General features: G+C 72.9%; 36 protein-coding genes and 1 pseudogene. 28 read left to right on the top strand and 9 right to left on the bottom strand.

From position 1 onward, the window contains the following. From MRBLMG1_RS27475 to MRBLMG1_RS27445, 7 genes and pseudogenes are all read left to right on the top strand, one after another. Window positions 1–236, top strand: a pseudogene (locus MRBLMG1_RS27475) (hypothetical protein); the annotation flags it as partial. After that, the gene (locus MRBLMG1_RS27470; RefSeq protein WP_017236514.1) at window positions 236–637 is read left to right on the top strand and encodes a roadblock/LC7 domain-containing protein; all 402 of its coding nucleotides are present in this window, start codon (window positions 236–238) and stop codon (window positions 635–637) included. The pseudogene MRBLMG1_RS27475 and the gene MRBLMG1_RS27470, both read left to right, overlap by 1 nt. Continuing rightward, window positions 634–987, top strand: coding sequence for a DUF742 domain-containing protein (locus MRBLMG1_RS27465; RefSeq protein WP_367826809.1), 354 nt, complete (start codon window positions 634–636; stop codon window positions 985–987). Before MRBLMG1_RS27470 ends, MRBLMG1_RS27465 begins: the two co-directional genes overlap by 4 nt. Continuing rightward, a complete protein-coding gene (locus tag MRBLMG1_RS27460) occupies window positions 968–1,597 on the top strand; it encodes a GTP-binding protein (RefSeq protein WP_367826808.1) in 630 nt (209 codons plus the stop codon). Before MRBLMG1_RS27465 ends, MRBLMG1_RS27460 begins: the two co-directional genes overlap by 20 nt. Beyond that, window positions 1,594–2,823, top strand: coding sequence for a cytochrome P450 (locus tag MRBLMG1_RS27455; RefSeq protein ID WP_367826807.1), 1,230 nt, complete (start codon window positions 1,594–1,596; stop codon window positions 2,821–2,823). Before MRBLMG1_RS27460 ends, MRBLMG1_RS27455 begins: the two co-directional genes overlap by 4 nt. Next, a complete protein-coding gene (locus tag MRBLMG1_RS27450) occupies window positions 2,820–4,064 on the top strand; it encodes a cytochrome P450 family protein (RefSeq protein WP_367826806.1) in 1,245 nt (414 codons plus the stop codon). Before MRBLMG1_RS27455 ends, MRBLMG1_RS27450 begins: the two co-directional genes overlap by 4 nt. A gap of 93 nt (window positions 4,065–4,157) precedes the next feature. Then, entirely contained in the window at window positions 4,158–5,381 is a 1,224-nt protein-coding gene (locus MRBLMG1_RS27445; protein WP_414721652.1) for a nitric oxide synthase oxygenase, read from the top strand. Here the strand turns inward: MRBLMG1_RS27445 and MRBLMG1_RS27440 are convergent. Next, the gene (locus MRBLMG1_RS27440) at window positions 5,378–5,830 is read right to left on the bottom strand and encodes an SRPBCC family protein (RefSeq protein ID WP_367826804.1); all 453 of its coding nucleotides are present in this window, start codon (window positions 5,828–5,830) and stop codon (window positions 5,378–5,380) included. The two genes, MRBLMG1_RS27445 and MRBLMG1_RS27440, sit on opposite strands and share 4 nt — an antisense overlap. Before the next feature lie 193 nt (window positions 5,831–6,023). Here MRBLMG1_RS27440 and MRBLMG1_RS27435 point away from each other — a divergent pair, with 193 nt between their 5' ends. From MRBLMG1_RS27435 to MRBLMG1_RS27415, 5 genes are all read left to right on the top strand, one after another. After that, window positions 6,024–6,788 (top strand): hypothetical protein, encoded by a 765-nt coding sequence (locus tag MRBLMG1_RS27435; RefSeq protein ID WP_367826803.1) that lies wholly within the window; start codon window positions 6,024–6,026, stop codon window positions 6,786–6,788. A 126-nt stretch (window positions 6,789–6,914) separates the two neighbouring features. Beyond that, window positions 6,915–8,006 carry a sugar ABC transporter substrate-binding protein gene (locus tag MRBLMG1_RS27430; RefSeq protein ID WP_367826802.1) on the top strand — a complete coding sequence of 364 codons (1,092 nt, stop codon included), beginning with the start codon at window positions 6,915–6,917 and terminating at the stop codon, window positions 8,004–8,006. A 43-nt stretch (window positions 8,007–8,049) separates the two neighbouring features. After that, on the top strand, window positions 8,050–8,829 hold the full coding sequence (locus MRBLMG1_RS27425; protein ID WP_367826801.1) for an ATP-binding cassette domain-containing protein: 780 nt from the start codon (window positions 8,050–8,052) through the stop codon (window positions 8,827–8,829). After that, window positions 8,826–10,109 carry a sugar ABC transporter permease gene (locus tag MRBLMG1_RS27420; protein ID WP_367826800.1) on the top strand — a complete coding sequence of 428 codons (1,284 nt, stop codon included), beginning with the start codon at window positions 8,826–8,828 and terminating at the stop codon, window positions 10,107–10,109. Before MRBLMG1_RS27425 ends, MRBLMG1_RS27420 begins: the two co-directional genes overlap by 4 nt. A gap of 27 nt (window positions 10,110–10,136) precedes the next feature. Continuing rightward, window positions 10,137–10,640 carry a DUF6328 family protein gene (locus tag MRBLMG1_RS27415; protein WP_367826799.1) on the top strand — a complete coding sequence of 168 codons (504 nt, stop codon included), beginning with the start codon at window positions 10,137–10,139 and terminating at the stop codon, window positions 10,638–10,640. Window positions 10,641–10,651: 11 nt separating this feature from the next. Here the strand turns inward: MRBLMG1_RS27415 and MRBLMG1_RS27410 are convergent, their stop codons facing one another. Beyond that, a complete protein-coding gene (locus MRBLMG1_RS27410; protein ID WP_367826814.1) occupies window positions 10,652–12,316 on the bottom strand; it encodes a BCCT family transporter in 1,665 nt (554 codons plus the stop codon). Window positions 12,317–12,534: 218 nt separating this feature from the next. On the opposite strand from MRBLMG1_RS27410, the gene MRBLMG1_RS27405 reads away from it, so the two are divergent. The 6 genes from MRBLMG1_RS27405 (at window position 12,535) to MRBLMG1_RS27380 (ending at window position 19,097) form a co-directional block, all read left to right on the top strand. After that, window positions 12,535–13,242 (top strand): GntR family transcriptional regulator, encoded by a 708-nt coding sequence (locus MRBLMG1_RS27405; protein WP_414721651.1) that lies wholly within the window; start codon window positions 12,535–12,537, stop codon window positions 13,240–13,242. 158 nt (window positions 13,243–13,400) lie between these two features. Then, complete coding sequence (locus MRBLMG1_RS27400; RefSeq protein WP_367826798.1) at window positions 13,401–14,774, top strand: amidohydrolase family protein; 1,374 nt, start codon at window positions 13,401–13,403, stop codon at window positions 14,772–14,774. A 101-nt stretch (window positions 14,775–14,875) separates the two neighbouring features. Then, a complete protein-coding gene (locus tag MRBLMG1_RS27395; protein WP_367826797.1) occupies window positions 14,876–15,610 on the top strand; it encodes a hypothetical protein in 735 nt (244 codons plus the stop codon). Between the two features lie 277 nt (window positions 15,611–15,887). Next, a complete protein-coding gene (locus MRBLMG1_RS27390) occupies window positions 15,888–16,940 on the top strand; it encodes an iron-siderophore ABC transporter substrate-binding protein (RefSeq protein ID WP_367826796.1) in 1,053 nt (350 codons plus the stop codon). A gap of 13 nt (window positions 16,941–16,953) precedes the next feature. Next, the gene (locus tag MRBLMG1_RS27385; RefSeq protein WP_414721650.1) at window positions 16,954–17,988 is read left to right on the top strand and encodes a FecCD family ABC transporter permease; all 1,035 of its coding nucleotides are present in this window, start codon (window positions 16,954–16,956) and stop codon (window positions 17,986–17,988) included. Next, window positions 17,985–19,097 (top strand): FecCD family ABC transporter permease, encoded by a 1,113-nt coding sequence (locus MRBLMG1_RS27380; protein WP_367826795.1) that lies wholly within the window; start codon window positions 17,985–17,987, stop codon window positions 19,095–19,097. The genes MRBLMG1_RS27385 and MRBLMG1_RS27380 overlap by 4 nt, the downstream gene beginning before the upstream one ends. Before the next feature lie 15 nt (window positions 19,098–19,112). On the opposite strand, the gene MRBLMG1_RS27375 is transcribed toward MRBLMG1_RS27380, so the two are convergent. Next, window positions 19,113–19,685, bottom strand: a complete 573-nt coding sequence (locus MRBLMG1_RS27375) for a histidine phosphatase family protein (RefSeq protein WP_367826794.1) — start codon at window positions 19,683–19,685, stop codon at window positions 19,113–19,115. 270 nt (window positions 19,686–19,955) lie between these two features. Here MRBLMG1_RS27375 and MRBLMG1_RS27370 point away from each other — a divergent pair, with 270 nt between their 5' ends. The 3 genes from MRBLMG1_RS27370 to MRBLMG1_RS27360 all read left to right on the top strand — a co-directional run bounded on the left by MRBLMG1_RS27370 (window position 19,956) and on the right by MRBLMG1_RS27360 (window position 22,283). After that, window positions 19,956–20,183, top strand: a complete 228-nt coding sequence (locus tag MRBLMG1_RS27370) for a CbtB domain-containing protein (protein WP_367826793.1) — start codon at window positions 19,956–19,958, stop codon at window positions 20,181–20,183. 14 nt (window positions 20,184–20,197) lie between these two features. Then, the gene (locus MRBLMG1_RS27365) at window positions 20,198–21,022 is read left to right on the top strand and encodes a CbtA family protein (RefSeq protein ID WP_367826792.1); all 825 of its coding nucleotides are present in this window, start codon (window positions 20,198–20,200) and stop codon (window positions 21,020–21,022) included. A gap of 235 nt (window positions 21,023–21,257) precedes the next feature. Continuing rightward, entirely contained in the window at window positions 21,258–22,283 is a 1,026-nt protein-coding gene (locus MRBLMG1_RS27360) for a LacI family DNA-binding transcriptional regulator (protein WP_367826791.1), read from the top strand. A 75-nt stretch (window positions 22,284–22,358) separates the two neighbouring features. Here the strand turns inward: MRBLMG1_RS27360 and MRBLMG1_RS27355 are convergent, their stop codons facing one another. Continuing rightward, the gene (locus MRBLMG1_RS27355; RefSeq protein ID WP_367826790.1) at window positions 22,359–25,130 is read right to left on the bottom strand and encodes a glycosyl hydrolase; all 2,772 of its coding nucleotides are present in this window, start codon (window positions 25,128–25,130) and stop codon (window positions 22,359–22,361) included. A gap of 247 nt (window positions 25,131–25,377) precedes the next feature. On the opposite strand from MRBLMG1_RS27355, the gene MRBLMG1_RS27350 reads away from it, so the two are divergent. The 4 genes from MRBLMG1_RS27350 to MRBLMG1_RS27335 all read left to right on the top strand — a co-directional run bounded on the left by MRBLMG1_RS27350 (window position 25,378) and on the right by MRBLMG1_RS27335 (window position 30,315). Beyond that, a complete protein-coding gene (locus MRBLMG1_RS27350) occupies window positions 25,378–26,682 on the top strand; it encodes an extracellular solute-binding protein (protein ID WP_367826789.1) in 1,305 nt (434 codons plus the stop codon). Window positions 26,683–26,906: 224 nt separating this feature from the next. After that, entirely contained in the window at window positions 26,907–27,872 is a 966-nt protein-coding gene (locus MRBLMG1_RS27345) for a carbohydrate ABC transporter permease (RefSeq protein WP_414721649.1), read from the top strand. Next, complete coding sequence (locus tag MRBLMG1_RS27340; protein WP_367826788.1) at window positions 27,869–28,810, top strand: carbohydrate ABC transporter permease; 942 nt, start codon at window positions 27,869–27,871, stop codon at window positions 28,808–28,810. The genes MRBLMG1_RS27345 and MRBLMG1_RS27340 overlap by 4 nt, the downstream gene beginning before the upstream one ends. Window positions 28,811–28,911: 101 nt before the next feature. Next, window positions 28,912–30,315: a GH1 family beta-glucosidase gene (locus tag MRBLMG1_RS27335; protein ID WP_367826787.1), complete on the top strand. Its 1,404-nt coding sequence runs from the start codon at window positions 28,912–28,914 to the stop codon at window positions 30,313–30,315. 75 nt (window positions 30,316–30,390) lie between these two features. Here the strand turns inward: MRBLMG1_RS27335 and MRBLMG1_RS27330 are convergent, their stop codons facing one another. Further along, window positions 30,391–31,764, bottom strand: a complete 1,374-nt coding sequence (locus tag MRBLMG1_RS27330) for a carbohydrate-binding protein (RefSeq protein ID WP_367826786.1) — start codon at window positions 31,762–31,764, stop codon at window positions 30,391–30,393. A 92-nt stretch (window positions 31,765–31,856) separates the two neighbouring features. Continuing rightward, complete coding sequence (locus MRBLMG1_RS27325) at window positions 31,857–32,801, bottom strand: LysR family transcriptional regulator (protein ID WP_367826785.1); 945 nt, start codon at window positions 32,799–32,801, stop codon at window positions 31,857–31,859. A 175-nt stretch (window positions 32,802–32,976) separates the two neighbouring features. On the opposite strand from MRBLMG1_RS27325, the gene MRBLMG1_RS27320 reads away from it, so the two are divergent. Continuing rightward, window positions 32,977–33,642 (top strand): GOLPH3/VPS74 family protein, encoded by a 666-nt coding sequence (locus tag MRBLMG1_RS27320; protein ID WP_367826784.1) that lies wholly within the window; start codon window positions 32,977–32,979, stop codon window positions 33,640–33,642. 50 nt (window positions 33,643–33,692) lie between these two features. On the opposite strand, the gene MRBLMG1_RS27315 is transcribed toward MRBLMG1_RS27320, so the two are convergent. After that, entirely contained in the window at window positions 33,693–35,126 is a 1,434-nt protein-coding gene (locus MRBLMG1_RS27315; RefSeq protein WP_367826783.1) for a chondroitinase-B domain-containing protein, read from the bottom strand. A gap of 331 nt (window positions 35,127–35,457) precedes the next feature. On the opposite strand from MRBLMG1_RS27315, the gene MRBLMG1_RS27310 reads away from it, so the two are divergent. Then, entirely contained in the window at window positions 35,458–39,174 is a 3,717-nt protein-coding gene (locus MRBLMG1_RS27310) for a choice-of-anchor D domain-containing protein (protein ID WP_367826782.1), read from the top strand. Window positions 39,175–39,205: 31 nt separating this feature from the next. On the opposite strand, the gene MRBLMG1_RS27305 is transcribed toward MRBLMG1_RS27310, so the two are convergent. Further along, window positions 39,206–40,471, bottom strand: coding sequence for an MFS transporter (locus MRBLMG1_RS27305; protein ID WP_367826781.1), 1,266 nt, complete (start codon window positions 40,469–40,471; stop codon window positions 39,206–39,208). 86 nt (window positions 40,472–40,557) lie between these two features. Then, window positions 40,558–41,949 carry an NAD(P)/FAD-dependent oxidoreductase gene (locus MRBLMG1_RS27300; protein WP_367826780.1) on the bottom strand — a complete coding sequence of 464 codons (1,392 nt, stop codon included), beginning with the start codon at window positions 41,947–41,949 and terminating at the stop codon, window positions 40,558–40,560. 182 nt (window positions 41,950–42,131) lie between these two features. Between MRBLMG1_RS27300 and MRBLMG1_RS27295 the strand changes: the two genes are divergently transcribed. Continuing rightward, a partial coding sequence (locus MRBLMG1_RS27295) for a transposase (RefSeq protein ID WP_367826810.1) occupies window positions 42,132–42,295 on the top strand: 164 nt, incomplete at its 3' end.

Genomic DNA, 42,295 nt, shown 5'->3' with positions numbered 1-42,295 from the left:
AGGCCGGGGACGGCGAGCCGCGGGGCGGCGCCGGAGCGGAGTCCGGCACGGCCGGGGACGCACCGCGCTCCCCCGCCGCCGCGCCCGCCCCGCAGCACCCGGCCGCCCCCGCCGCGTCCGTACCCGAAGACCGCCCCGGCACCCCCGCCGTACCGTCCGATCCGGCCGGCCCGGCGTCCGCCCCCCGGACGCCGTCGCCGACCTCGAACCCCCCGTACCCGGAAGGCACCCCGTAATGACCGGCTCCACCACCGACGAGAAGCTCAGCTGGCTCCTGGAGGGCCTGCTGGAACGCACCCCGGGCACCCGGCACGCCCTGGTGCTGTCCCGCGACGGGCTCAAGCTCTGCCGCACCCCCGAGCTCTCCGTCGACCAGGCCGACCAGCTCGCCGCGATAGCCGCCGGCATCCAGAGCCTGTCGCACGGTGCCTCCGTGGAGTTCGGCGACGGCACCGGCGGGGTGCGCTCCGCCATCGCCGAGTTCTACGGCGGCATCCTGTTCATCGTGGAGGCCGGCGAGGGCGCGCACCTCGCGGTCGTCGCCGACGAGGACGCCGACGCCGGCCTCGTCGGCCACAACATGTCCGAACTGGTGGAGCAGTTGGGCGAGCACCTGGTCGCGAGGCCCCGGGGATGAGCCGCGGCAGGCCGGGCCGGGACGACTCCCCCGACCGCCTCTACACCCTGACCGGCGGCCGCAGCCGCGCCGGTTCCGACGCCTTCGACCTGGTGACCCTGGTGGTCTCCGAGAGCGACCCGGCGCCCGGCATGCAGTCCGAGCACGCGGCGATCCTGCGCATGTGCCGTCTCCCGACGGCGGTCGTGGAGGTCGCGGCCGGGCTCGGCCTGCCGGTGTCGATCACGCGGATCCTCCTGGCCGACCTGCACGACACCGGCCGGATCAGCGCCCGTCACCCCCGTGCCTCGTACCGCCTTCCCGATCACGACATCCTGGAGCAGGTGCTCGTTGGACTCCGTAACCTCTGAACAGCGCCAGACCCTGCGCAGCACCGCCGACAACGGGCTGAAGATCGTCGTCGTCGGCGGTTTCGGAGTCGGCAAGACCACCCTGGTCCGCTCGGTCAGCGAGATCCGTCCGCTGAACACCGAGGAGACGATGACGCAGGCCGGCGAGGGCGTCGACGACACCGACGGCGTCGCCGCGAAGTCGGCCACGACGGTGGCCTTCGACTTCGGCCGGATCTCGCTCGACGCCCACAACGTCCTCTACCTCTTCGGTGCACCCGGCCAGGAGCGCTTCTGGTTCCTCTGGGACCGGCTGTTCTCCGGGACGCTCGGCGCGGTCGTGCTCGTGGACACCCGCCGGCTCGCCGACTCCTGGTACGCCATCGACCGCCTCGAACACCACGGAACGCCGTTCGTCGTCGCCTGCAACGACTTCGGCGGCCCCGCCCACACCCCCGCCCAGATCCGCGGGGCCCTCGACCTCGCCGACGAGGTCCCGCTGGTCTTCTGCGACGCCAGGTCGCGGGAGTCGAGCAAGCAGGTCCTCATCGCGCTCGTCGAGCACCTGCGGACCGTCGTCGCCCCGGCCGAGCGGCCGGTCCCGCAGCCGATCCCGGAGCCCGCCCCGTGACCCTCCCCGAGCACCCGCCCGTCCCCCTGAGCGGGCCCCGGTTCCAGACCGACCCCAACGAGCTGTACCGGCAGATCCGGCGCGAGCACGGAGCGGTCGCGCCCGTCGTCCTCGACGGCGACGTGCCCGCCTGGCTGGTGCTCGGCTACCGCGAGCTCCACCAGGTCACCAGCGACCCGGTCCTCTTCTCCCGGGACTCCGAGCTGTGGAACCAGTGGGACGCCATCCCGGCGGACTGGCCCCTGCTGCCCATGATCGGCCGCAAGCAGCCGTCCATCCTCTACACGGTCGGCGAGCGGCACCGCGAGCGGGCGGCCGTCATCTCGGAGGCCCTGGAGGCCATCGACCCGTTCGTCCTGAAGGAACGGGCCGAGCGGTTCGCCGACGAGCTGATCGACGCGCTCTGCGGCAAGGGCGCCTGCGACATCATCGCCGAGTACGCGATGCTGCTGCCGGTGCGCGTCCTCGCCAGCGTGTACGGCTTCGCCGACGAGCAGGGCCCGGCGCTCGTCACCGCCATGAACGACATGATCAACGGCCGGGAGGGGGCGCTGGAGGGCCAGCGCCACCTGGCCGAGTCCATGTTCGCCCTGCTCGCCGCGAAGGCGGAGGCGCCGGGCGACGACGTGGCCTCCCGGATGCTCGCCAACACCGCCGGCTTCACGGTCGAGGAGGTCGCCCAGGACCTCATGGTGATGATGGCCGCCGGCCACCAGCCCACGGCCGACTGGATCGGCAACTCGCTGCGGCTGATGCTCACCGACGACCGGTTCGCGGCCTCGCTCTCCGGGGGGCGGCACAGCGTCGGCGAGGCGATGAACGAGGTGCTGTGGGAGGACACCCCCACGCAGAACGTCGCCGGGCGGTGGGCCTCCCGCGACACCCACCTCGGCGGGCGCCGGATCGGCCGCGGAGACCTGCTGCTCCTCGGACTCGCCGCCGCGAACGCGGACCCGCACGTGCGGGCCGACTCGGGCCGGCTCACCGGCGGCAACAACGCCTACCTCTCCTTCGGCCACGGCGAGCACCGCTGCCCCTTCCCCGCCCAGGAGGTCGCCGAGACCATCGCCCGGACGGGGATCGAGGTGCTGCTCGACCGGCTGCCGGACGTGGACCTCGCGGTCGCCGCGGGCACCCTCTCCCGGCGGCCCTCCCCCTGGCTGCGCGGCCTCACCGCGCTTCCCGTGACGTACACCCCGACCCCCGCACTTGGAGCACTCGGATGACCTGCCCGCACGCCCACGCCGCCGCGTCCGGCACCGACGCCATCACCCTGGACCCGTTCGTCGCCGACCTCGACGGCGAGAGCGCCCGGCTGCGGGCGGCGGGCCCGCTGGCCCGTGTCGTCCTGCCCGGCGGGGTCGCCTGCTGGGCCGTCACCCACCACGCCGAGGCGCGGCGGCTGCTCACCGACGCCCGCCTGGTCAAGGACATCGACGTGTGGGGCGCCTGGCAGCGCGGCGAGATACCCATGGACTGGCCGCTGATCGGCCTGGCGAACCCCGGCAAGTCGATGCTGACCGTCGACGGCGACGAGCACCGGCGGCTGCGCACGCTGGTCGCGCAGGCGCTGACCGCGCGCCGGGTGGAGCGGCTGCGCGAGGGCATCGAGGCGCTGACCACGGGCATGCTGGACCGGCTCGCGGAGCGCCCGGCGGGTGAAGTCGTGGACCTGAAGGCGGAGTTCGCCTACCCGCTGCCGATGAACGTGGTCAGCGACCTGATGGGCGTCGACGCGGCCGACCACCCGCGGATGAAGGCCCTGTTCGAGAAGTTCTTCTCGACGCAGACCCCGCCCGAGGAGGTGCCGCAGATGATGGCGGACCTGGGCACGCTGTTCGCGGGGATCGTGGCGGGCAAGGCGGAGAAGCCCGGGGACGACCTCACCAGCGCGCTGATCGAGGCGTCGGAGGGCGGCGACCGGCTCACCACGGAGGAGATCACCAACACCCTCCAGCTGATGGTGGCGGCCGGGCACGAGACGACGATCAGCCTGATCGTCAACGCCGTCGTGGCCCTGGAGACCCACCCCGAGCAGCGCGCTCTGGTGCTCGGCGGCGAGGTGCCGTGGGCGAACGTCATCGAGGAGACGCTGCGCTGGTCGACGCCGACCTCGCACGTGCTGATCCGCTTCGCCACCGAGGACATCGAGGTGGGCGACCGGATCCTGCCGAAGGGCGACGCGCTGATCGTGTCGTTCGGCGCGATCGGCCGGGACGAGGAGCAGCACGGTCCGACGGCGGGTGAGTTCGACGTGACCCGTACGCCGAACCGTCACATCTCCTTCGGTCACGGCCCCCACGTCTGCCCGGGCGCCGCCCTGTCCCGCCTGGAGGCGTCGGTGGCCCTGCCGGCCCTGTACGCGCGCTTCCCGGGGCTGCGTCTCGCCGTGCCGCGCGAGGAGCTGCGGAACAAGCCGGTGGTCACGCAGAACGACCTGTTCGACCTCCCGGTCGTACTGGCCTGACGGCCACAGGCGTCCGGCAGCGTAGCAGCGGGGTTCCCTCCCCGGGCGGAGAACGTCCTACTCTCCGCGCCCGAGCGTGTTCGTGCGGTAGTCATGAGCCCGGGAGGGAACACCTTGATCTTCAGCCTGAGCCGCCGCCGGAAGTCTGTCCCCACGAGCGCCGCCTGTCCGTACGCGTCCGGCCCCGACGGCCCCGCGTCGGCGGGCGGGCCGCCGGGGCGGGGCGTGGCGGTGCGGACGGATCCCCGGGAGGCGGAGGAGTTCGTCCGGCAGTTCCACCGCGAGCAGCCGGGCGCGGGCGACGCGGAGTGCAGGATCCGCGCGGTCCGGTCCGAGATCGAGCGGACCGGCACCTATGAACACACCGCCGAGGAGCTGGCGTTCGGCGCCCGGGTCGCGTGGCGGAACGCGGCCCGCTGCATCGGCAGGCTGTACTGGCGGAGCCTGGTGGTGCGGGACCTGCGGCACGTGACGGCGGCCGACGACGTCGCCGCCGACTGCTTCGCCCACCTGCGGCAGGCCGGCAACGGCGGCCGGATTCGCCCGGTGATCTCCGTCTTCGCCCCCGACCGGCCGGGCCGGCCCGGGCCGCGGATCGTCAACGACCAGCTGGTCCGGTACGCCGGGCACCGCGCGCCCGACGGCCGCTGGACCGGCGATCCGCGCGGAGCGCCGCTGTCCGAGCGGGCCGTCGGCCTGGGCTGGAAGCGGAACGAAGAGCGGTTCCAGGTCCTGCCGCTGATGGTCGAGGAGCGTCCCGGCGACCGGCCGCGGTGGTACGAACTCCCGGACGACGCCGTGCACGAGGTCACGCTCACCCACCCCGACCAGGCGTGGTTCGCGGACCTGGGGCTGCGCTGGTACGCGGTGCCCGCCATCAGCGACATGGCGCTGGAGATCGGCGGGGTGCGCTATCCGGCGGCGCCTTTCAACGGCTGGTACATGGGCACGGAGATAGGCGCCCGCAACCTCGCCGACGCCGAGCGCTACGACCTTCTCCCGGTGGTCGCGGACCGGTTGGGCCTGGACCGGTCGAGCGAGCGCACGCTCTGGCGCGACCGGGCGCTCGTCGAGCTCAACGTGGCGGTGCTGCACTCCTTCCAGGAGGCCGGGGTGACGATGGCCGACCACCACACCGAGTCGGAGCGCTTCCTCCGGCACATCGACCGGGAGAGCCGCCTGGGCCGCGCCACTCCCGCCGACTGGAGCTGGATCGTCCCTCCGGTGTCCGGCTCCGCGACCCCGGTGTTCCACCGCTACTACGACCCGGTGGACCCGTCCTTGCGCCCGGCGTTCGTCCCCCGCGCACGGACTTAGAGGGCCGCGGAGCTTTCGAGGATGCCCTTGAGGGTGCGTTCGTCCTTGGGCATCTCCTTGCGGACGTGGGGGCGGACGACGAGGGGGACGAGGGCTTTGCCGATGCCGTGGCCCTCGAAGTCGAGGGAGAGGGTCAGGCGTGACCGCTCGCCGCCGTCGAGGGGTTCGATGGCGCCCTGGACGTCGCCGCGTACGGGGCCGTCGATGCCGTGCACGTGCCAGTGCCTCGGGGGGTCGAGTTCGACGACCTGCATGGTCTGGGTGATCTCGCGCCGGCCGAGGCGCCGGGTGACGGCGACCTTCGACCCGACGCCGAAGGGGGCGTCCCCGAGCCTGCGGACGGTGACCGCGCTCTCCTGCCAGTCGGGCAGGTGCGTGGGGTCGGTCACGTAGCCGAAGACCTCGGCGGGCCTGCGGGAGATGTCGATGGATTCCGTGATGGCGGCCATGATGCCTTCTTCGTCCGACGGGAGCCCTCGTCGCCATCCGCTCGCCGGCGCGGACTCATTGTCGCTTCATACGAATTGTCCCACTCGGGGCGGTGTCGGGCCAGCGTTGATCTGAGTAGCGGTACTCATGTCGGCGCGACGCGACGGCGGGAGCATGGCGCGCAGGACGGTGCACGGGTGCGGAGGGGGCGGCATGCGCAAGGTCGTGGGTGGTCTGGTGGCGGCGGGGCTCGCGGTCGGAGCGCTGGTGCTGGCGTACGCGGTGGGGGCGCCGCCCGGCACGGTGCTCGCCGTCGGCGCGGGGGTCCTCGGGCTGCTCTGGCTCCTGCTGCTCCTGACGACGCCGTGGAACCTCTACTTCCGGGCCCACGCGGTGCTCGCCGAGATCGCGGTCAGCCGGGAGAAGGGGATCGCCGTCCCGAAGGAGCGGGACGCCGAGGCGGGGCGCATCGCGCGGGTGATGCTGCGGGTCGCCGTCGCCGGCCACCTGGCGACCGCGGGCACGGCGGTGGCGGTGGCCGCCGCGACGGGGCGCGAGGCGGGCTACTGGTGCGCCGGGTTCTTCCTGGCGAGCACGTTCTTCCGGCCGGCCGGCGCGTACTTCGGGCAGCTGCGGCACAGGCTCGGCACGCTCCTCGGGGAGGTCACGTACCCGCGTGACGACGTGGTGGCGCTGCGCGACCGGGTGGCCGCCCTGGAGAGCGGCGCCTCGGTCCTCGACGGCAAGGCGGAGGAGCAGTACCGGGCGCTCGCCGAGCTGCGCCGTACCGCGGACGCCATCGCCCTCTCCGCGCACGAGCGCGCCGACGCCACCGATCGGAGGATCGCCGCCCTGGCGCGGGAGTTCGAGTCGACGGTGAACCGGCTGACCGACAACGAGGAGATCATCACCGGCCTCAAGGCGTTCCTGAGGCTGTTGCGGGCCACCGACGCGGTCGACGGCTCCGTCCCGTCGTGACCGGTGGCGGCCTCACCCGCTTGCCGGTCTCCAGGTTGCAGCTAATGTCGATATATAGGCCACAAGTTCTTCCGGCTGCCGTGTCCGCACGGCGAGGGGAAGGGGGGCGGACGAAAGGAGCCTCCCATGACCCGTACATTGCGGGCTGCGATAGCCATGGCCGGTGTCGCCGCACTCTCCCTGGGCGCGGTGGCGACCAGCGGTGCGGCCCAGCCGGGCACGGGATCGGCGGCACAGGACGACGTGAGGATCGGCCTGCTGCTGCCGGAGAGCAAGACCACGCGGTACGAGAAGTTCGACCGCCCCTACATCGAGGCCAAGATCAAGGAGTTGGCCCCCGGGGCCCAGATCGACTACTACAACGCCGCGGAGAGCGCCACGACCCAGCAGCAGCAGGTCAACACCGCGCTCGCCAAGGGCGACAAGGTCCTCATCCTGGACGCCGTGGACGCCAAGTCCATCCAGTCCTCCGTGCAGAAGGCCCATGACGCGGGCGTCAAGGTCGTCGCGTACGACCGCCTCGCGCAGGGTCCGGTCGACGCCTACGTCTCGTACGACAACAAAAAGGTCGGCGAACTCCAGGGCAAGGCACTCCTGGACGCGCTCGGCGACAAGGCCGGCAGCGGCGTGATCGTGATGCACAACGGTTCGCCGACCGACCCGAACGCGGCGGAGTTCAAGGCCGGCGCGCACTCGGTCCTCGACGGCAAGGTGAAGATCGGCAAGGAGTACGACACCCCCAACTGGGACCCGAACAACGCCAACCAGCAGATGTCCGGCGCGATCAGCGCCCTCGGCAAGGACAAGATCGTCGGGGTCTACTCCGCCAACGACGGACTGGCCGCGGGCATCTCGACCGCCCTCAAGGCGGCGGGCATCAACGTGCCGCTGACCGGTCAGGACGCCCAACTCGACGCGATCCAGCGGATCCTGCTGGGCACCCAGACCATCACCATCGAGAAGCCGTACAAGCCGGAGGCCGACATCGCCGCGATGATGGCCGTCGACCTGGCCGAGGGCAAGCCGCTCCCGGCCGACCTGACGCCCACCACCGTCACCAGCGGCAGCGGCCAGAAGGTCCCGGCGAACCTGCTGACCCCGGTCGTCGTCGACAAGAGCAACATCAAGGACACCGTCGTCAAGGACGGCCTCTACACGGTCCAGGAGATCTGCACCCCGACGTACGCGGCGGCCTGCAAGGCGGCCGGTCTCCAGTAGCGACGAGCGCCAAGCGCGCACATTCCGTGAGGAGGCGGTTCCTTTGCAGGAGTCACCCGTGCTCACCCTGCGGGGGATCTCCAAACGGTTCGGCGCGGTCCAGGCGCTGAAGGGATTCGATCTGGAGGTGCACCCCGGTGAGGTCGTGGCGCTCGTCGGCGACAACGGCGCCGGCAAGTCCACGGCCGTCAAGACCATCGCCGGGGTGAACCCACCGGACGAGGGCGTCATCGAATGGGAGGGCCGGCCGGTCTCGATCAACCGGCCCCACGACGCCCAGAACCTCGGCATCGCCACCGTCTACCAGGACCTGGCGCTGTGCGACAACCTCGACGTCGTCGCGAACCTGTTCCTCGGCCGCGAGCTGCGCCGCTTCGGCGTGCTCGACGAGGTCCGCATGGACCAGCGGGCCCACGAGCTCCTCGACACGCTGTCGATCCGCATCCCGAGCGTCCGCCTCCCCGTCGCCTCCCTGTCCGGCGGCCAGCGGCAGACGGTGGCCATCGCCCGCTCGCTGATCGGCGCGCCGAAGGTCGTCATCCTCGACGAGCCGACCGCCGCCCTGGGCGTGGAGCAGACCGCCGAGGTCCTCGACCTGGTGGAGCGGCTCCGTGAACAGGGCCTCGGGACGATCCTGATCAGTCACAACATGGTGGACGTGATGGCCGTCGCGGACCGCATCGCCGTCATGCGCCTCGGTCGGAACAACGGCGTGTTCGACAAACGCTCCACGTCCACCGAGGAGATCATCTCCGCCATCACCGGTGCCACCGACAGCGCCGTCACCCGCCGCCAGGCCCGCAAGCGGGAGGAGGAGCGATGAGCCGCGACCGACGCGTCCCGGGTCCCGACGACGTCTCCGAGGAACCGGCACCCGGTGCCCTGCCGGCCGTCGACACCCGGCTCCTCGTCCGCGAGGAGGGCCTGAAGGGGTACGTCGGGGAGTTCCGGCGCAAGCTGCGCAGTGGTGAGCTGGGCTCCCTTCCCGTGGTGCTGGCCGTGATCATCATCTGGACGGTGTTCGGCAGTCTGGACAGCACCTTCCTCTCGGCGCAGAACCTCTCCGACCTCAGCCAGCAGATCGTCGGCACCGGCATGATCGCCGTCGGCATCGTCTTCGTCCTGCTGCTCGGCGAGATCGACCTGTCCGTCGGTTCGGTGAGCGGCCTGTGCGCCGCGATCTTCGCCGTGCTGAACGTGCTGAACGGGATGAACGAGTGGCTCGCGCTGCTGATCGCCCTGCTGGGCGGCGCCGTGGTCGGACTGATCCAGGGGTTCTTCTTCGCGAAGGTCGGCGTGCCGGCCTTCGTCGTCACCCTGGCGGGCAACCTCGCCTGGAACGGGCTGATGCTCCAGATCCTCGGCACCAGCGGCACGGTCAACATCCCCGGCGAGAGCATCGTCTCCCGGCTCTACTCGACGATCTACCACAGCCCGGCGGCCGCCTACGTGACGGCGGCGGTCGGGGTCGGGCTCTTCCTGGCGGCGTCGCTGCTCGACGCCCGGCGCCGCCGCTCGGCGCACGTGCCGTCCCGGCCGGTCGCCGAGATCGTGCTGCGCACGGTCGTGCTCGCCGCCATCGCGTTCGCCACCGCGTACATCCTCAACCAGTACCAGGGGCTGCCGCTGGCCCTCCTCATCTTCCTGATCCTGCTGGTGCTGCTGGACTTCGTGCTGCGGCGCACCACGTACGGCCGGCGGATCTTCGCGGTGGGCGGCAACATCGAGGGCGCGCGCAGGGCGGGCATCAGCGTCGCGTTCGTCCGCATGACCGTGTTCTCGATCTCCGGGGCCATGGCGGCGGTCGGCGGTCTCTTCCTGGCCGGCCAGATCCAGTCCGCGAGCCAGACCTCCGGCGGCGGCAACCTGCTCATGAACGTGATCGCCGCCGCCGTCATCGGCGGCACGAGCCTGTTCGGCGGGCGCGGCTCGGTCTGGTCCGCGCTCCTCGGCGCCCTGGTGATCGGCTCGATCCAGTCCGGCATGAACATCATGGGCGTCAGCAACGCCGTCCAGTTCATGATCACCGGTTCGGTCCTCCTCGCCGCCGTGGTCGTCGACTCCCTCTCCCGGCGCACCCAGAAGGCGGCGGGCCGCGCCTGATCCACCGGCGCGGGAAAGGAGACGTCCATGGCCGAGGGTCCCAAGGCCGGCGCGGGTCGGACGCACGGGCGCGACGAGACCGAGGAGGAGCGGGCCGACCGGCGCTGGGAGGAGCTCATCCAGGAGATCCGGGTGGCGCAGACCGGCGTCCAGATCATCCTCGGCTTCCTCCTCACCGTGGCCTTCACCCCGCACTTCCAGGGGCTCGGGCAGACCGACAAGACCATCTACGTCGTCACGGTCGTCCTCGGGTCCCTGGCGACGGGCGCGCTCATCGGCCCCGTCGCGTTCCACCGGATCGTGGCGGGGCGGCGGATCAAGCCCCAGGCGGTCGTGTGGGCCTCGCGGCTGACCTTCACCGGGCTGATCCTGCTCCTGGCGACGCTGACGACGGCCCTCCTCCTCGTGCTGCGGGTGGTCACGAAGGATCCCTACGTGCCCTGGCTCGTCGCCGGCGTCCTCGTCTGGTACCTGCTCTGCTGGTTCGCGCTGCCGCTGTGGGTGCGGCTCCGGTACACCGCCGGCGAGTGACGCCGGCGTGGTCAGGCACGGTCGTCGTCCGACCCCGGGCCGATGGTGAGCTCGAAGTCGCCGTCGTACTTCTCGTGGCCGGCGATCACGGCCACCTCGACGACCTCGCGGCCGACCTCGCCGCGGACGATGAGGGGGTCCTTCCGGAGGTCGCGCATGAGGGCCACGCACATGCCGATCATCACGAGGACGAAGGGCGCCGCGACGAGGATCGTGAGGTTCTGGAGTCCGGCCAGGGCGTCGCCCTGGCCGTCGCCGATGAGCAGCATGATGGCGGCGACGGCGCCCGTGACGACGCCCCAGAAGACGACGACGAGCCGGGCGGGTTCGAAGGCCCCGCGCTGGGAGAGCGTGCCCATGACGATCGAGGCGGCGTCCGCGCCCGAGACGAAGAAGATCCCCACGAGGATCATCACGAGCAGGCTCATGACGCCGGCCATCGGGAACTCCTGGAGCACGCCGAACAGCTGCCCCTCGGGAGTGGTCTCGCCGGCCAGCTCGCCCTGTTCGCGAAGCTTCATCGCCGTGCCGCCGAAGATCGAGAACCAGACCAGGCTGACGGTGCTGGGGACGAGGATGACGCCGCCGACGAACTGGCGGATGGTGCGGCCGCGGCTGATGCGGGCGATGAACATGCCGACGAACGGCGTCCAGGAGATCCACCAGGCCCAGTAGAAGACGGTCCAGCTGCCCAGCCAGTCGTGGATGTCCCCACCGCTGGTCGCCTCGGTGCGGCCGGCGAGCTGCGGCAGGTCGCCGACGTAGGCGGCGAGGGAGGTGGGCAGCAGGTCGAGCACGATGATGGTCGGACCCGCCACGAAGACGAAGAGGGCGAGCACCGCGGCGAGCACCATGTTGATGTTGGACAGCCACTGGATGCCCTTCTCGACGCCGGAGACGGCGGAGAGCACGAAGGCCACGGTCAGGACGGCGATGATGGCGACCAGCAGTCCCGTGCCGGTCTTCTCCATCCATCCCAGTTCCTCGAAGCCGCTGCCGATCTGGAGCGCGCCGAGGCCGAGCGAGGCGGCGGAGCCGAAGAGCGTCGCGAAGATGGCCAGGATGTCGATGACCCGGCCTGGTCCGCCGTACGCCCGCCGCTCGCCCATCACCGGGACGAAGACGGCGCTGATGGTCTGCCGGCGGCGGCGCCGGAAGGTGGAGTACGCGATGGCGAGGCCGACCACGGCGTAGATCGCCCAGGGGTGGAGCGTCCAGTGGAACAGCGTGGTCGCCATCGCCGTCTCCATCCGCTCGGCCGAGTCGGCCGGTCGGGTACCGGGCGGCGGGGTGCCGTAGTGCGCCAGGGGTTCGCTGACGCCGTAGAACATGAGGCCGATGCCCATGCCGGCGCTGAACATCATGGCGATCCACGACACCGTGCGGAACTCGGGGCCCTCGCCCTCCTGGCCGAGGGTGATCCGGCCGTAGCGGCTGACGGCGAGCCACAGGGCGAACACCACGAACCCGGACGCGACGAGCATGAACGCCCAGCCGCCGTTGCGGATCAGCCCGTCGAGGAGCTTGCTCGACGTGCTCTCCAGGCTGTCCGTCGCGGTGGCGCCCCACACCACGAAGGCGACGGTGAGGACGGCGGTGACGCCGAAGACGATCCGGTCGGTACGGGCCCGGTGGTGCTGGTCGGGGCGGCCGGGCAGGTCCGCCGTCACGGGCAGCGCCCCGCCCGCCCGTTCGGCGCCTGCTCGGCGGCCGTCGGGCTTCCGTTCTTCCTGCGGCACGAAAGGCACCTTTCACGGCATCGGTGACAAATATGACGATGTCTCCGTAAGGCAGTACCACAGACGGGCCGGGGCCAGTCAGGGGACACACGCGGCACGGGCCGACGTATCCTCGGCCCGGCACCCCCGACGACGGACGGAAGAGGACGGAAACGGTGGCGGACAGACGCAGGACCGGCGCGGCGACCACGGACGGCGGTGCGCGTCCACCCCTCACCGACATCCCGGCCCCGCTCGGCGCCCGGGCCCGCCAGGCCGTCCTCCAGCGCATCGTCGACCGGCGGTACGCCCAGGGTGCGCGCCTGGTCGAGCGCGAGGTCGCCGAGGAACTCGGCATGTCCCGCGTGCCGGTGCGCGAGGCGCTCCGCGCCCTGGTCACCGAAGGCCTCCTGGAGCTGCTCCCGCACAGCGGCGTCCGCGTGCGACGCCTCGAACGGGCCGATGTGGAGCACCTGTACGAGGTGTGGGAGCCGCTCGCCGTCCAGGCCTCACGGCTCGCGGCGCGGGCCGTGGCGGCGGGCGGCGCCGAGGGTCTCGCCGCTCTCCGGTCCACCCTCCACCAGGCCGAGTCGGCCGCCGCCGACGAGGAGGGGACCCGCGAGGTGGCCGCCCACACGGCCTTCCACGAGGGCGTCGTCGCCCTGTCGGGCAACCCGCTGCTCGGGCGCACCATGGAGCAGCTGAGCTGGCAGCTGCGGCTGGTGTTCGGCCTGCGCGAGGAGCCCGCCCACATGCGCGCCCAGCACGCCGAGATGTACCGGCACATCGCGGCGGGCGACCCGGAGGCCGCGGCGGCGAGCACGCTGCTGCACGTGCGCGACAGCAGGGCCGTGGCGCTGCGCTCCCTCTTCGGCGACAACTGACGCTATTTGTATACCAAGAGCGGGACGGAGGCATCCCTCCCGGCGGGTAAACCGCACAAAAGGAGGCCTGGACTCGGTCGTCGAACCAACCCCTTGTCCGTCGTCTCGGCGTTGGTATACAAAACGGGGAGTCATCGACCTACTCCCCAGGAGCTCCCATGCGCGTCGAAGCCACTCCCCCGTCCTCCTCCCCGTCCGCCGGCGCGCTCTCCCGCCGCACGATGCTGGCCGGGGCCGCCGCACTGGCGGGCACGACCGCGACGGCGGCCGCGACGGCGGGTGCCGCCCACGCGTCCGACGCCGGCTCCGTGCCCACCGCGTCCGCGGCGGCCGGCGGCGCGGGGCACCGCGCCGGGACCGTGGTCTTCCGGAACGTGCGGGTGCTCGGTGCGGCGCATGCCACGGACCTGGTGGTCGTCGACGGCCGGGTCTCGGCCGGCCCGGCGCCCCGGGGCGCGAAGGTGGTCGACGGCGGCGGCCGGATCGCGCTGCCGTCCCTGGTCGACGCCCACATCCACCCCGACAAGACGACGTGGGGCGGCTCGTGGGTGTCGCGGCGGCCGGCGAACGGCATCGCCGACTACGTGGCCCAGGACGTGGACCTGTTCCGCAGCCAGCGCCGGCCGGTCGCGGAGCGCGCGTACGGCCTGATGTCCCACGCCGTCGCCCGCGGCACCCGGGCGATGCGCGCCCACGCCGACGTGGCACCCGCCTACGGCCTCGCCGGCGTGGAGGGGGTGGCCGAGGCCCGCGAGCGGCTGCGGCACGCCCTGGACGTCCAGATCGTGGCCTTCCCGCAGCACGGCGTGATCCGCACCCCGGGCACGGCGGCGCTCCTGGAGAAGGCGGCGCGCGAGGGCCTCGTCGACATGATCGGCGGCATCGACCCGATCGGCTTCGACCAGGCGCTCGACGAGCAGCTCGACACCGTCTTCGGCATCGCCGACCGGCACGGCGTCGGCGTCGACATCCACCTGCACGACCGCGGCGAGAAGGGCGTCAGGGCCATGCGCGGCATCATCGACCGCACGCGCGCCCTGTCGCTGGCCGGCAAGGTCACCGTCAGCCACGTCTTCTGCCTGCCCGGCCTGACGGACCGTGAACTCGGCTCCCTCGCCACCGACCTGGGTGCCCAGGACATCGCCCTCACGACGGTCGCGCCGTCCGACTCCCTGGTCCTGCCGATCGCCCGCCTGCGCGAGCACGGCGTGCGCGTCGGCCTCGGCTCCGACGGCGTGCGCGACTCCTGGAGCCCCTTCGGGAACGCCGACATGATGCACCGCGCGCACCTCCTCGGATGGGTGACGGACGTGCGCCTCGACGACGAACTGGCGGAGTGCTACCGCGTCGCGACCCATGGCGGCGCCGACGTGATGGGCCTCGCGCACGCCGACCTCGCGCCCGGCGCACCGGCCGACTTCGTCCTCGTGCGGGGCGAGTGCCTGCCCCAGGTCGTCGTCGACATGCCCCGCCGGGACACGGTCGTGCACGGCGGCGTCGTCGTGGCCCGCGAAGGGGAGTTCCTCGACTGACGCACCCGCAGGTGGGGGCGTCGGGGGGCGGGCGTTGCGTAGGCTCGAAACGAGCGTTCCGCGTACCCGCACCGCGCCGTCCCTACGCCGAGGAGAGCCCCATGACCACCGCCGAAGAAGGACGGCAGCAGCTGGACGCGGTCAGCGTGCTGAACGCGAAGAGGACCCTGCTCCAGCTGCTCGCCCGGGCAGGGGTCTGGTCGGGCGACGCGGAGGAGCTCATCGGCTTCGTCGAGGCCGGCGCCCTCGCGCTCGCGTACGAGGAGATCGGCGAGGGGCCGTGGCACGCACCCGAGGAGAAGGGCGAGCCGTATGCGGCCGGCTGGCAGGACGGCACCCGGGCCGTCACCGACGCGCTCGGCGACATCGCCGAACGGGCCCTGCGGCGCGCCGTCGCCGCTGACCCGACGACCGGGTCCCCGGACGAACGCCCGCCGGTGGGGCGGACGGAGCTCGCGCGGACGAAGGTCGCGATGACCCCGCTCTACCTGTCGTTCACGGACGAGTCCGACCTCGACCCCGAGGTCACCGACCAGGTGCTCAGGGCCGTCCTCGGCACGATGAGCTCCCGGCAGCGCTCCCGGTACGCGGGACGCCTGACCGAATTCGCGTCCACGCACCGCGCCCATCTCGAAAGGCTGTACGCCGAGTACGGCCCGGGCAGCGCCATCGCGATCCACGGCCGCTACTCGCTCGTCCACTCCCCCACCAGCGTCGCCGTGCTGGAGCGGCTCGCCACGGCACCCGAGGCCCTGCACGAGGAGTGGGACGCGGCCGAGCTGCCGCCGGCCTGGTTGGACGGACTGAGCACCGCCTGGGGCGAACCGGGGGCCTGACGGACGGTCCGGTGGGCGGGGTCCGGTGACGGGGGTCCGGTGGGCGGGCACCAGCGGCCGGCGACCGATGGGCGGCCGGGCGAGAGGCTCGTAGCAAGAGGCTCGCGGCGAGGGCGCTCGTGGCGGGAGTGGGTGGTCAGGCGGGCGGTCTGGTGATCGACACCCGGACGAGATAGGTTAGGCTCACCTAACAACGCCTCGCGATGGTCGCTGCCCTCCCCTGCCCGGGGAGCCGGGCCGCGCCGCAGCACCCCCTGCCCGGAGACAAGGATCCACCATGCCTTCTGTGTTCACCCCCCTTCGCCGTCGCGTCCTCGCGGCGGGCGCCGCCGCGGTCTCGCTCGGCCTGATGGTGACCGGGTGCGGTTCGGACGAGAAGAAAGACGACGCCGCGGGCTCGGCGGCCAAGGCTCCGGCGGGCGCCTTCCCCGTCACCATCAAGAGCGCTCTCGGTGACGCGGTCATCAAGGACAAGCCCAAGCGCGTGGTGACCCTCGGACAGGGCTCGGCCGAGACCGCCATCGCCCTCGGCAACGTCCCGGTGGGCATCGAGGAGTACCCCTGGGGCAGCGACAAGTCCGGCTACCTCCCCTGGATCCACGAGGCCGTGACGAAGTCCGGCGGCACGCTGCCCAAGCAGTTCAAGGGCGGCGAGGAGCTCGACATCGAGGCCATCACCGAGCTCGAGCCCGACGTCATCCTGGCCCCCTGGTCCGGCCTGACGCAGAAGCAGTACGACATCCTCAAGGACATCGCGCCCACCGTCGCCTACCCCGAGAAGGCGTGGAGCACGAACTGGGACCAGCAGATCGAGATCATCGCCAAGGCGCTCGGTCAGCCGGAGAAGGCCAAGGAGCTCGAGTCGAAGATCGACAAGCAGCTCGCGGACGCGGCCGCCTCGCGCCCCCAGTACAAGAACGTCACGTTCTCGTACATCTACAACACCGGGCCCGGCAGCCTCGGCATCTTCAAGCCCGAGGAGCAGCGCGTCGCCATGGTCTCCAAGCTGGGCCTCAAGGTCGACCCCATCGTGAACACCTTCCCGGAGACCGAGGGCACCGACTCCGCCCTGATCGGCCTGGAGAACGCCAACAAGCTGGCGAAGAGCGACATCGCCTTCACCTTCTACATGGACGAGAAGTCCCGCAAGGCCGTCGAGGGCCAGCCGCTGTACGCGGCCATCCCCGCCGTGAAGAAGGGCGCCCTGGTCTACAGCCACGACACCCCCTTCGTCACCGCCTCCTCGATGATCAACCCGCTGACGGTGCCGTACAGCATCGAGCGCTACCTGCCGATGATCGACAAGGCCGTCGCCAAGGCCGGGAAGTAACAGCGGACCCAGCGTGACCACTCTCTCCCGGATCGGCCAGGGCCCCGCCGTCGCACGGCGGGGCCCCGCCCGGCATGTCATGGCCGCCGTCCTGTGCCTGGTCCTGCTCGCCCTCGCGCTGCTCGCCAGCGTCATGTTCGGCAGCAAGCCGACGTCCGCCGGCGACGTCCTGCGGGTCCTCACCGGCGGCGGCGACGAGTACACCCGCACCGTCATCGAGAGCCGCTACCCGCGCACCGCCCTCGGCGTGCTCGCGGGTCTCTGCCTCGCCGTCGCCGGCGCCCTGATGCAGGGCATCACGCGCAATCCGCTGGCCGAGCCCGGACTGCTCGGCATCAACGCGGGCGCGTCCGCCAGCATCGTGGCCGCCACCGCGTTCCTCGGCGCCTCCGGGCAGCGGGAGACCATCTGGTGGGCGCTGCTGGGCGCACTCGCGACCGGTGTCGTCGTCCACCTCATCGGCACGGCGGGCGGCGGCAACGGGCCGGTCCGCCTGGTCCTCGCCGGCGCGGTGCTCTCGGCCGTCCTCGCCGCCTTCATCCAGGCCGTCGCCCTGTCGAAGCCCCAGGTCTTCGACACCTACCGCTACTGGGTCGTCGGAGCGCTCGGCGGTCGCGGGTTCGACGCCGTGTGGGCGGTCCTGCCGTTCGCCGGGGCGGGCTTCGTCCTCGCGGCGCTGCTCGCGCCGGGGCTCAACGCCATGGCGATGGGCGACGACAAGGCCGCCTCACTGGGCATCAGCCCCGCGCGCGTGAAGGGCGCCGGGCTGCTCGCCGCGACCCTGCTCGCCGGCGCCGCCACCGCGGCGGTGGGTCCCATCGCCTTCGTCGGACTCGCCGTCCCGCACGTCGTCCGGGCCCTGGTGGGCGCCGACTTCCGGCTGCAGATCCTGTTCTCCTCCCTCGCGGGACCCACCCTGCTCCTGTTCGCGGACGTCATCGGACGGGTCCTCCTGCGGCCGCAGGAGCTCATGGTCGGCGTCGTCACCGCCTTCGTGGGCGCCCCCGCCCTGCTCTTCGCCGTCCGCCGCATGAGGGGAGCGGCATGAAGACCGCCGAACCGACCGACACCGCGACCGGCACCGGAGCCGACACACGGGCCGCGGCGGCACGCCGTCCGGCCCGGCCGCCGCGGCGCACGCTCGTACGGATCGGCCCCTGGGTCGCCGTCCCCGTGCGCCGCTCCTCCCTGGTCGCCGCCGGGGTCACCCTGCTGCTGCTCCTGGGCGCCGCCACGGCGACGCTGTCGATGGGCAGGCTCGGCATCGGCCTCGCCGACCTGCCGTCGGCCCTCATGGGCGAGGCCACGGGCAAGAACGCCTTCGTCCTGAACCGGCTGCGCGGTCCGCGGCTCGTGGTGGCCATCGCCACCGGCGCGGCCTTCGGTCTGTCCGGGGCCCTGTTCCAGTCCGTCACCCGCAACCCGCTGGGCAGTCCGGACGTGATCGGGCTCGGCGCCGGGGCCGGTGCGGGCGCCGCGGCCGCCGCGCTCTTCCTGCCCGACACCGTGCCGGTCGCCGTCGGCTCGCTGCTCGGCGCGCTGATCGCCATGGCCGTCGTCTACTTCGCCACCGGGACCGGCTTCCGCAGCCCGGGGCGTCTGGTGGTGGCGGGCATCGGTGTCGCGGCGATGGCGACGGCCCTCACCCAGTACGTGGTGTACGCCGTCGAGCGGGACAAGGCCAGCGCCCTCACCGCGTACATCAACGGCAGCCTCTCCGCCCGCTCCTGGGACGACGCGACGACGATCTGGATCGTCCTCCTCGTGTCCGTGCCCTTCGCCGCCCTGCTCGCCCGGCCGCTGAGCATCGGCGAGATGGGCGACGACACCTCCACCGGGCTCGGCGCCCGCCCGGCCCGTACGGCCACCGCCGCGGTCGCCCTGTCGATCGTGCTCTCCGCCGGCGCCGTCAGCGTCGCGGGACCGATCGCCTTCATCTCCCTGACGGCGCCCCAGATCGCCAAGCGCGTCACCCGGAGCGGCGGCCCCCACCTCGTCATGTCGACGCTCCTCGGCGCCCTCCTCCTCGTCCTCGCCGACCTCACCGCGCAGCAACTGCCCCTGTTCGACGACCTGCCGGTCGGCCTGTACACGATGGCCGTCGGCGGCGCGTACCTCGGCTACCTGCTGATCCGGGAGTGGCACCGGCCCGTGTGAGGCCGCGCGGCGCTGCTAGGAACCTCCGAGCTCCTCGCCGACGCGTACGTTCCAGCGGCCCGCGCGGCCGGTGAGGTGGACGGCGCTCAGGGGGCGGACGTCGAGGCGCCAGGAGGTGGAGTCCGGTGCCGCGAGGGCGTGGAGGACGGCGGCGCGGAGGACGTCCGGTTCGGCGACGACGGTGACGGGTCCTGAGGTGGTCCCGAGCGCGTCGAGCCACGCGGCGACCCGGTGGCGGAGGTCCCGCAGGGACTCGCCGCCATGGGGCGCCGCCGACGGGTCGGAGAGCCAGGCGGCGACCGCCGGCTCCTCGCTCGCGGCGACGGCGGCGAGCGTGCGCCCCCGCCAACTCCCCATGTCGCAGGCGGCGAGTTCGCGCGCCGGCTCGGCCCTCAGTCCGAGGGCCTCCGCGGTGCGACGGCAGCGCTCGGACGGCGAGGCGTACGCGCGGGAGGCCGGGGCGACCGACGGGGCGACGGCCTCGGCCCGGGCGATCCCCGCCGGGTCGAGGGGGCCGTCGTCGTCGAAGCGCACCTCGCGCAGGGCTTCGCTCGTCGCCGGGGAGATCAGCGTCAGCCGGACCGTCATCGGGCTCCTTCGTCTCATCTGGGGTGTGGGGAGGGGGCGTACGGAGAGTGATCCAGGCCTCACACCCTTGGCGGCGGACCCGGCACGCGGTACCGTCAGGCGACATTTGAACAGCGTGACGACGGCGAGACGGAAGTCCGGTGAGAACCCGGCACGGTCGCGCCACTGTAAGCCGCGGCGCCACGAAAGGTGACGTCGCGGGAAGTCAGACCCGTGGACCGTCGTCTTGCACCACCGTTTGGGACGCGAGTTCCCGCAGGAGGTTTCATCATGGCCGAGGCTGTCGTCTCCGCTGCCGTATCCGCCCCTTCCGTGGCCGTACCGGCTCCGCTGCCCGTCCGGGCCGTCCTTCCCTGGGCCTTGTTCGTCGGCCTTCTCGCCCTGATCGCGCTGTACTTCGTCGGTGCCGAGCAGGGTGCCACCTCGCTGTTCGCGGGCTCCGACGTGCACGAGTGGGTGCACGACGGGCGCCACCTGCTCGGCTTCCCCTGCCACTGAGGGGCGCCCCGCACATGCACGCCTCAACTGTGAGAGCCCTGCTGGTCCGTGGCATGCTCGCGGGCCTCATCGCCGGCCTCTTCGCCTTCACCGTGGCCTACGTGGTGGGTGAGCCTCCCGTCGACGGCGCCATCGCCGTCGAGGAGGCCCAGGCCGCCCACGAGGCCCACGCCGCGCCCGCGGCGCACGCCGGTCACGGCGGCGGCGCGGCCGCCGAGGACGGGGCGGAGGAAGAGGAAGCGGTCAGCCGCGACGTCCAGTCGACCCTCGGCCTGGCCACCGGTGTTCTGGTGTACGGGGTGGCGCTGGGCGGCATCGCCGCGCTCGCGTTCTCCTTCGCCCTGGGCCGCGTCGGCAGGTTCAGCCCGCGGGCGACCGCGGCACTGGTCGGGGCCGGCGCGTTCACGACCGTGTATCTGGTGCCGTTCCTGAAGTACCCGGCGACCCCGCCGGCGGTCGGCAATCCGGACACCATCGGGCAGCGCACGACGCTGTTCTTCCTGATGATCCTGCTCAGCGTGCTCCTCGGCATCGCCGCGGTGATCGCCGGGCGTCGGCTCGCGCCGCGTCTGGGCAACTGGAACGCGACCCTGGCCGCCGGTGCCGGCTTCGTCGTCGTGACGGCCGTCGCCTTCGCGGTGCTTCCGTCGAACGACGACGCCGTCAAGGCGGGTTTCCCGGCCGCGCTCCTCTGGGAGTTCAGGGTGGCCTCGCTGGCCATCCAGCTGGTCCTGTGGGCGGTGTTCGCCGTGGTCTTCGGCGTCCTCGCGCAGAAGACGCTCGCTCCCCGGGCCGCCGCCGACACCCCGGGTGAGCTCGGGGCGCCGGTCGCCGGCTGACCGGAGACCGACCCTGGCTCCGCCCCGCACGCCGCCCGCGTGCGGGGCGGAGTCGTGTCCGGGAGCGGGCAGGAGCGGCTCCCGGGGCCGGGGACGGGGGCCAGCCGCTGGGAGCGCTCTCAGACGGCCCGGGCTGCGGATATCCTGGGAGCCGCAGGACCGTGGTCCCGGGGCGGCATCCGGGGCCGTGGACCGCCGCCCGCCCACCAGCCGACGCAGTCGAGGAGCGCCCGCCGTGACCGAACCGACCACGGGGTCCCGCCCCACGCTGGAAGCCGTCGCCGCGCACGCGGGCGTGTCCCGGGCCACGGCCTCGCGGGTCGTGAACGGGGGTGCGGGGGTGCGGTCCCCGCTGGTCGAGAAGGTGCGCCGGGCGGTCGAAGAGCTCGGCTACGTGCCCAACCACGCGGCGCGCACCCTGGTGACCCGGCGCAACGGCGCGGTGGCCGTGATCATCGCGGAGCCGGAGTTCCGGATCTTCTCGGATCCGTTCTTCGAGCAGCAGGTGCGCGGCATCAGCCGGGAGCTGACGGCGCACGACTCACAGTTGGTGCTGTTGTGGGTGGAAGGCCCCGGGGACCACGACCGGATCGCCCGCTACCTCGGCGGCGGGCACGTCGACGGCGCGCTGGCGTTCTCGCTGCACAGCGACGACGCGCTGCCGGCCGTGATCGACCGGGCCCGGGTCCCCGTGGTCTTCGGCGGGCGGCCGGCCCCGGGCATCGCGCCGACCGTCCCGTTCGTCGACTGCGACAACCGCGGCGGCGCCCGGGAGGCGGTGCGGCACCTGGTGGGGCTCGGCCGTCGGACCGTCGCCCACATCTCGGGGCCGCCCGACCAGACGTCCGCGGTCGACCGGATCCACGGCTACCGGGACGTCCTCATCGACGCCGATCCCGCCCTGCTGTGCGGGGGCGACTTCACCGAGGAGAGCGGGGCCCGCGCGATGGCGGAGCTGCTCGACCGGCGGCCGGACGTCGACGGGGTGTTCGTCGCGAACGACCTCATGGCGTCGGGCGCGCTGCGCACCCTGCGGGAGCGGGGGCTCCGGGTGCCCCAGGACGTGGCGGTGGTGGGCTTCGACGACATGGACTCGGTGGTCGGCAGGACCTCTCCGGCGCTCACCACGGTGCACCAGGACATCGAGGGCATGGGCCGGTTGATGGTGAAGCTGCTGATGCGGCTGCTCGACGGGACGGGTCCCGAGGGGCCCGAATCGGTGATCACCCCGACCTCGCTCGTCCGCCGCGACTCCGCCTGACACGGCGGGGAGGCACGCGGGCGGCGGGCCCGGGGGGTGTCCCCGGGCCCGCCGCCGTCTCACGGGTCGCGCCGGTCAGTCGTACGGGATGACGACCACGGAGCGGTCGGTGCCCGTCTGGAGCCGTGAGTCGCCGTTGCCGATGGCGCTCCAGACCTCCAGGCGGACCGTGCCGCCGCGCAGGTCGCCGAGGGTGCCGGTCGCCGCTTGCAGGCCGCGGCCCTGGGCGTACTCCTCCCAGCCGGTGACCGGGTCGGTCGCGAAGTAGTGGTACGTCTCCGTCCGGTCGAAGGTGCCGTCGCCGGTGAGGTCGTAGCTGATCCGGGCCTGCTGGCCGAGGCCGACGGCGGTGCCGGCGTCCAGCTGGAGGCGGAACGCGGTGGTGCCGCCGGTCCTGAGGGTGCCGTTGACGCCCTTGATCTCGTAGACGAGCGGCCGGTAGGGGGTGCCGTCGTGGTTGGTGCCGTTCGCCGAGGCGACGGTGTCGCTGCCGGCGGTGGCGCCGGTGGCCGTGGTGAGCGTCCCGCCGGTGCGGAGCTGGAAGGTGTTGCCGGTGGACGGCTCGGGGTCGGGGTCGGTGCCGCCGGTTCCGCTGCCGGTCGCGGTCGAACGGGCTGGCACGGTCAGGGTCTTGCCGTCGGAGAAGGTGACCGTGCGGGCGGTCGCGCCGTGGTTGTGGGCGACGTAGGTGCGGGTGGTGCCCTTCAGGAAGACGGCGGAGGTGGGGAGGTTGCCGCTGACCGTGGCGTCGGGGGCGCCGAGGGTGTCGAGGGCGGTGAGCCAGTGGTAGGTGTGGGCCTTGGACTCGCCGGCCTCCGGGGTGTATCCGGCGTTCCCCGCGTCCCACTTGGCCTTGGCGGCGGCGGGGTCGGCGAGGGACTGGAACTCCCAGAGGATGTCGCGCCATTCGACGGCGGGACCGCCGTTCTCCCGTTCCATCTCGGCGATGTTGCGCCGGACGGCGTCCTTGTGTCCGCCGAGGTGCAGTGAACCGCCGGTCACGGGGAGGACGTTGATGCCGTGGATCTCCTCGGGGTTGGCGGTCCACCAGGTGGAGTAGGCGGCGCCGCTGCCCCAGACCATGCCCGCGGTGTCGTGCTGGAAGGAGGCGGGGAAGACCTGCTGGTCGGCGTCGAACCAGTACTGGGCGATGGCCTCGCCCTCGGTGGTGAGCAGGTAGGTGCCGAGGTCGCGCAAGGAGGTGTCGCCGGTGGCCGAGCCCCACAGGACGAGTGCGGCGCTGAGGTTGGTCGACTCCGAGGAGGATTCCTGGTTGTTGCCGGCGGCGAAGCCCTGGTGGCCGCTGGCCCAGCTGTGTCCCGCGTACACGTCGAAGCCGCGCAGGAAGGGGAAGGCGCCGTCGGTGCGGCTGGGGTTGGCGGTGTCGCGGACGAGCGTCCTGACCATCGCGCCCCACGCGGAGTCGGCGGCCCAGGCGGGGTCGTACTGGGCGACGATCGCGGCGGCGTACACGTAGTAGCCGTAGTGGAAGTGGTGGTCGTTGAGTTCGGTGTCGCTGCCGTAGGAGGCGGGGTAGCCGGTGAGGGTCTTCCACACCTGGTCGTACGAGAACTCGTTGGCGCCGCCGGCCGTGAACCAGTCCTGGAGGCGGCCCTTCATGAGGCCGAGCAGCTTGTCGCGGATGGCGCCCTCGCCGATCTGGTCGGCGAGCGGGACGAGCTGGGCGAGTTTGCCGAGCGCCTTGCCGGTCCAGTAGGTGTCGACGGCTCCGGAGAAGGGGTCGGAGGAGTTCGCCACCTCGTTCAGGTAGCCGCGCAGCCGGGCGGTGTCCGCGCCGGTGCCGCCGGGGAGGGCGGGCAGGGTGGCGGCGGCGCGCTGGGTGGTGGTGAAGGAGGCGGCCTCGCGGACCTTCATCGTGCCGCGGGGCGAGACGTAGGTGTACGGGGTGAGCGGGTCGGTGGTGTGCAGCCACTGGTGCCGGTAGAGGGCCTGGAGGGTGCCGCGTTCGGTGCCTTCCTTGGCCTCGGTGGTGAGGCTGTAGGTGGCGCGGACGGTGCCCGCGTCGTAGCTCCAGTTCACGGTGGATCCGGTGACGAAGCTGTAGGCGTACTTCCGGAAGGTCGCGAGGGCGTCGGTGGAGGGCAGGACGGCGACGGAGAAGTAGTCCTTGCCGCCGAGGCCGGCGGTGACGGTGGTGCCGGAGACGTTCCAGTCGGTGCCGCTGGGGGCGAAGAGCGCGTAGTGGTGGCCCGCGACGGTGATGCCGAGGACATTGCCCTGGTCGGCGAAGACGGCGGGTGCCTCGGCGGTGGTGATCCGGGCGTCGCCGCCGGTGCCCTTGGCGTACACGAAGGGGAGGCCGTGGCCGATGGTGGTGCGCAGGGTGCGGGAGCCGTCGGACCAGTAGGGGGTGACGGTCCAGTCGGACCAGGCGTCGGCCTTGGTGTCGGGCGAGTTGAGGCCGGTGAGGCCGAGGGTGAGGTCGCGCTTGTGGGCGTACTCGTACTGCCGGCCGTCGCCGACGACGGCGGGGCTGGTCGGGTAGCCGACCTCCAGGCCGCCGGCGACGGCCTGGTAGGTGAGCGGGTGGCCGTACATGGGGGTGGAGTACGGGTTGTCTCCGTAGCGCTGGAAGGCGAGGGAGGACCACCAGTCGTTGGTGGGGACCGGCTTGCCCTGGGCGGCGGGGGTGACCTTGGGGGTGACCGGCGCGCCGGTGTTGGTGGTGGGGCCGGAGGTTCCGGCGGGGCGGGTGTCGGAGTAGCTTCCGGCGCCGGTGGGGACGGTGGCGGCGGCCGCGGGGGCGGCGGCGGGGCCGAGTCCCAGGGCTGCGAGGGCGGAGACCAGGACCAGCGCTGCGGCCGGCCGTGTGCGGGGGGCTGGCATGAACGGCACCTCATGTCGTCGCGGAGTCGCGGTGAGCCTTGCTGAGAGCGCTCTCAGATGGCCGGAAACGTAAAACCCTCGAAACGAGTGTGTCAAGAGCTTGAACACAGAGGGGAGTTGAGGTCGTGTCTCGTCCGTTACGCCTTCGAGCCTTGACGGATGCGCCGCTCCGCAGGCACGCTCCCTCCGCAAGCTTGAGAGCGCTCTCAGCCGCTCTCGCTCGTTCCGGAGCCAAGGGAGGCTTCCCATGCCCATCGCCCGAGCCGCCAAGAGAACCGCCGTCCGCCTGGGGGCGGTCGCGCTCACCGGGGCACTCCTCGCCGCCTGTGGAGGTTCGACGGACGACACGTCCTCGGACGGCGCGGGCGGCGAGGTCACGATCACCGTGGACCTGTTCGGCTCCTTCGGATACAAGGAGGCCGGGCTCTACGCCGAGTACGAGAAGCTCCACCCCGGCGTCACCATCAAGCAGACGGACACCGAGGACGAGGCCGACTACTGGAAGTCCCTCCAGACCCGGCTCGCCGGCGGCGGCGGGCTCGCCGACGTCCAGGGCATCGAGGTCGGCCGGATCGCCTCCGTCACCCAGCAGCAGGCCGACCGCTTCACCGACCTCGGGAAGTACGGCGCGGACTCCCTCAAGGACCAGTTCGCCCCCGCCAAGTGGGCCGCCGCCACCGGCAAGGGCGGCGAGATCCTCGGCCTCGGCACGGACGTCGGCCCCGAGGCGATGTGCTACCGCACGGACCTCTTCGCGCAGGCGGGGCTGCCGACCGACCGGGACGAGCTGGCGAAGAAGTGGGCCACCTGGGACGGCTACCTGGATCTCGGCAAGCAGTACAAGGCGAAGGCCTCCGGCAAGCGCGCCTGGCTCGACAGCGTCGGCAGCCTCTACTCGATCATGATCGGCCAGGAGAAGGAGCGGTACTACGACGCCTCCGGGAAGCTGATCTGGGAGGACAACCCCGCCCTCCGCACCGCCTGGGACCACTCCGTCCAGGCGGCCCAGGACGGCCTGAGCGCCAAGCTCGACCAGTGGTCCCCCGCGTGGAACCAGGCCTTCGCCGCCGGCTCCTTCGCCACCATCCCCTGCCCCGCCTGGATGCTCGGCTACATCAAGGGCCAGGCCGGTGAGACCGGCAAGGGCAAGTGGGACGTCGCCCCGCTCCCCGGCGGCGCCGGCAACTGGGGCGGTTCCTACCTCGCCGTGCCCAAGGCCGCCGCGCACAAGAAGGAGGCGTACGAGCTGATCAAGTGGCTCACCGCCCCCGAGCAGCAGACCCGGCTCTTCGAGAAGCAGGGCAACTTCCCCTCGGCCACCGGCGCGATCGAGAAGGTCACCGGCGCGAAGGACCCGTTCTTCTCCGACGCCCCCATCGGGAAGATCTTCGGTGACGCGGCGAAGGCGGCCCCCGTCCAGGTCCTCGGCGTGCACGACCAGAACATCGCCCAGCAGATCACCAACGCCCTGAGCGAGGTCGAGCGCAAGGGCACCTCGCCCGAGAAGGCCTGGTCCAACGCGAAGAAGGGCGTCGAGAACACCATCGGCTGACGCGGCCGGTCGGCCGCCCCGCACCCTAGGCCGACCCGCACCGCCAGTCGCCCCGCACGGCCGCCGGCCGCGCCTTCCCCGACGACCCCGCACCGCCGACGCCACGCACTCCCGGACGACCGGCACCGCCGCCCCGCCCGCGCCTCCCCGGACGACCGGCACCGCCGGTCGTCCGGCGCCCTCCCCGCCCCGACCGCACCGACCTCTCACCGAAGGGCCGCACCGTGACCCTCACCGCATCCCAGGCACCGGCACCGCCCGGCCGGATCGCCCCGCCCCCGCGGCGGGGATCCGCCCGGCGGGCCTGGCGGACGTTCTCGCCGTACGCCTATCTGGCCCCGTTCTTCACCCTGTTCGCCGCGTTCGGCCTGTTCCCGCTGGTGTACACGGCGTACGTCTCGCTGTACCGGGTGGAGCTCCAGACGCCCGGCGACATGCAGTGGCGCGGCTTCGGGAACTACACCGCGCTGCTCGGCGACGAGTACTTCTGGCTCGCGCTGCGCAACACGTTCACCATCGGGGTGCTCTCCACCGTGCCCCAGCTGGTCATGGCGCTCGGCCTCGCGCACCTGCTCAACTACCGGCTGCGCGGCCGCACCTTCCTGCGGACCGCGATCCTGCTGCCGTACGCGACCTCGGTCGCCGCGGCCACGCTGGTGTTCGCCCAGCTCTTCGGGAGCGACTTCGGGCTCGTCAACTACGCCCTGGGCGTGGTCGGCGTCGACCCCGTCGACTGGCAGAACGACACGGTCGCCTCGCAGATCGCCGTGTCGAGCATCGTCGTCTGGCGCTGGACCGGCTACAACGCGCTGATCTACCTGGCGGGCATGCAGTCCATCCCGCACGAGCTGTACGAGGCCGCCGCGATGGACGGGGCCTCGCGGTGGCGGCAGTTCTTCCACGTCACGCTGCCCGGTCTGCGGCCCACGATCGTCTTCACCGTCGTCGTCTCCACGATCGGGGCGACCCAGCTCTTCGGGGAGCCGCTGCTGCTCGAAGGACAGATATCGGGCGGCATCTCGCACCAGTACCAGACGCTCGGGCTCTACATGTACGAGCAGGGCTGGGGTTTCTTCCACCTGGGCCGCGCGGCGGCGATCGCCTGGGTGATGTTCCTGCTCATCGTGGTGCTCGTCGGGGTCAACGCCCTGCTCGCGCGCCGCCGTTCCCGCAAGGAGGCCGGCCGATGACCGCGCCGATCGCCCCCGCGGCGGCCCTGGGGCCGACCGCCCCCGCCACCCCGTCGGCCGGCGGCCGACGGGCTCCCCTGCGCACCGGCCGGCCGCGCCGCGGGGCCTCGCGGGCGGGGCGCACCCTGCACGCCGGCCCGGTCGCGTACGCGGTCCTGATCGTCGCGGTCCTCGTGTCCGCGTTCCCGTTCTACTGGACGATCGTCGCCGCCAGCCGCTCCAACGCCGACCTGGCCCGGGTCCCGCCGTCCCTGCTGCCGGGCCCGAACCTGATGCGGAACTTCGAGGCGGTCATCGAGGAGGCGGACATCGGCAAGGCGTTGCTGAACTCGCTCCTGGTCTCGGGTTCGATCACCGTGGGCACCGTGCTGTGCTGCACACTGGCCGGTTTCGCCTTCGCCAAGCTGCGCTTCCGGGGGCGGGGCGCGCTGCTCGCGATCACGGTGGGCACGATGATGATCCCGCCGCAGCTGGGCGTCATCCCGCTGTTCATGCTGATCGCCGAACTGGGCTGGGTGAACCAGCTCCAGGCGGTGATCCTGCCGGGTCTGGTGTCGGCGTTCGGGGTGTTCTTCATGCGGCAGTACCTGGTGCAGTCGCTGCCCGACGAGCTGATCGAGGCGGCCCGGGTCGACGGCGCGTCGACGGCGAGGATCTTCTGGTCGATCGTGGTGCCGGTGGCCCGCCCCGGCATGGCGGTGCTCGGCCTGCTGACCTTCATGGCGGCGTGGAACGACTTCTTCTGGCCGATCGTCGCCCTGACCTCCTCGGAGCCCACCGTCCAGGTCGCGCTGCGCCAGCTCGGCGGCGGCTACGTCCACGACCAGTCCGTGATCATGGCGGGCACGCTGCTCGGCACGCTGCCGGTGCTGCTCGTCTTCGGTCTCCTCGGCCGCCAGATCGTCGGCGGCATCATGCAGGGCGCCGTCAAGGGCTGACCCGCCGCCGGCCGCCCGCCGCCGGGAGCCCCGCACCCGAACCCGCATCTCGCCCCCCTGCCTCTCCCCAAGACGTCTCACTCCAAGGGAGTTCCCGCCCCATGACCGCGCTCGACAACCACACCGACGCCACGACCGCCCTCCGGTTCCCCGAGGGGTTCCGCTGGGGCACCGCGACCGCCGCCTACCAGATCGAGGGCGCGGCGGCCGAGGACGGCCGCACGCCCTCCATCTGGGACACCTTCAGCCGCACCCCGGGCAAGGTCCGCAACGGCGACACCGGGGACATCGCCGCCGACCACTACCACCGGGTCGACGAGGACATCGCCCTGATGCGGCGGCTCGGGGTCACCGACTACCGCTTCTCGATCGCCTGGCCCCGGGTGCAGCCGACCGGGCGGGGCCCCGCCGTGCGCAAGGGTCTGGACTTCTACCGGCGGCTCGCCGACTCGCTCCTGGAGGCCGGCATCCGCCCGGTGGCGACGCTCTACCACTGGGACCTGCCGCAGGAGCTGGAGGACGCGGGCGGCTGGCCGCACCGGGAGACCTCGTACCGCTTCGCCGAGTACGCGGGGATCATGGCGGACGCGCTGGGCGACCGGGTGGCGACCTGGACGACGCTGAACGAGCCGTGGTGCGCCGCGTTCCTCGGCTACGGCAACGGCGTGCACGCACCGGGCCGGACCAGCGACCTGGCCGCGCTGCGCGCCGCCCATCACCTCAACCTGGCCCACGGGCTCGCGGCGCGCGTGCTGCGCGGCGCGCTGCCCGGCTCCGCCGAGGTGTCCCTGACGCTCAACCTGCATGCGGTCCGCGCCCGTTCGCAGGCGCCGGAGGACCTGGACGCGGCGCGGCGGATCGACGCGGTCGGCAACCGGATCTTCCTCGACCCCGTGTTCCACGGCCGGCTCCCCGAGGACCTGGTCCGTGACACGGCGGCGGTCACGGACTGGTCGTTCGTCCAGGACGGCGACCTCGCGGCGGCCGCGGCGCCGCTCGACTCGCTCGGCATCAACTACTACTCCCCCGCCGTCGTCGCCGCCGGTTCCTCCGAGTCTCCGTCGCCGTGGGCGGGTGCGGAGCGGCACGTCCGGTTCGAGCCCGCGCCCGGTCCGCGTACCGCCATGGACTGGCCGGTGGACGCGGACGGGCTGCACGAGCTCCTCGTCCGGCTGCGGGACGAGCTGCCCGGCGTGCCGTTGGTGATCACGGAGAACGGCGCGGCGTACGACGACTACGCCGACCCCTCGGGCCGGGTGAAGGACCCCGAGCGGGTGGCGTACCTGCACGCGCACCTCGCGGCGGTGCACCGCGCCCTGGCGGACGGCGCGGACGTGCGGGGCTACTTCCTGTGGTCGCTCCTGGACAACTTCGAGTGGGCGTACGGCTACAGCAAGCGGTTCGGCATCGTCCACGTCGACTTCGCCACGCAGCGGCGGACGCTCAAGGACAGCGCCCGCTGGTACGCGGAGGTCATCGGCCGGGGCGGCCTCGCGCCGTCCTGAGCCCGGCGGCGCGGAGGGGGCGCCGCGACCACCCCCCCCGGGTGCGCGGCGCCCCCGGTCAGGGACGGTCCGGCCTCACAGGCGCTGCCACAGGGCCGGGACGTTCGGCGGCTCCCAGCCGGGCTGGGCCTGGTGGCCCTGGAGGCAGCGGTAGCTCCCGCCGCCGTACGTGACCGTGTCACCGGCCGCGTACACCGTGCCCGCCGCCCAGGTGCCGCCCGGCTGAGGTTCGCCGGGGCCGGGGCCCGGGCCCGGGTCGCTCCCGGTGGTCTTCAAGGTCAGGCCGTAGGTCTGGAGCAGCGGGTTCAGCGGCTGGAAGAAGGTGGTGCCGCCGCTGGAGCAGGTGCCGGAGCCGCCCGAGGTGACGCCCTGGGCCTGGCTGCCGGAGATGTACGAGCCTCCGGAGTCGCCGGGCTCGGCGCAGACGGTCGTCCGGGTCACCCCGGTGATGGTGCCCTCGGCGTACGTGACGCTCGTGTTGTGCTGCTGCACGGTCCCGCAGTGCCAGCCGGTCGTGGATCCGGAGCGGCACACGGAGGATCCGACGGGCTGGAGGACCGATCCGGTCACCTGGACGTTGCCGCCGGAGCCCTTGACGTACGGGGTGGAGGTCCAGCTGGAGTTGGCCGCGACCCAGGCCATGTCGTTGCCGGGGAAGATCGAGCCCTGGAAGCTGCCCTGCGCCACCTGGTTGAAGCCGCTGGTGGTGGTGCCGGCGCGACCGCAGTGGCCCGCGGTGGCGAAGCCCTGGGTGGTGCCGCGGGTGACCGCGAAGCCGACCGAGCAGCGGCCGCCGCCGCCCATGTAGTAGGCGTCGCCGCCCCGGATGTCGTAGAGCGGGCGCGGTGCCTCGGCCGTGCGGACGACGCGGACCAGGTCGCGCGGCACGCCGGTGGCCCGGACGAGCCTCGCCCCGGCGCCGGCCTTCGCCTCCTCGACGACGAGGACGTTGGCCCGCACGTCGACGTAGCGGACGGGGGCCTCGGCCGTGGCGGCCCGGTCGAGGGTCTCCTTGGCGCGCTCCAGGGCGGTCAGGCTGTGTGCGACGAGCCGGGCGCGCGCCCCGGTGGCCCGTATCGCGGCCGTGTCGGCGGCCCGGGTCGTGGCCACGGTCAGGGTGCCGGCCTCGGCGCCGTCCACCCACGCCCCGGCGAACGCCCCGCCCAGGTCCTGGCGGAGCCGGGCCGCGGTGGCACCGGCCTCGGCCTCGTGGGCGAGGCGGCGCAGGGCCTGCTCCCGGGTGAGGCCCAGGTCGCGTCCCATGGCCCGGAGGAGTTCGGGCCGGGCGGAGTCCGCGCCGAGGGTCTGCGCGGCGGTGCCTGCGGCGGGGGTCCGCGCGGTGTCCCGCGCCTGCGGGGCCGCGGTGGCGGAGCCTGCCTGGAGGGCGGCCAGCGCCATTCCGGCGGCGGCCAGGGCGGTACACGCCGTGCGGGCGTGTCGTCGGAGCATGGGTGTCTCCTCGGTTCTCGGTGGAGGATCTCCTGAGAAGGTAGGAGTCCCGACGAGGAGGCGGCAGCGGCCAGTTGGCCCCTGCCCTCGCGTTATGCCCCGGCCGCCGGAAGGTGCGGTGCCGGGGTTCGGCCGGCGCTCCGGGCCAGTGCGTCGGCGTGGGCGGCGCGGGTGTGGCGCAGGACGGCGGCGGCCCGGTCGGCGGCGCGGCCCTCGGGGTGCCAGCCCAGGAGGTGCCGCCAGACCAGGGGCGCGCCGGCCAGCGGGCGGGTGACGAGGCCGGGGGTCACGGGGAAGGTCGCCCGGCACAGGCCGACGGCCCGGCCGACCTGGACGAGGTGCACGCAGGACGCGGTGTCCGTCTCGTACACGCAGGCCGGGGTGAAGCCCGCGCGCACGCAGGCGGCCGCGAAGCAGTCGCCGAAGCAGCCGTCGCCCGGGACGTCGGTCCAGGCCTCGGCGGCGAGTTCGGCGAGGTCGATCTCGGTGCGGAGGGCCAGCGGGTGGTCGGCGGCGAGCATGACGTACACCGGGTCGCGGGCGACCTCCGTCCACGCCAGCCGGCCCGCCTCGGGTGCGCCGCTCTCGCCGCAGACGCCGACGAGGGCGAAGTCGAGCCGTCCGGCGACCACTCCGCAGGCGATCTCGCGCTCGGACCACGAGGTGGAGGTGGTCACCTGCGCCCCCGGGTCGGTGTGCGCGATCCGGTCGACGAGTCCTCCGAGCAGCGGGCCGTGCGTGCCGCCGAGCCGGTATCCGTCCGCGCCTCGGCGCGCGAAGCGCACCGCCTCCTCCTGCAGTTCGCACACGGCGGGCAGCACCACGCGTGCCCGTTCCACGACGAGGTCGCCGAGCGCCGTGGCCCGTACGCCGTCGCGTCCGCGCACGAACAGCTCTCCGCCCAATGCCCGTTCGATCCGCTTCAGCTGCGCGCTGAGCGCCGGCTGCGCCAGTCCCAGGACGGTGGCGGCGCGCGTGAGACTCCCCGCGTCCGCGATGGCCCGGATCGTCTTCAGGTGTCTCAACTCCAAGTCCATACGGGGAGCTTGACGCCGGTCGACCGATAGGTCCAGACCAGGCGGTGTGCCGCGTCCCCTTCCCCGCCGCTCCAGGGGGAACCGGAACGATCTTCGGACCGTCTTCCCGGTCGAAGGGCGGTCGGGGTCCGCAGGGTGCCGGGCCGCCGAGGCGGACGAGGGCAAGGAGCACGCGGTGGCGGTCACGCTCGCGGAGGAGATCATGCTGCTGTCCCTGGACGACGCGTCCGGGGAGGCGAAGGAACGGCAGTCCGCGGCCTGGGCCGTCGCGGGCGGGATCCTCCTCGATCTCGCCCTGGCCGGCCGCGTGGCCGTCGACGGGGGTCGGATCCGGGTCACGGACCCGGCCCCGACCGGGGTTCCCCTCCTGGACGAACGGCTGCGCATGGTGACCGTCTGGGCGGCCGGCAGGAAGCAGGCGCCGAAAGTCACCCAGTGGCTGACGAAGGACCACACCAAGGCCGTGCCGGCGACCGTCGACAGCCTGCGCGGGCGGGGCCTGGTCCACGCCGAACAGCGCAAGGTGCTCGGACTCTTCCCCGTCACCCGCTATCCGGAGGCCGACGGCTCCGCCGAGCGCGAGCTCAGGGACCGGCTCCGCGCCGTCGTCCTCGGCGGCGCCGAGCCCGACGCGCGCACCGCCGGCCTGCTCGCCCTCGTCCACGGCGCGAAGCTGCACCGACTCGCCTTCCCCGACGTGCCCCGCAAGCAGGTCGCGCCCCGCCTGGAGCAGATCACGGAAGGCCAGTGGGTCGCCGAAGGCGTCCGGAAGGCGATCCGCGACCTGCAGTCCGCCATGGCCGCGGTCACCGTGGCGACCACGGTCGCCGCCGTGGGCTGACCGGCGGATCCTCGGCCCGTCGCCCGCCGGCCGGGGCCCCGCGCGGTCGGTCAGGAGGCGTTGGGGCCGACGTCGGCCGGGGTGAGGGGGCGGCGGAGGGGCGCGGTGGGCGCGTACTCGTCCGCGCCGATGTCGCGGACGGTGCCGCGCGGGTGGCCGTCGATGTCCTCGGTGACGGAGGGGCCGGTGAACGTGGCGGCGTCGATCGCGGGGCTGTCCGCCGCCAGGCGGTGGATGCCGTCGGCGTCCGGCTGGAGGCGCGGGTCGACACGGGTGTAGCCGGCGGCGGGGAGGGTGCCGTCGGCGGCGGCGCCCCAGAGGATGTTGCTCTGCCAGGTGAAGCCGGTGGTCCGGCCCAGGGCGACGAGGCTGCCGACGTCGCCGACGAGGAGGTTGTCGGCGACGACGACGTCCCGGGGTTCCTGCTCGCGGCTCTCTCCGGACAGCGAACTCTTGTTGCCCCGCAGGGTGTTGTGGACGATGACGGCGCGGTCGCACGCGTCGTTGCCGCGTCGCTGCTCGGTGGTCTCGCCGTCGGTGTGGTCGCGGGTGGTGCCGCTGCCGATGACGAGCGCGCGGCCGGTCAGGCCGGCGAGGTGGTTGTTCACGACCAGGTGGTCGTTGCCGTAGAGGCGGATGCCCTCCTTGCCGCCGAGGAGGTAGTTGCCCTCCACGGTGGTGCGGTTGCCGTGGCGCAGCACGATGCCGCCCTGGCTGTCGCGGATCGTGTTGTGGCGGATGGTGTTGTCCGAGGACTTCACCGAGATGGCCTCGGGGTCGCCGTCGCACCGCTCGAACAGGTTGTACTCCACGATCGCGTGGGCGCCGGACAGCGCCCGGCTGCTGACGCCGAGCCGGATCGACTCGCCGCCGTTGGCGCCGGTGTAGCCGTGGCGGGCGAAGTGGTTCTTGAAGACGTGGAGGCGCTGGGCGACGGCGGTCGTGCCGGGGCCGTCGACGACGAGGAAGATGCCCTGCGTGGTCCTGTCGTGGAACCGGTTCCGGTCGATCTTGGCGTCGTCGCCCTCCACGAGCACCCAGTCGAGGCCGGGTTCGTCGGCGAGCTGGAAGTCGTTGCGGGTCAGCCGGATGCCGGTGCTGTCCGCCGGGATCGCGAGCGTCTCGCTCTGCCGGAACGCGAAGCCGCTGACCGTGACGTAGGCCGAGTCGCGGAACACGAAGCTGCGCTCGCCGCGCAGCACGGCGCCGCCCCGGGACGCGGCGACGATGGTGATGGGCGCGGCGGCGGTGCCCTTCCTGCCCTCGACGGTGAGGGCGTCGCCCGGCGGGACGGTGTACGTGCCGTCCGCGACGACGATCCGGTCGCCGGCGACGGCCCCGTCGATCGCGCTCCGCAGCTCGGCCAGGGACGTGACCGTCGGCAGGGTCGCGGCCGAGGCGCCGGGGGCGGGCAGGGTGTCGAGCGGGACGGCGGCGGCCGCCGCGCCGATGAGGGAGCCCTTGAGGAAGGTCCTTCGTCGCATGATGCCTCCTGGGGAAGAGGGGAGTTCGCGCGGTGCCCGACGCCGGGACGCCGTTCGCGTCCCGACCGGGCCGGATCCGGTGCGGGCCCCCACGGCCCGCCCCGGATCCGGCCTGGTCAGGACGGGACGAGCCCCACTCTGCCGCCCGCCGCTCACGTCCCGCTGCCGTTCCGCTAACGCCCCCGACCGGGCACCTCACCCGGGGCCCGATCGGGTGGACCTCGGGAAGGGCCGGGGCAGGGGGGTGTACGCGCGCGGACGGACGGTTCAGGATGGGGCCGGCGGAGCGAACCGGTCTTCGTCCTCGCGGGTCCACGTGAAGGTGGGGGAGATGACCGGCCGACGCAGGGCGATCACCCGGCTGCTGACGATGTCTCTGACGTTCTCCCTGACCGCGGGCCCGGCGACGGCCCTCGGCTCCCCCGCGCTGCCCTCCCGGCTCGTCGCCGACCAGACGACGATCTCGCACGACGACCTGCGCACCGGCTGGGACCGCGACGAGCCGGGGCTCGGCCCCGACCAGGTGTCCAGTTCGGACTTCGGCCTGCAGTTCTCCACCGCCGTCGACGGCCAGGTCTACGCCCAGCCGCTGGTGGTGGGGCGGACGCTGGTCGCGGCCACGGAGAACAACAAGGCGTACGGCATCGACGCGGCCACCGGCGGCATCGGCTGGACGAAGGACCTCGGCGCGCCGTGGCCCGCCTCCGCCGTCAGCTGCGGGGACCTGGTGCCGAACATCGGGGTCACGGCGACGCCGGTGTACGACCCGGTCAGCAACGCCGTCTACCTGACCTCCAAGGTGAACGACGGCCCCGACGTCCAGCACCCCAACTGGTACGTCCACGCCCTCGACCCCGCGACGGGCGCCGAGCGGGCGGGCTGGCCGGTCAAGGTGGCGGGCGCCCCGGTGAACGACCCGGGGCGGGCGTTCAACCCGTACACCGCGGGGCAGCGGCCCGGGCTGCTCCTCATGGGCGGTTCGGTGTACGCGGCCTTCGCCTCGCACTGCGACCGCGGGCCGTACGTGGGCTACGTCCTGGGGGTCAGCACGACGACCCGCAAGACCACGCTGTGGGCGACCGAGGACGCGTCGGCGAACGGCATGGGCGGCGTGTGGATGAGCGGCGGCGGTCTGGTCTCCGACGGTCCGGGCCGGATCCTGTTCTCGACGGGCAACGGGGTCTCCCCCGCGCCCGGACCCGGCAACCGGCCGCCGGGCCAGCTCGCGGAGTCGGTGGTGCGGCTCGGGGTGAACAGCGACGGCACCATGTCGGCGCAGGACTTCTTCAGCCCCGCCAACGCCTCCCAACTCGACCTGAACGACACCGACCTGGGCTCCGGCGGCCCGGTCGGCCTGCCGGAGCCCTACTTCGGCACCAGCCGGTACCCGCGGCTGCTCGCGGAGATCGGCAAGGACGGCCGGCTCTTCCTCCTCGACCGCGACGACCTCGGCGGCCGCAGCCAGGGTCCGGGCGGAACCGACAAGGTGGTCGGCGTGTTCGGGCCGTACGAGGGGGTGTGGGGGCACCCTGCCGTGTACGGCGGTCAGGGCGGGTACGTCTACACCATCGGCAGCGGCGGGCCGCTGCGGGCCTTCGCGTACGGGCTGTCCGGCTCGGGCCTGCCGGTGCTCAGCAACACCGGGAGCAGCGCCCAGCGGTTCGGCTACACCTCGGGTTCGCCGGTGGTGACGTCCACCGGGACGAACCCGGGCTCGGCGCTGGTGTGGGCCGTCGCCTCCGACGGGGCGAACGGCGCGAACGGGCAGCTGCGCGCGTACGACGCCGTGCCCGTGAACGGGGAGCTGCGGCTCCGCTGGTCGGCACCCATCGGGGTGGCGTCGAAGTTCGCCGTGCCGGCCACGGACAACGGGCGCATCTACGTGGGCACCCGGGACGGCCGAGTGATGTCCTTCGGCCGTCCCGCGAACTCGGCGCTGCACGGCGAGCCGGTGGACGTCGGCGACGTCGCGGTCGGTGCGTCGGGGACGGCCACGGCGACCGTCACGGCGACCCGTGACGTGACGCTCACCGGGGTGCGCACCCCGGCCGGCAGCGCGTTCTCGGCGGCCTCGGCCGGTCTGCCGCGCACGCTGCGGGCGGGTGAGACGCACACCGCGCAGGTGACCTTCTCCCCCACGTCGCCGGGGGCCGACACCTCCGCGCTGACCTTCTCCACGAACGTCGGCGACAGCGCGCTCGGTCTGACCGGTTACGGGACCCGGCCGGGTCTCCTCGCGTCACCCGGCTCGCTCGACTTCCAAACGGTCCCGACCACGTCCCGCAAGGCGCTCGGCGTGACGTTCACGAACACGGGCACCACCGACGAGACCATCTCCTCGGTCTCCCTGCCGAGCAGCCCGTTCACCGCCGTCGACCCGCCGGTCGCGGGTACGGTCGTGCGTCCGCGCCAGTCCGTCACCGTCCAGGTGACGTACGCGCCGACCGTCGCCGGGGAGCACACGGGGACGGTCGCCGTCTCCAGCGGGAGCGGGACCGCGTCCGTGTCCCTGGCGGGGACGGCGGTGACCGGCCGGGCCGTGCTCACCATCACGCCCACCTCGACGGACTTCGGTCAGGTGCGGGTCGGCGAGTCGGTCACCAGGACCTTCGACATCAGCAACACGGGCAACATCCCGCTCACCATCACCAAGGCCAAGCCTCCGGCGGCGCCGTTCCACGTGACGAACCCGATCAGCGAGGGCCAGGTCCTCGGTCCGGAGGACGTGGTCCATCAGGCCGTCACGTTCTCGCCGACGGCCATCGGAGCCGTAACGGCCGGGTACGAGCTGACCGCCGACGACGGGCAGGGGCCCCTGAAGGAGTCGCTGACCGGTACGGGGACCTCCGGCACCGTGGTCAACGTGCCGTCGCCCGGCGCGGGCGGCTGGAAGCTGAACGGCTCCGCGCGGATCTCCGGGAACGACCTCCAGCTGACCCAGGCGACCGCCTCCCAGCGGGGTACGGCGGTCTGGCCCGTGCCGGTGCTCACCGACGGTCTGAAGGCGTCGTTCACCACGGTGATCGGCGGCGGCACCGGCGCCGACGGCCTGTCCTTCTCGCTCCTCGACCCGGCCAGGACCACGCCGTCCGCGCTCGGCGGCGTCGGCGGCGGGCTCGGCTTCGCCGGCCTGCCCGGCGTGGCCGTCGCCTTCGACACCTTCCGCAACACGGGCGATCCGTACACGAACTTCGTCGGCGTCGCCACCGGCGGCACCGGCTCGACCCTCGCCTACGCGGCGACCACGCCGAACGTGCCGAACCTGCGGTCGGGCACCCACGCGGTCTCCGTCACGGTCGCCGGCAAGACGATCACGGTCACCGTCGACGGCGTCCAGCGGCTGCGGACCACGGTGGCGTCGCTGCCGCCGACGGCCTTCCTCGCGTTCGGCGGCGGGACCGGCGGCGTGACCGACATCCACGCCGTCCGGGGTGCGGTCATCACCGCCGCCTCGTACGCGCTGCCACCGCCCGGCCCCAACGGCTGGACGTACAACGGCAACGCCGCCCTGTCCGGCACCTCGCTCGTCCTCACCCCCGCCGAGGCCTACGCCAAGGGTTCGGCGATCCAGGCCACGCCCGTTCCCTCGGCACGGCTACGGGCCCGCTTCACCGCCACCCTGTCGGGCGGCACCGGCGCCGACGGGCTCGCCCTGGTGCTCCTCGACGCGACACGGGCGACGCCGACGTCCCTCGGCAACGGGGGCGGCGGGCTCGGCTTCAGCGGGCTGCCCGGGGTCGCGGTCACCCTGGACACCTACCGCAACGGCAACGACCCTTCGGCGAACTTCGTCGCCGTGTCCACCGGCGGCACCGGAACCACCCTGCGGTACGCGGCGACCTCGACGTCCGTCCCCGCCCTGCGGACCGGCAGCCACGTGATCGACGTGAACGTCACCACGGCCGGGCGCCTCATCGTGCTGGTCGACGGCACCCAGGTCATCGACGTGGCGATCACGCTGCCGCCGAACGTCCTGGTCGGGTTCAGCGCCGCCAACGGCGGCCTGACCGACCGCCACACGGTCAGCGGGGTGCGGATCGGCTACTGAGACGACCCGGGACAGGGGGTTCCCCCCGGGTTCAGCGCACCGACTTGATCGGGATGACCGCGGCGGCGCCGACGAGGGTGATGACGGCGGCCGTCAGGTACAGCCCGTCGTAGCCGATCGCCCCGACGAGCAGGGCGGCCAGGAACGGGGCGAGGATCTGCGGGCCGGCGTTGGCGATGTTGAGGACGCCCATGTCGCGGGCCGCGTCCTCGGCGCTGGGCAGGACCAGGGTGACGAGGGCGGTGTCGACGGCCATGTAGCAGCCGAAGGCGAGTCCCGCGACGACCGTGAAGATCAGCATGCCGGTCCAGTCCGGCTTCACGACCGGCACGGTCATCGCGAGGCCGGACAGGGCGCAGGACATGCCGACGAGGGGCTTGCGGCGGCCGATGCGGTCGGAGAGCAGCCCGCCGAGGACGGTGGCGAGCAGGGTGACACCGGCGTCGATCGGGGCGATGAACGCCACGGCCTCGGTGGGGTCGAGCCCTTCGGGGAGCGCGATGTGGTCCTGGAGGATGTACATCTGGAACAGGGCGACGGAGAAGAAGCCCAGCATCATCAGGAAGCGGCCGATGAAGACCCAGCGGAAGTCGGCGGACCTCATGGTGTCGGCGAAGGCGGCCATCTGCTTGCGCAGCGGGACGGGTGCGCCCGCGGGTCGCCGGCGTTCGCGGACGACGGCGGTGAAGAGGACGGCCGCGCCGGCGATCACCGCGCCGAGGACGAGGTAGCCGAGGGATATGTCGCCGGGAACGAAGAGGGCGGCGGCGGAGATGCCGACGGCGGAGCCGATGGGGGTGCCGATGCCGACCATCGCCGAGGCCAGGCCGCGGCGCGCGACGGGGACCCGGTCGGGGACGACGGCGGTCAGGGCGGCCTGGTAGACGTTCATCGTCGCCTGGACGAGGCACCAGGCGAGGGTGACGAGGAGGACCGTCCGGGCGGCGCCCAGCAGGGCGAGCGCGCCGAGGGCGGCCAGGCCGCCGCAGAGGATCCAGGGGTTGCGCCGCCCCGAGCGGTCGGAGAGGAGCCCCGCCATCGGGTTGAAGAGGGTGGCGAAGATCGCGGCGACACCGGAGACGAGACCGAAGTTGGCGACCTTGTTCGCCGGGTCGACCAGTTCGACCTGGACCGGCAGCAGCACCACGCCGATGCCCATGTAGACCATGAACATGGCGGCGTTCGCCACCGTGAGCATGGGCATCAGGCGCAGCAGGGCCCCTCGGTCGGCGGTCCGGCCGGGGGTCCGCGGCTCCGACTCCGCCGGGCCGGCCGGCCGGACTTCGGGTGCGTTCATGTCGGTTCTCCTCGGCCGCGACGCCGGGGGTGCGGGCGTCGCGGCGGGTCATGCGTGAGCGGGAGCGGAAGAGCGGTGGGACCGGGTCAGCTGTCGAAGCCGAGGCCGAAGCGGTCGAGGGTGCGCAGCCAGAGGTTGCGGTGTCCCTCGTTGCGGTCGGCGCGCGCCATGGACCACTTGGTGATGTTGATGCCGATCGAGCGGACGGGCTCGGGCGGGAAGGGCAGGGGCTTGCGTCGTACGAGTTCCAGGCCGGTGCGCTCGGTGTGCTCGCCCGCGAGGAGGTCGAGCATGACCTCGGCTCCGAAGCGGGTGGCGCCGACGCCGAGGCCGGTGAAGCCGGCGGCGTAGGCGACCTTGCCGTGGTGACTCGTGTCAAAGAAAACGCAGAAACGGGTGCTCGTGTCAATGGCCCCGCCCCAGGCGTGACTGAACCGAACCCCTTCCAGCTGCGGGAACGTGGTGAAGAAGTGGTCGGCGAGCGTCGCGTACGTCTCGGGCCGCCGGTCGTGCTCGGCACGGACGGGACCGCCGTGGTAGACGGCGTCGTACCCGCCCCACAGGATGCGGTCGTCGGCGGAGAGCCGGACGTAGTGGAACTGGTTGGCGCAGTCGGCGAAGCCCTGGCGGCGCGTCCAGCCGACGGAGGCGAGCTGCTCCGCGGTGAGCGGCTCGGTCATCAGCGCGTAGTCGTACACGGGGACGGTGTACGGGCGGTGGCGCCGGACCAGGGACGGGTAGGCGTTGGTGGCGAGCGCCACGCGCCGCGCGGTGATCCGGCCGTAGGGGGTGGCCACGGCGATCACGGCGCCGTGTTCGTCGAGCGAGGTGGCGGGGGTGTGCTCGTGGATGCGGACACCCAGGTCGAGACAGGCCTGCTTGAGGCCCCAGGCGAGCCTGGCCGGGTTGACCATGGCGACGTCGTCCCGGTTCCACAGGCCGCCGAGGAAGGTCGGGGAGTCGATCTCGGCCCGGACGGCCTCGGCGTCGAGGAGGAGCGGCTTGCCGCCGTAGCGCGAGGCGGCCTCGGCCTCTTCGGCGAGGCCGTCGAGCTGGTACGGCTCGGTGGCGACGACGAGGGAGCCGGTGCGTTCCCAGTCGCAGTCGATGCCGTAGCGCTCGACGGCGTCCTCGATGGCCTGGAGGTTCTCGCGGCCCAGCCGTTCGAGGAGGCCGATCTCGTCGGGCCAGCGCTGGAGGCCGTTGGCCAGGCCGTGGGTGAGGCTGGCCTCGCAGAAGCCGCCGTTGCGGCCGGAGGCGGCGCCGCCGACCTCGTCCGCCTCGACGAGGACGACGTCGGCGGAGGGGTCGCGCTCCTTGGCGACGAGGGCGGTCCACAGGCCGGTGTAGCCGCCGCCGACCACGAGCAGGTCGCAGGTGGTGCCGCCGACGAGCGCGGGGGCGGGCTGCGGTCGGCGGGGGTCGTCGAGCCAGAACGGGGTGTGCTCGACGTCCCGCAGCGAGGTGAGGTGATCCATGGGCGTTCCTTACGGGTCGCGGAGACGCCCGGGGCGCGGGGAGTCTCCGAAGTGCCGCCATGAGACTCCGCCGCGCGGAACAAGGTCAATGGTGTTGACGTAAGCCTCCCCCGCGACCACCTCCTAGTAGTGCTTTGTTAGGTGGTCTTGTCGTGGTGGGTGGGTGGTAGTTCGCTGGCTGTATGAGGGCTGGGGAGCTTGCTGCGGTGCGGGGCCGGTTGGAGGAGTTCGCGGCGGAGGTGTTCGCGCCGTTGGTGCGTCGGGATCAGCGGGCGAAGGGCGCGTTATATCTGCGGGGGCTGCTGCTGGACGGCCGCAGGAAGTCGATGCAGCCGATGGCTGAACG

The sequence above is a fragment of the Streptomyces sp. LMG1-1-1.1 genome, assembly GCF_040815545.1.
GTDB lineage: Bacteria > Actinomycetota > Actinomycetes > Streptomycetales > Streptomycetaceae > Streptomyces.
Note: the sequence above shows the minus strand (reverse complement) of the source record. Positions and strands in the feature narration are given on the sequence as shown.

Excerpts from the sequence above, each read along its gene's own strand:
- MRBLMG1_RS27470 (WP_017236514.1), top strand. The coding sequence starts at position 236 with ATGACCGGCTCCACCACCGACGAGAAGCTCAGCTGGCTCCTGGAGGGC.
- MRBLMG1_RS27465 (WP_367826809.1), top strand. The coding sequence starts at position 634 with ATGAGCCGCGGCAGGCCGGGCCGGGACGACTCCCCCGACCGCCTCTAC.
- MRBLMG1_RS27450 (WP_367826806.1), top strand. The coding sequence starts at position 2,820 with ATGACCTGCCCGCACGCCCACGCCGCCGCGTCCGGCACCGACGCCATC.
- MRBLMG1_RS27445 (WP_414721652.1), top strand. The coding sequence starts at position 4,158 with ATGAGCCCGGGAGGGAACACCTTGATCTTCAGCCTGAGCCGCCGCCGG.
- MRBLMG1_RS27440 (WP_367826804.1), bottom strand. The coding sequence starts at position 5,830 with ATGGCCGCCATCACGGAATCCATCGACATCTCCCGCAGGCCCGCCGAG.
- MRBLMG1_RS27435 (WP_367826803.1), top strand. The coding sequence starts at position 6,024 with ATGCGCAAGGTCGTGGGTGGTCTGGTGGCGGCGGGGCTCGCGGTCGGA.
- MRBLMG1_RS27430 (WP_367826802.1), top strand. The coding sequence starts at position 6,915 with ATGACCCGTACATTGCGGGCTGCGATAGCCATGGCCGGTGTCGCCGCA.
- MRBLMG1_RS27420 (WP_367826800.1), top strand. The coding sequence starts at position 8,826 with ATGAGCCGCGACCGACGCGTCCCGGGTCCCGACGACGTCTCCGAGGAA.
- MRBLMG1_RS27415 (WP_367826799.1), top strand. The coding sequence starts at position 10,137 with ATGGCCGAGGGTCCCAAGGCCGGCGCGGGTCGGACGCACGGGCGCGAC.
- MRBLMG1_RS27400 (WP_367826798.1), top strand. The coding sequence starts at position 13,401 with ATGCGCGTCGAAGCCACTCCCCCGTCCTCCTCCCCGTCCGCCGGCGCG.
- MRBLMG1_RS27395 (WP_367826797.1), top strand. The coding sequence starts at position 14,876 with ATGACCACCGCCGAAGAAGGACGGCAGCAGCTGGACGCGGTCAGCGTG.
- MRBLMG1_RS27390 (WP_367826796.1), top strand. The coding sequence starts at position 15,888 with ATGCCTTCTGTGTTCACCCCCCTTCGCCGTCGCGTCCTCGCGGCGGGC.
- MRBLMG1_RS27380 (WP_367826795.1), top strand. The coding sequence starts at position 17,985 with ATGAAGACCGCCGAACCGACCGACACCGCGACCGGCACCGGAGCCGAC.
- MRBLMG1_RS27375 (WP_367826794.1), bottom strand. The coding sequence starts at position 19,685 with ATGACGGTCCGGCTGACGCTGATCTCCCCGGCGACGAGCGAAGCCCTG.
- MRBLMG1_RS27370 (WP_367826793.1), top strand. The coding sequence starts at position 19,956 with ATGGCCGAGGCTGTCGTCTCCGCTGCCGTATCCGCCCCTTCCGTGGCC.
- MRBLMG1_RS27365 (WP_367826792.1), top strand. The coding sequence starts at position 20,198 with ATGCACGCCTCAACTGTGAGAGCCCTGCTGGTCCGTGGCATGCTCGCG.
- MRBLMG1_RS27355 (WP_367826790.1), bottom strand. The coding sequence starts at position 25,130 with ATGCCAGCCCCCCGCACACGGCCGGCCGCAGCGCTGGTCCTGGTCTCC.
- MRBLMG1_RS27350 (WP_367826789.1), top strand. The coding sequence starts at position 25,378 with ATGCCCATCGCCCGAGCCGCCAAGAGAACCGCCGTCCGCCTGGGGGCG.
- MRBLMG1_RS27340 (WP_367826788.1), top strand. The coding sequence starts at position 27,869 with ATGACCGCGCCGATCGCCCCCGCGGCGGCCCTGGGGCCGACCGCCCCC.
- MRBLMG1_RS27335 (WP_367826787.1), top strand. The coding sequence starts at position 28,912 with ATGACCGCGCTCGACAACCACACCGACGCCACGACCGCCCTCCGGTTC.
- MRBLMG1_RS27330 (WP_367826786.1), bottom strand. The coding sequence starts at position 31,764 with ATGCTCCGACGACACGCCCGCACGGCGTGTACCGCCCTGGCCGCCGCC.
- MRBLMG1_RS27325 (WP_367826785.1), bottom strand. The coding sequence starts at position 32,801 with ATGGACTTGGAGTTGAGACACCTGAAGACGATCCGGGCCATCGCGGAC.
- MRBLMG1_RS27315 (WP_367826783.1), bottom strand. The coding sequence starts at position 35,126 with ATGCGACGAAGGACCTTCCTCAAGGGCTCCCTCATCGGCGCGGCGGCC.
- MRBLMG1_RS27310 (WP_367826782.1), top strand. The coding sequence starts at position 35,458 with ATGACCGGCCGACGCAGGGCGATCACCCGGCTGCTGACGATGTCTCTG.
- MRBLMG1_RS27305 (WP_367826781.1), bottom strand. The coding sequence starts at position 40,471 with ATGAACGCACCCGAAGTCCGGCCGGCCGGCCCGGCGGAGTCGGAGCCG.
- MRBLMG1_RS27300 (WP_367826780.1), bottom strand. The coding sequence starts at position 41,949 with ATGGATCACCTCACCTCGCTGCGGGACGTCGAGCACACCCCGTTCTGG.